This is a genomic window from Flavobacterium collinsii, from assembly GCF_902804485.1.
GTDB lineage: Bacteria > Bacteroidota > Bacteroidia > Flavobacteriales > Flavobacteriaceae > Flavobacterium > Flavobacterium collinsii.
In genome coordinates this window covers 1-45,875 of the sequence record NZ_CADCST010000112.1, presented here as the reverse complement: position 1 = coordinate 45,875, position 45,875 = coordinate 1, and the positions used below count along the sequence as shown (strand labels likewise).

The 45,875-nt window shown below is 34.6% G+C and carries 42 protein-coding genes and 3 tRNA genes; 21 read left to right on the top strand and 24 right to left on the bottom strand.

The window, feature by feature from the left end:
• Positions 1–668: 668 nt before the first annotated feature.
• The 8 genes from FLA105534_RS18405 (at position 669) to moaA (ending at position 6,947) form a co-directional block, all read left to right on the top strand.
• Entirely contained in the window at positions 669–1,841 is a 1,173-nt protein-coding gene (locus FLA105534_RS18405; RefSeq protein ID WP_173967554.1) for a molybdopterin molybdotransferase MoeA, read from the top strand.
• A 155-nt stretch (positions 1,842–1,996) separates the two neighbouring features.
• Positions 1,997–2,743: a sulfite exporter TauE/SafE family protein gene (locus tag FLA105534_RS18400; RefSeq protein WP_173967553.1), complete on the top strand. Its 747-nt coding sequence runs from the start codon at positions 1,997–1,999 to the stop codon at positions 2,741–2,743.
• A 104-nt stretch (positions 2,744–2,847) separates the two neighbouring features.
• The gene (locus FLA105534_RS18395) at positions 2,848–3,420 is read left to right on the top strand and encodes a molybdenum cofactor guanylyltransferase (protein WP_173967552.1); all 573 of its coding nucleotides are present in this window, start codon (positions 2,848–2,850) and stop codon (positions 3,418–3,420) included.
• Between the two features lie 6 nt (positions 3,421–3,426).
• Positions 3,427–4,215, top strand: coding sequence for a uroporphyrinogen-III C-methyltransferase (cobA, locus tag FLA105534_RS18390; RefSeq protein WP_173967551.1), 789 nt, complete (start codon positions 3,427–3,429; stop codon positions 4,213–4,215).
• A gap of 2 nt (positions 4,216–4,217) precedes the next feature.
• Entirely contained in the window at positions 4,218–4,454 is a 237-nt protein-coding gene (locus tag FLA105534_RS18385; RefSeq protein WP_173967550.1) for a MoaD/ThiS family protein, read from the top strand.
• 143 nt (positions 4,455–4,597) lie between these two features.
• Positions 4,598–5,029, top strand: a complete 432-nt coding sequence (locus tag FLA105534_RS18380; protein WP_173967549.1) for a molybdenum cofactor biosynthesis protein MoaE — start codon at positions 4,598–4,600, stop codon at positions 5,027–5,029.
• A 9-nt stretch (positions 5,030–5,038) separates the two neighbouring features.
• Positions 5,039–5,953 (top strand): bifunctional molybdenum cofactor biosynthesis protein MoaC/MoaB, encoded by a 915-nt coding sequence (moaCB, locus tag FLA105534_RS18375; RefSeq protein ID WP_173967548.1) that lies wholly within the window; start codon positions 5,039–5,041, stop codon positions 5,951–5,953.
• Positions 5,940–6,947 (top strand): GTP 3',8-cyclase MoaA, encoded by a 1,008-nt coding sequence (gene moaA / locus FLA105534_RS18370; protein ID WP_173967547.1) that lies wholly within the window; start codon positions 5,940–5,942, stop codon positions 6,945–6,947. The genes moaCB and moaA overlap by 14 nt, the downstream gene beginning before the upstream one ends.
• A gap of 124 nt (positions 6,948–7,071) precedes the next feature.
• Here the strand turns inward: moaA and FLA105534_RS18365 are convergent, their stop codons facing one another.
• The 5 genes from FLA105534_RS18365 to FLA105534_RS18345 all read right to left on the bottom strand — a co-directional run bounded on the left by FLA105534_RS18365 (position 7,072) and on the right by FLA105534_RS18345 (position 11,132).
• Positions 7,072–7,755 (bottom strand): hypothetical protein, encoded by a 684-nt coding sequence (locus FLA105534_RS18365; RefSeq protein WP_173967546.1) that lies wholly within the window; start codon positions 7,753–7,755, stop codon positions 7,072–7,074.
• 503 nt (positions 7,756–8,258) lie between these two features.
• Positions 8,259–8,882 carry a class I SAM-dependent methyltransferase gene (locus tag FLA105534_RS18360; RefSeq protein WP_173967556.1) on the bottom strand — a complete coding sequence of 208 codons (624 nt, stop codon included), beginning with the start codon at positions 8,880–8,882 and terminating at the stop codon, positions 8,259–8,261.
• A 3-nt stretch (positions 8,883–8,885) separates the two neighbouring features.
• Positions 8,886–9,599: an exonuclease/endonuclease/phosphatase family protein gene (locus FLA105534_RS18355; RefSeq protein WP_173967545.1), complete on the bottom strand. Its 714-nt coding sequence runs from the start codon at positions 9,597–9,599 to the stop codon at positions 8,886–8,888.
• A 161-nt stretch (positions 9,600–9,760) separates the two neighbouring features.
• Positions 9,761–10,420 (bottom strand): response regulator transcription factor, encoded by a 660-nt coding sequence (locus FLA105534_RS18350; protein ID WP_173967544.1) that lies wholly within the window; start codon positions 10,418–10,420, stop codon positions 9,761–9,763.
• A gap of 127 nt (positions 10,421–10,547) precedes the next feature.
• Positions 10,548–11,132: a DUF4202 domain-containing protein gene (locus FLA105534_RS18345; protein ID WP_173967543.1), complete on the bottom strand. Its 585-nt coding sequence runs from the start codon at positions 11,130–11,132 to the stop codon at positions 10,548–10,550.
• A gap of 268 nt (positions 11,133–11,400) precedes the next feature.
• Here FLA105534_RS18345 and FLA105534_RS18340 point away from each other — a divergent pair, with 268 nt between their 5' ends.
• Positions 11,401–12,165 carry an META domain-containing protein gene (locus FLA105534_RS18340; RefSeq protein WP_173967542.1) on the top strand — a complete coding sequence of 255 codons (765 nt, stop codon included), beginning with the start codon at positions 11,401–11,403 and terminating at the stop codon, positions 12,163–12,165.
• 164 nt (positions 12,166–12,329) lie between these two features.
• Here the strand turns inward: FLA105534_RS18340 and FLA105534_RS18335 are convergent, their stop codons facing one another.
• Positions 12,330–13,610 (bottom strand): DUF2130 domain-containing protein, encoded by a 1,281-nt coding sequence (locus FLA105534_RS18335; RefSeq protein WP_173967541.1) that lies wholly within the window; start codon positions 13,608–13,610, stop codon positions 12,330–12,332.
• A gap of 260 nt (positions 13,611–13,870) precedes the next feature.
• On the opposite strand from FLA105534_RS18335, the gene FLA105534_RS18330 reads away from it, so the two are divergent.
• Complete coding sequence (locus FLA105534_RS18330; RefSeq protein ID WP_173967540.1) at positions 13,871–14,578, top strand: class I SAM-dependent methyltransferase; 708 nt, start codon at positions 13,871–13,873, stop codon at positions 14,576–14,578.
• A 276-nt stretch (positions 14,579–14,854) separates the two neighbouring features.
• Entirely contained in the window at positions 14,855–18,538 is a 3,684-nt protein-coding gene (locus tag FLA105534_RS18325; RefSeq protein ID WP_173967539.1) for a PKD domain-containing protein, read from the top strand.
• A 71-nt stretch (positions 18,539–18,609) separates the two neighbouring features.
• On the opposite strand, the gene FLA105534_RS18320 is transcribed toward FLA105534_RS18325, so the two are convergent.
• The 5 genes from FLA105534_RS18320 to FLA105534_RS18300 form a co-directional block, all read right to left on the bottom strand.
• Positions 18,610–19,077, bottom strand: coding sequence for a DUF3291 domain-containing protein (locus tag FLA105534_RS18320; RefSeq protein ID WP_173967538.1), 468 nt, complete (start codon positions 19,075–19,077; stop codon positions 18,610–18,612).
• Positions 19,078–19,174: 97 nt separating this feature from the next.
• Positions 19,175–20,155: a zinc-dependent alcohol dehydrogenase family protein gene (locus FLA105534_RS18315; RefSeq protein ID WP_173967537.1), complete on the bottom strand. Its 981-nt coding sequence runs from the start codon at positions 20,153–20,155 to the stop codon at positions 19,175–19,177.
• A gap of 12 nt (positions 20,156–20,167) precedes the next feature.
• Positions 20,168–20,446 carry a putative quinol monooxygenase gene (locus FLA105534_RS18310; protein ID WP_173967536.1) on the bottom strand — a complete coding sequence of 93 codons (279 nt, stop codon included), beginning with the start codon at positions 20,444–20,446 and terminating at the stop codon, positions 20,168–20,170.
• Between the two features lie 2 nt (positions 20,447–20,448).
• Positions 20,449–21,054 carry an NAD(P)H-dependent oxidoreductase gene (locus FLA105534_RS18305; RefSeq protein WP_173967535.1) on the bottom strand — a complete coding sequence of 202 codons (606 nt, stop codon included), beginning with the start codon at positions 21,052–21,054 and terminating at the stop codon, positions 20,449–20,451.
• 106 nt (positions 21,055–21,160) lie between these two features.
• Positions 21,161–22,147, bottom strand: a complete 987-nt coding sequence (locus tag FLA105534_RS18300) for an aldo/keto reductase (protein ID WP_173967534.1) — start codon at positions 22,145–22,147, stop codon at positions 21,161–21,163.
• Positions 22,148–22,267: 120 nt separating this feature from the next.
• Here FLA105534_RS18300 and FLA105534_RS18295 point away from each other — a divergent pair, with 120 nt between their 5' ends.
• On the top strand, positions 22,268–23,113 hold the full coding sequence (locus tag FLA105534_RS18295) for an AraC family transcriptional regulator (RefSeq protein WP_173967533.1): 846 nt from the start codon (positions 22,268–22,270) through the stop codon (positions 23,111–23,113).
• Positions 23,114–23,579: 466 nt separating this feature from the next.
• Here the strand turns inward: FLA105534_RS18295 and FLA105534_RS18290 are convergent, their stop codons facing one another.
• From FLA105534_RS18290 to FLA105534_RS18275, 4 genes are all read right to left on the bottom strand, one after another.
• On the bottom strand, positions 23,580–24,053 hold the full coding sequence (locus FLA105534_RS18290; RefSeq protein ID WP_173967532.1) for an RES family NAD+ phosphorylase: 474 nt from the start codon (positions 24,051–24,053) through the stop codon (positions 23,580–23,582).
• Positions 24,054–24,554 (bottom strand): type II RES/Xre toxin-antitoxin system antitoxin, encoded by a 501-nt coding sequence (gene parS, locus FLA105534_RS18285; protein ID WP_173967531.1) that lies wholly within the window; start codon positions 24,552–24,554, stop codon positions 24,054–24,056.
• A gap of 89 nt (positions 24,555–24,643) precedes the next feature.
• On the bottom strand, positions 24,644–25,405 hold the full coding sequence (locus FLA105534_RS18280) for a C40 family peptidase (protein ID WP_173967530.1): 762 nt from the start codon (positions 25,403–25,405) through the stop codon (positions 24,644–24,646).
• Positions 25,406–25,473: 68 nt separating this feature from the next.
• Positions 25,474–26,652, bottom strand: coding sequence for an acetyl-CoA C-acyltransferase (locus FLA105534_RS18275; RefSeq protein WP_173967529.1), 1,179 nt, complete (start codon positions 26,650–26,652; stop codon positions 25,474–25,476).
• Positions 26,653–26,891: 239 nt separating this feature from the next.
• Between FLA105534_RS18275 and FLA105534_RS18270 the strand changes: the two genes are divergently transcribed.
• From FLA105534_RS18270 to FLA105534_RS18235, 8 genes are all read left to right on the top strand, one after another.
• Positions 26,892–26,975: transfer RNA gene (locus tag FLA105534_RS18270), tRNA-Ser, on the top strand.
• 14 nt (positions 26,976–26,989) lie between these two features.
• Positions 26,990–27,064: transfer RNA gene (locus FLA105534_RS18265), tRNA-Pro, on the top strand.
• A gap of 31 nt (positions 27,065–27,095) precedes the next feature.
• Positions 27,096–27,169, top strand: a tRNA-Arg gene (locus FLA105534_RS18260).
• A 235-nt stretch (positions 27,170–27,404) separates the two neighbouring features.
• Complete coding sequence (locus FLA105534_RS18255; RefSeq protein WP_173967528.1) at positions 27,405–27,848, top strand: DUF3592 domain-containing protein; 444 nt, start codon at positions 27,405–27,407, stop codon at positions 27,846–27,848.
• A gap of 948 nt (positions 27,849–28,796) precedes the next feature.
• Positions 28,797–29,699, top strand: coding sequence for a BRCT domain-containing protein (locus FLA105534_RS18250; RefSeq protein ID WP_173967527.1), 903 nt, complete (start codon positions 28,797–28,799; stop codon positions 29,697–29,699).
• Between the two features lie 75 nt (positions 29,700–29,774).
• Positions 29,775–31,526 carry a tellurite resistance TerB C-terminal domain-containing protein gene (locus tag FLA105534_RS18245; protein ID WP_173967526.1) on the top strand — a complete coding sequence of 584 codons (1,752 nt, stop codon included), beginning with the start codon at positions 29,775–29,777 and terminating at the stop codon, positions 31,524–31,526.
• Positions 31,523–32,836, top strand: a complete 1,314-nt coding sequence (locus tag FLA105534_RS18240; RefSeq protein ID WP_173967525.1) for an ATP-binding protein — start codon at positions 31,523–31,525, stop codon at positions 32,834–32,836. Before FLA105534_RS18245 ends, FLA105534_RS18240 begins: the two co-directional genes overlap by 4 nt.
• Positions 32,836–34,965, top strand: a complete 2,130-nt coding sequence (locus tag FLA105534_RS18235; protein WP_173967524.1) for a DEAD/DEAH box helicase — start codon at positions 32,836–32,838, stop codon at positions 34,963–34,965. Before FLA105534_RS18240 ends, FLA105534_RS18235 begins: the two co-directional genes overlap by 1 nt.
• Before the next feature lie 432 nt (positions 34,966–35,397).
• Here the strand turns inward: FLA105534_RS18235 and FLA105534_RS18230 are convergent, their stop codons facing one another.
• The 9 genes from FLA105534_RS18230 to FLA105534_RS18190 all read right to left on the bottom strand — a co-directional run bounded on the left by FLA105534_RS18230 (position 35,398) and on the right by FLA105534_RS18190 (position 43,646).
• A complete protein-coding gene (locus tag FLA105534_RS18230) occupies positions 35,398–35,814 on the bottom strand; it encodes a hypothetical protein (protein WP_173967523.1) in 417 nt (138 codons plus the stop codon).
• A 164-nt stretch (positions 35,815–35,978) separates the two neighbouring features.
• Positions 35,979–36,533: a YceI family protein gene (locus FLA105534_RS18225; RefSeq protein ID WP_246253265.1), complete on the bottom strand. Its 555-nt coding sequence runs from the start codon at positions 36,531–36,533 to the stop codon at positions 35,979–35,981.
• A gap of 5 nt (positions 36,534–36,538) precedes the next feature.
• Entirely contained in the window at positions 36,539–36,931 is a 393-nt protein-coding gene (locus FLA105534_RS18220; protein WP_173967522.1) for a c-type cytochrome, read from the bottom strand.
• Positions 36,932–36,951: 20 nt separating this feature from the next.
• The gene (locus FLA105534_RS18215) at positions 36,952–37,794 is read right to left on the bottom strand and encodes a DUF5777 family beta-barrel protein (protein ID WP_173967521.1); all 843 of its coding nucleotides are present in this window, start codon (positions 37,792–37,794) and stop codon (positions 36,952–36,954) included.
• 16 nt (positions 37,795–37,810) lie between these two features.
• Positions 37,811–38,206 (bottom strand): OB-fold protein, encoded by a 396-nt coding sequence (locus tag FLA105534_RS18210; protein WP_173967520.1) that lies wholly within the window; start codon positions 38,204–38,206, stop codon positions 37,811–37,813.
• Positions 38,207–38,466: 260 nt separating this feature from the next.
• Positions 38,467–39,342, bottom strand: a complete 876-nt coding sequence (locus FLA105534_RS18205) for a COG4315 family predicted lipoprotein (protein ID WP_173967519.1) — start codon at positions 39,340–39,342, stop codon at positions 38,467–38,469.
• Positions 39,343–39,645: 303 nt separating this feature from the next.
• Positions 39,646–42,153, bottom strand: coding sequence for a TonB-dependent receptor (locus tag FLA105534_RS18200; protein ID WP_246253264.1), 2,508 nt, complete (start codon positions 42,151–42,153; stop codon positions 39,646–39,648).
• Between the two features lie 27 nt (positions 42,154–42,180).
• The gene (locus FLA105534_RS18195) at positions 42,181–43,080 is read right to left on the bottom strand and encodes a FecR family protein (protein ID WP_173967517.1); all 900 of its coding nucleotides are present in this window, start codon (positions 43,078–43,080) and stop codon (positions 42,181–42,183) included.
• A 50-nt stretch (positions 43,081–43,130) separates the two neighbouring features.
• Positions 43,131–43,646 carry an RNA polymerase sigma factor gene (locus FLA105534_RS18190; protein WP_173967516.1) on the bottom strand — a complete coding sequence of 172 codons (516 nt, stop codon included), beginning with the start codon at positions 43,644–43,646 and terminating at the stop codon, positions 43,131–43,133.
• Between the two features lie 199 nt (positions 43,647–43,845).
• Between FLA105534_RS18190 and FLA105534_RS18185 the strand changes: the two genes are divergently transcribed.
• Positions 43,846–44,865, top strand: coding sequence for a hypothetical protein (locus tag FLA105534_RS18185; protein WP_173967515.1), 1,020 nt, complete (start codon positions 43,846–43,848; stop codon positions 44,863–44,865).
• Positions 44,866–45,875: the final 1,010 nt, after the last annotated feature.

Here is a 45,875-nt window from a genome sequence, read left to right as displayed (position 1 = left end):
TTCAAATATTATTTTAATCTCTACTAATTCTATAGACAAAGTTAAATTTAATATAATAAAAACCAAAAGTTTGGTTATTTTTTTTTGAAAAAGATAGAATTTTGGAATGTTTTTTAGCTATAAAAATGGTTTAACTTGTTGTTTTTTAGTGTGTTGTGTTTCTGTGTGAGATGTTAAAAAAAAGTATAAGCTTCTGTTTCTTTAATTAAAAAATGTAGTACTTTATACTTAATTTTCTAATTTTTAAGATCTTATCTCATTTTAAAATAAGGTAAAAACGTCAGCTAAAAGTCGTTGGCGTCTTCAAAAGAAGATTTTTTTAAAAACGTAACTTTTATAGGTACGACTTCATCATAAGAGTAGTGGTCGGAAAATGCATTTTAGGTTGAGGTGGGATAATAAAGTAGAGAAGTTGATTAAAGTGTTGTGAATTAGTTGTTTGTATGTTAAGTTGTGCGTAATTTTATAGGTTGAAGGATCGTCCGAAAGGAAATTTCCGGAATAAAGAAACCAAAACCTCAGATCCTAAAAAGCTATTTGATTTTTTCGGGGAGTAATCCAAAGAATTAAGCTAAATTTATATTCTTAAAAAAGTGATAAGAGAGACTTTAGAGAAGTAAAAAGTTATGTTTTTACAAAAAGTGTTTTTTGCTTAAAAAACAACCGTTATGATTAAAGTTGAAGAAGCATTACAAAGAGTTGAAGCGAACTGTATCAAGATGCCCACGAAGCAAATAGCGATACGCAAAGCATTGGGTTATGTTTTGACCAATAAGGTGATTTCGCCAATTGATATGCCGCCGTTTCGTCAATCGGCGATGGATGGTTATGCTTTTATTCACAGTATAAAACATCAATACGATATCGTAAGTACTTCTCAGGCGGGCGATCACTTAAATTTGAAATTAAAGGCCAATGAAGCAGTCCGAATCTTTACCGGCGCTTTTGTACCCGATAATGCAGATACGGTAGTAATGCAGGAACATGTCATCGCCAATAAAGATTCTATTTTGATTGCAGTCATGCCTTCAAAAGGAACAAATGTTCGCTTAAAAGGAGAACAAATTGCAAAAGATAATGTCGTTTTTGAAGCTGGGACTTTAATAACTCCTGCGGCAATTGGTTTTTTAGCCAGCTTAGGAATCACAGAAATTGAAGTGTACAAAAAACCGAAAGTGGCCATTTTAGTAACAGGAAATGAATTAGTAAAACCTGGTGAAAAACTAAAAAAAGGAAAAATTTACGAAAGTAATTCCGTTATGCTTCAGGCAGCTCTTGAAACGGCAGGAATAAACAAAACAAAAGTCTATCGCGTAAAAGACGATCTGAAAGCTACAAAAAAGTCATTAAAAGAGATTTTAAAAAAGTATGACATTGTTTTGGTTTCAGGCGGAATTTCGGTCGGAGATTACGATTTTGTCAAAGAAGCTTTATTACACAATGATGTCAATGAACATTTTTATAAAATCAACCAAAAACCAGGGAAACCTATGTTTTTTGGGTCAAAAAATGGAACCTTAGTTTTTGCTTTACCCGGAAATCCGGCTTCATCACTGACCAATTTTTATATCTATGTTTATCCGGCAATCAGAAACAGAATTGGGCATTCTGAAATTCACAGGACAAAAATCGTCCGAACGCTAAATTCGGATGTTAAAAACGATACAGGCAAAACATTATTCTTAAAAGCAAGATACGACGAAACAAATGTTACAGTATTAGAGGGACAAAGCTCCTCAATGCTCAATACTTTTGCCGTTGCCAACGGTTTGCTAATCGTTCCCGAGGATGTTGAAGTCTATGAAAAAGGGACTTTAGTGACTGTATTGCCGATAGATTAAAAGGATTTTAGATTGCAGATTTTAGATTGTAGAGCAAAGATGCTAGAACCAAGAGAAGTGGTATATAAATATGGGGCTATAGAGGAGTAAACCTGAAACCTGAAACAAATAAACAATTACACGGTTAAACAACCAAACGATTAAACAATAAAAAAATGACCCTGCTAAGTTCCGAAAACCTATTACTATTTAGTTTTGCATTAATTGTTATTGCATTTTTATATTCTAGTGTGGGACATGGAGGAGCATCGGGATATTTGGCTTTGATGACTATTTTTGCTTTTCCGGTGGCGGTGATGAAACCTTCGGCTTTGTTGTTGAACTTGTTTGTATCAAGTATTTCGTTTTTCTTTTATTATCGAAAGAATTATTTCAAGCCAAAATTGTTTTATCCATTTGCAATAGCGTCAATTCCGGCAGCATTTATAGGCGGATTTGTCACATTAGATAATACGATTTATAAAGCAGTTTTAGGAGTAGTCTTGGTTTTTGCAGCGTTAAGGCTGTTTGGGGTTTTTAATTTTAAAGAGAAAGAGGCTGTTAAAATCAATCTGATGTTTGCATTAACAATTGGTTTTGCAATCGGTTTATTATCCGGAATGTTAGGAATAGGCGGAGGTATAATTTTAAGTCCTATTTTATTGTTTTTGGGATGGGCATCTGTAAAAGAGTCAGCGGCGATTTCGAGTCTGTTCATATTTGTGAATTCCTTTGCAGGAATGTTAGGCTTTTTTATGGGAGGAAAAATAATCCCAGTGGAAAGTTTTTATTTAGTTCCGATTGCAGTTGTGGGAGGAATATTGGGAGGATTTTACGGAAGTGGTTATTTCTCAAACAAAACCCTGAAAATAGTTTTAGGAACCGTAATTTTAATGGCAAGCGTCAAATTGATTTTTCCTTAATAATTGAAAAATAAAAAGATAGAATGTATCTCTATCTTTTAAAGTTAAACTTTCTCTCATTTCAACCTGAAACAAAGAAAACCTGAAACAAAAACTAAAAAACAATGGAAACACTAACAGCATTTATTCTTTGTGGAGGAAAAAGTTCTCGAATGCAGTCAGAGAAAGGATTAGTTTTGTTTCGGGGAAAGCCATTTATAGAGCACATCATCAGCGCAATTTTGCCTATTACAGCAGAAATAAGATTGGTTACTGCCTCAAAAGAATATGATTATCTTTCTTATCAAAAAATACCCGATGTTATTGCAGATAAAGGGCCGTTAGGAGGAGTTTATACTGCTTTATTACATTCTGAAACCGAATTTAACCTAATTCTGAGCTGTGATATTCCGCTAATTTCAACAGAATTATTACAGGAGTTACTCTCAAAACATACGGAAGAAGCCGGAATTACCGTTTTTGCTTCGCAAAGCCGAATGCACCCACTGATAGGAATTTATTCCAAAAAGATGATCCCTTTTATTAAAAAGGCTATTGATACGAATGCACTAAAAATGATGGATTTGCTGGCAGGAATACCACATCAGATTATTAATCTGGATGAAAGTGAGATCATTCCTTTAACCAATATTAATTCGGCTGACGAATTAAATGATTTGAATGCCAATTTAAGTTAAAAGATTATGCAAAGCTTAAAAATACCAAAACTAACCATTGTAGGTGCAGGACCGGGTGATGCTGAACTGATAACGATGAAAGCTATAAAAGCTTTAGAGCAGGCCGATGTGGTTTTGTATGACGCTTTGGTTAATGAAGAATTGTTGGATTATGCATCAAATGCTGAAATTGTTTTTGTTGGAAAACGATTGGGCTGCCATGCATACACGCAGGATCAAATTAACGAACTGATTGTGTCAATGGCACAGCGATACGGACATGTGGTTCGCTTAAAAGGAGGCGATCCGTTTGTTTTTGGAAGAGGAAGTGAAGAGATTGAATTTGCAGAACAATTTGGAATCGAAACGGCAATTGTTCCCGGAATTTCATCTGCTTTGGGAGTTCCCACCTCGGTTGGAATAAGCGTTACACAGCGCAAAGTAGCCGAAAGCTTTTGGGTCATTACAGGAACAACCTCAGATCATAAGCTGTCGAAAGATATCCATTTGGCTTCTAAATCGGATGCGACGGTAATTATTTTGATGGGAATGCATAAATTAGAGGAGATCATTGCTATTTATCAGCAGAACAGAACCGACAATCTTCCCATTGCCATTATTCAAAACGGAACGAAAAAAACAGAGCAAAAAGTGATTGGAACTATAAGTTCAATTGCTAAATTGGTTGCTGAAAAAAATATAACATCGCCAGCTATTATTGTCATTGGCGAGGTAGTGAAAAATACGTCAAGCTGGATTTCTTATTTTCAGGAACATTTTGAAGATGAGTTTATTTTTCAGAATTTAAATTTATAAAAATGATTGAGATTAAATATTTTGGAGCGGTTGCCGAAAGGACCCAATGTGAACTTGAAAAAGTACCTTTTTCGGAAGTGTCACTGCAGGAATTATTGCGTGATTTAGATCAGAAATATCAATTTGATTCGCTTGTTTTCAGCGTAGCAGTAAATCAAAAAATAGTTTCAAAAACAGTAAATTGTACTTTGCAGACCAATGATGTGGTTGCTTTATTGCCGCCATTTGCAGGAGGATAATCAAAAAGCAGAGCGTCTGTAAAGAAGTGAAAAAACATAGAGGTTTATTGGCTATGAATTCGCAAGTTTTTTTGAATTAGAAAAATTCGTGAATTCGCGGCCAAAGAAAAATCTTTTTAATCTGTGGCAAAAAAATAGAAGTAATGAGTAAAAATGTATTTGTAGAAGGGCCAATTAGTCCTGAATTTATAGCCGAGTCGATCGCAAAGCACCAATCCAAACACACGATTGGTGCGCATAATATTTTTTTAGGACAAGTTCGTGCCGATGTGATTCACGACAATACTGTTGTAGCTATCGATTATTCGGCCTACACTGATATGGCCAATGAAGCTTTGTATGCCATTCGCGAAAGAGCGTTTGCTAAATTTGATTTGACCTGTATGCACATTTACCACAGTTTGGGTATTGTAAAAGCAGGCGAAATTTGTTTGTTTGTCTTTGTTTCGGCAACGCGACGCAAACAAGTTTATGAAGCAACAGAAGCCATTGTAAACTGGATTAAAACCGATGTGCCCATCTTTGGTAAAGAAATGTTTGAAAACGATACCTTCACCTGGAAACAGAATTCCTAATAAAATACAATGGTAGATATTACGCATAAAATAAGCACCTTAAGAAAAGCAACCGCCACCGCAATTGTAAAAGTTAGTAAACAAGAAACAATTGACGCGGTGGAAAATAATTTAGTGCCAAAAGGAAACGTACTCGAAATGGCAAAAACAGCGGGATTGTTTGCGGTTAAAAATACCCATTTATCGATTCCCGATTGTCATCCTATTCCTATTGAATTTACTTCAGTTGAATATAAGATCGAAGGTCTGGAGATTCAGATCATCTTTACGGTAAAAACCGTTTATAAAACGGGTGTTGAGGTAGAGGCGATGCATGGAGCATCAATTGTAGCCCTTACCATGTACGATATGTTGAAACCGATTGATAAAGAAATTGAAATTTCGACCATAAAATTAATTGAGAAAGAAGGTGGAAAATCGTCTTTTAAAAATAAATTTTCGAATGCAATAAAAGCAGCAGTTTTTGTTTGTTCCGATTCTATTTTTGCGGGGGACAAAGAAGATCGTTCGGGAAAAGTTATAGTCGAAAAATTAAATTCGTATGGCGTTGAGACACTGCATTATGAAATTATTCCTGATGAACTTGAGATTATTCAGGAAAGAACAAAAAGGTTTGCCAAAGAACATCAATTGGTGATTTTTACAGGCGGTACAGGTTTGTCTCCACGTGATGTTACGCCGGAAGCTTTATTGCCAATTTTAGAAAGCAGAATTCCGGGAATTGAGGAAGCGATTCGGGACTATGGACAGCAGAGAATGCCTTATGCGATGTTGTCCAGGAGCGTAGCCGGAACCGTGGGCAAGAGTTTAGTTTTGGCTTTGCCGGGTTCGACAAATGGAGCAAGAGAGTCTATGGATGCGGTTTTCCCACATGTGATGCATGTTTTTCATGTTTTAAAAGGTAAAAATCATGACAGCCTTTAACACTAGTTTGACGGATGGTTTTGGGCGCAGACACAATTATCTACGCATTTCACTGCTGGAAAAATGCAATCTGCGTTGTACCTATTGTATGCCTGCTGATGGCATTGCACTTTCTCCAAAAGCCAGTTTAATGACTGCGGACGAGATTTTTGGTATCGCTCAGACTTTCGTGCAAAATGGTGTTGATAAAATAAGATTAACTGGCGGTGAACCACTTTTACGAAAAGATTTTCCGGAAATAATTTCAAAACTGTCCGCTCTTGATATTTCAGTTTCGATTACTACAAACGGAATTTTGATCGATCGTCATATTGATGTTTTAAAGCAGTTTAAAATTAAGAAAATCAACTTAAGTCTGGATACGCTGGTTGCATCAAAATTTCATTCGATAACGCTTAGAAATCAGTTTGATAAAGTGGTTGATAATTTACATTTGCTATTGAATCATGATTTTCAGGTAAAAGTAAATGTTGTTTTGATGAAAGGTTTTAATGATAACGAAATTGTTGATTTTGTAAAACTAACTCGGTTTTTACCTATTTCGGTTCGATTTATTGAGTTTATGCCTTTTGCGGGGAACGAGTGGGACAGGAGTAAGATGGTTTCGCAAAAGGAGATTCTTTCTTGGGTAGGAAATGGTTTTTCAAAACAGGAAATTATCAAGCTCAAAGACGAAGAAAACTTCACGGCGAGAACCTATAAAATAAAAGACTTTCAGGGAGATTTCGGAATTATAAGTTCAATTACAAATCCGTTTTGTGACAGCTGTAACCGAATTCGCTTAACCGCCGATGGAAAAATAAAAAACTGTCTTTTCTCTAATTCAGAAACCGATCTTTTAACCCCTTTTAGAAAAGCTCAGCCGATAACGGATCTCATTTCAGCCGCTGTTCAAAGTAAAAAGAAAGTTCGTGCCGGAATGGTAACGATTGATGAAATGAATGATCCTGCAAAACATTTTGATAACCGCAGCATGATTGCAATTGGTGGTTAGGAGGTTGAAAAATTCAACACGCAGGGTTGTTAATTTTTCCTTTCTTCAAAGTGATAATAGAAATGTATAGGTATATAAGATAAAAGAAGGTTTGACTTTATAAAAGTCAAACCTTTCTTATGTATTATTTTTTCTTCTTTTTGGCTTTAGCTTTTTTCTGAGCTTTTGCTTTCTTTTTTGCAATTTTTTTAGCTTTAGCTTTGTCTTTCGCTTTTTTGGCTTTTTCTTTTTTCTTAGCTGCAGCTTTTAGTTTTGCTTTTTTAGCTTTTTCTTTCTTTTTATCATTTTTAGCTTTCTCTTTTTTCTTAGCCAGTTTCTTTTTGGCTTTGTCTTTCTCTTTGTCTTTCAATTTTTTGGCTTTTTTAGCAGCTTTATCTTTTTTATTTTCTTCGATTTCAACTGCCTGGTTAGTATTTTCTTCTTTTGATTTAGCAACAGGTGTTTGAGTAACGGCTTTTTCTACTGGTTTAGCAGCGGGTGTTACTGTTTTTTTTATCGGTGCTTTTGCTACTGCTGGTTTTGTTGTAGTTGAAGTCGCTGCTGCGGTTTTTACAACCGCCTTAGCAGGTGTTTTTGTTGTAGTACTTGCAGCTTTGGTAACAGAAGCTGCAGGAGCTTTAGGAGTTACCGGTTTGGCTGCTGTTGGTTTTGCCGATGCCGTTGTTGGTTTAGCAGGCGCCGCTTTACGAACGGGTGCTTTTTTAACAGGAGTGCTGGCAGGTTTTGCAGTTTCTGTAGCCGGTTGAACAGCTTCAGGTTTTACAGAATCGATTTTTTCCGGGGTGCTTTCTTCGGGTTTGTTTTCCATATTTTATGTGCTTTTAGGTAAGGTTATCGTCAGCAATGTAACTAAATTGTTAACTCATAGTTAAGTAAAGATAATTATAAAACATGGTATTCAATGTTAAGTTTTCTTATAAAATTTAATGTTAAGTATTTGAAAGTGAATTGTTTGGTTTTTTAGCCGAAATGGGAAACCAAAATTTCTTAACAATTCTACATGGAAAAAGGGAGGAGTTGATTGTTAATTGTGAATTGTTAATTGTTAATTGTGAAATGTGAGATGTAAACTGTAAACTGAGAACTGAAAACTGTACCCTGAGCTCATTAGCCCAGATGGGAGTGGCATCCTTTTGTGCCGGGGTTCGGGACAAAAGATACAACGGACAGCTGGAAACAGCTCCTTATATTAAATATTATTTTAGAGATTGCTCCATTGTAATGAAAGAGAGCAGGATGCAATTGTGTGAGGGTAGGGAGATGCGGTGTAGAGACGCATTAGAGCGCCTCTACAAATGTTTGTAAAAGGAATTACTTTTTCTTTCCGATAAATCGGATAACAGAACCTTTTCCGTTATGGAAAAGACCTTCATTGAGCTCGATTTCTTTTTCTTCCAGTGTGATGATTTCATAATCGGGAAAGTCAGATTGGATTTCTTCGATTGAAAACAAAGAAGCAATATCTTTAGGTCCGCCCACTTTATCGTTGATGGCCAGATATTCGAGGTGTTTTTTGCTGAACGCTTCAAAAAGAATGTAGCCGCCTTTGCGCAAATACTGATCCAGTGTTTTGTGTATTGCCGATTTAATTTCTGCCGGAAAGTGTGCATAAATTAAAGCAATGGTATCAAATTGTCCCGGCTGATAGTTTAAAGTTTCTAATTCTCCAACCTGATAGTCGATGATAACATTTTGAGACTGGGCAAGTTTAAGAGCTTTGCTTTGGCCTTCTGAACTAATATCGAATGCTGAAACATTCCAGCCCAGTTTAGCAGCATAAACGGCATTTCGGCCTTCACCTTCAGCGGGAAAAAGAATAGTTCCGATGTCTAGTTTTTCTAATGTTTCTTTTAAATAATTGTTGGGCGCGGTGCCATAGGCAAATTCTTCGGTGCTGTAACGGTCGTTCCACCGTTCGGTCCAGGAGTTGGTCATCATTTATATATTGAAGTTAATTATTAAAGGTTTATGGTCGCTAAGCATTGTCCAGTCTTGATAAGTACCAACTTCTACACTTTCTAAAACTTCCATAAAATCTTGCGAGGCAAAGCAGTAATCCAAATGATAGGGTTTGTTTTCATGGCGGTAAAGATATAAAGTAGGGTGCTCTTCTTTGCCTTGTTCTTGTTTGAAATATTTATGATACGTACTGAAAATTTTTTTTTCGCCCAGTTTGTTTACAACGGTTGTGTGATTTCCTTCTCTTCGAGGTTTATCCCAAATAGTGTTGCTGTTGAAATCTCCAATTAAAATGGTCTTGTGTTCCTTTATCAGATCTTCATAATAATTAATTGCTTTCCATACCTGAGTTACATATTGTCCGTCTTTATCCTGCGGATTATTGGCCCAGATGGCAAACAACGTAAAATCGATGTCTCCGCCAGTAACCGCTATTGGCAAAATGTTTTTGAATAAAGGATTGTGAGAGTCTAATAATTGAAACTTATAATTGCTGTAGGAGAAAACGGCAAGTCCTTTGTGTGGGTTGGTTCCGTACCAAAGCAGGTCGTTTGGCAGTTTTGCATCGGTTTGGAATTTTAAATTTTCAGGATTTTCACATTCGGAGATTACGGCAATATCGGCATTATAAGCGTCAAGGAATGTTGCTTTTTTTCGAAATGCCATATTACAATTCCATGCTATAATTTTCATAAGCTGATTTTCTTGTCTCAGAAAAGATCCTCCCAAATATACCAAATTAATGAGTTTTATCAAGGAATTTGCATAACAAAAAATGCCCTTTTCAGAAATCGAAAAAGGCAGATCGAATATTGTAATTCCGAGCAAATTAGTTACGTAATTGTACGTAATTTTTATAGCAAAGAATACTCGGTTGCTTTGTTTGAAAGCTCCATCAGGTTTTTTACTTTTAGTTTTTTCATTAAGTTAAAACGATGCACTTCGGCAGTACGCTTACTGATTTTAAGAGTTTCGCCAATTTCCTTATTTCCTTTTCCGGATAATAAAAGAGACAGAATTTCTTTTTCTCTCTTGGTAATCGTGATTTCTTCGGCTAAAGCTTGTTTGCGCCCTAATGAAACAGTACAATGCACAAAGTGATGAATCAAAATTCCTGAAACATCACCGCTGTAATATTTTCCTCCGTTTAAAACCGTATGTAATGCTTTTAAAAATTCTTCTTTGCTGGAATCTTTTAGCAAATACCCTTCGGCACCTGCTTTCAATGCACCTAATACGTATTCTTCAGATTCATGAGTGGTGAGTATAATAATTTTAACCTTATTATTTTCACTTCTAAGTTTTTCTACCACTTCAATACCGGTTAAATGCGGCATACGTATGTCTAGTATAAGTAAGTCTGGCTCACTTGTAGCAACAGCTTCGAGGGTATCTATTCCATCTGTAGCTTCGCCTACAACTTCTATGTTTACTTCGTTTTCCAACAAAGATTTTATCCCATCCCTTACAAAAACATGATTATCCGCGAGGACTACCCGAATCGTTTTACTCATTATTTATTTAATTGTTACTTCAAGACCCTACGTATATTGGTCTAAATTGACTACGCAAATATACGTAATATGAATGAAGAATTATGCAGAAGAAACTGAAAGGAATTTTTCTTAATTTAAAATTAAGCTAAAGACCTAAAGAGGCTTTTATCAGATTTAAGTTTTCTTCAGTATAAGTAATCTTCAAGGCTTCCTGATGTCCTTTGTTCGACATTTTATCCCAGGTTTTCTTGATGATATTTTTGAGTTTCTCTTCATCGTGTTTGTGCACAAACGGATCAAGGTAATATTCTAAAAAAACCAAACAAATTACATCTTCAAGCAGTTGCGTTTCGGCGTCTTTTTTAAGCAGCTTTTTTTCAATCAAAAATGAAACACGGTCTATAAATTCCGGGGCATATCCTACTTTCGTTAAAATTCCTGCAGTGGTTTTTGCGTGGAATTTTTTAAGCTCTTCCCTCCATTTTAAATAACCTACACGATCCATTGGGTACGATTCGCGTGCCACTTTCCATCGACAAATGTGCTGCGCTTTCGAAGCAATCTGAATTTCTTCTGAAGCTTTAGGTTCAAATTGCATCAATCGTTTATACATCCTGTCAGAATACAGTAATTCTTTCGGATACTCTATATTTTGATCGATTTCGATATTCGAATCCTGAGCGTTCTCAGCATCAATCAATTGGCTGGCTTTTTGAAAAGGTGTGTTCATTTTTTTAGTAAAAGAATAGAATTCAAAGATACTGAAATTAGTTATTACGTGAATTTTTTCGATTATCAGAAGTATAGATTTGTTTTACTGCATTCTTTCTAAGCAGTTAGAGTTGGTAGTATTTTTTAGTTTTTAGATTTTTTTTGTAATTGTGTTATTTTTCTTAAATTTAACAATAGGTTCTACTTAAAAAAATCATAAAAAACAGGCAGTAATGATTCTTGGCTCGGTTTTTTCTAGTGTGGAGTCATAATAAAAATTTAATTATATGAAAAAAGTACTTTTACTATGCGCCCTAATGTCTGTGATCTTAAGTTGTAAGTCGGTTGCAGTTAAAAAAACAAACACAAAAGAAACAACTTCTAAAACAACTTCAGAAGAAGAGGACTTAAGTGTTTATTTTGAAGCTACTGGAAATGAACCATTTTGGGGATTAAAATTTGGAAAAGATAAAATTGTTTTTACATCGTTGATCGAAGGAATGGAATCCATTAGTTTTAAATCTGTTGAACCTATCAGAGCAATGGATGCCAATGTAAAGATGTATAAAGTAAACAATGGAAAAACTTCAGCTACCGTTACCGTTCAGCAATTTGAATGTACGGATTCAATGTCGGGAACTGTTTCACCTTATACCGTTAAGGTAGAGATAAATGGTAAGACTTTAAACGGCTGCGGCAAATACATTACGGATTATCGTTTGCATGATATCTGGGTTTTAGAGGAGTTAAATGGGAAAAAAGTGACTATTGCCGATTTTCAAAAAGAAATGCCTAGAATTGAAATTAACGCAGCGGAGAATAAATTCATGGGATTTGGAGGCTGTAATTCTATTGGGGGAACTATTTTCTTTGAAAAAGGATTGTTGAGATTCTCTGATGTAGCTTCAACTATGATGGCTTGCTTGCCGAGTAATAAAGAAGGCGAGTTTGTAAAGGCATTACAAAGTACGACTACCTATTCAATTGGAGATCTAAGATTGATATTGTCTAATCCTAATGGAAAACTATTGGTGTTTAGAAAGGTAGATTAAATTCCGTCTTATAAAAAACTATAAAATTTGCCATTCCGATTGTGATGGATCTCTCGAGTTTAATGTTGTAAAAAAGCAACATTACTTAGAAGAATTCGTTGATTGGAATGGCAAATTGTATTTAAATAAAAATTGAAAGGGTAAAAAAGATACAGCTTGTGTAATTATTCCAGCTCCTTTGTTTTTTGTTCTTCATCGTCTTCGACAAAATCAAGTTCTAAAGCTCTTACTGTCTGAACGGCATTTCCGGCAATACCGCGAATCGAACCGTACATTCCCAAAGTATTGTGAACTACTTTTTCAATCTGCTTTTCACGTTGTTTCCAAATACGCTGCATGGCTCTTTTTTCTGAATCCAGATCACTTTGCATCTGTGTGAAACCTTCAACAATTCCTTCTACTTGTAAGCGGAATTCATTGCTGGTTAAAAAATCATACAACATCGACATCTTATCGCCTTTGTTTTCTTGTGCCTGAACAGCCTGGCTAACCTGTATTAAAGATTGTCGTAAAACAGCACTTAAACCTTTAAATTCTTCATAAGTACAAATCCAGATTCCGTCACGCATTCCCATGCGGTCCATTCCGGCAGGCATAACCTCGGTCACTAAAACACCAATATTCGCTCTTTTGGTTCTAATATCGTTTTTGAATTTTTCAATCCACGCGGGCTGAAAAGCTTTGGTACGCTTACTTTCGTAATAAATAGAACCACAATTTTGTACTTCTCGCGTATTTACCACCTGAAGGCAATCAGCTCCATTGGCACCTTTTTTTATTTCGTCGATCGTGTCTAATGGGAAATTACTGGCCAGCCATTCTTCAATCGCGAGTTCCATCACTTCACCTTGCAACTGCATAGAACCTTGTTCCTGCTTGCGCTTCATTTCCTCGATCAGCTTTTTTTGATCGTCAGATTGTTTTTGGTATTCTTTTATTTTTAGTTCGTTTTTTTCCTCTTCTTGTTTTCGGATTTTATCACGTTCTAAAACTAAAGTCGCGTTAAGCTGTTTTTGAGCTTCAGCCTCGATTGCTTCTTTCATTTCCAGTTTTTCGCGCTGAAGCTTGGCAATTTCGCCTTCCATTTTATTAAGTTCACGAAGTTTTTCCGATTTCTCTGAAAGTTCTTTTTCCATTAGAAGTAAACGATCTTTATTTTCTTCTTCTAGTTTGGTTTTTAGTTTTTGAGTAATCTCTTTTTCGGCAACCTTTCTTTCACGGTCCAGTCGTTCAGCAAAAAGTTCATTCTCCTGCTTTTTCTTGGCTTCAAATTCAGCTTTTGCTTTTTCGAACTGCTCATTTTTAAGTTCCATTTCTTTGGACTGAGCGGTAGCTTTTTGTTGAAATTCTTTACGGATACTATCTTCCAATTGATGCTTCAAAACATCATTTACATCGATTGGTGTGCCACAATTTGGACACTGGATTGAAGATTGCTCAGCCATTTTTGTTGGTTTTATTTTGTAGAATTATAATTTGCTAAGGTATTTAAAAGTTCTCTTTTTATTATTGGGATTCTTGTTATAAATTGTAATGTTTTTTTAGCCACGAATTCACGTTTTTTTATTTTTAAAATTTATACGCAAACTAAAAAAGAAATTCGTGAATTCGTGGCGAAAAAAAAGTTTATAAAGTATCAAACATAAAAGCCATGCAAACTAGTTAAAATCCGTCTGATTGGTGAGCAATAAAAAACAAAAAAACTATGAATAAATCAACCATTGAAGAGATCAGAGAACGTTTTGATAAGGATGTCGAGCGATTTTCAAATTTAGAAACCGGACAGGTAGCTACTATCGATGCAACCATTTCCCTGGAGTTAATTACCGAAGCTGCCAAAAGGATTGTTCCAACTGGCGTTAATGTTTTGGATATAGGCTGTGGTGCCGGAAATTATACTTTAAAAATGCTTTCGAAAGTCCCGAATTTAAATTGCACCTTGGTCGATTTGAGTCTACCGATGCTGGACAGGGCTTTTGAAAGAGTTTCGAAAGAAACCAACGGAACAGTAGAGGCAAAACAAGGTGATATCAGAGAAGTAGCTTTAGCAGAAAACCATTTTGATATTATCTTGGCAGGAGCAGTTTTGCATCATTTGAGGGACGATCAAGATTGGGAAACTACTTTTGCTAAAATTTTTAAGTTATTAAAACCCGGTGGTTGCTTTTTTATTTCAGATTTAATCACTCAGGATACCGAAGTTTTAAACAGCTATACCTGGCAACGTTATAGTGATTATCTGGAAGGAGTTGGAGGAGCCGAATACCGACAAAAAGTATTGGAGTATGTGGAGAAAGAAGATACGCCAAGATCTATGAATTACCAATTGGATTTGATGAAAAAGGTTGGTTTTACAAAAGTGGAGATTTTGCACAAAAACATGTGTTTTGGAGCTTTTGGAGGAATAAAGTAAGTAAGATAGGAGGAATTGAAAATATTTTTTAAGAAAAGCTGCCTGAAAGGGGCAGTTTTTTGTTTTTCAGACCATATCGCAAATATAAAAACCAGATAAGATACAATTGTTTTACAATAAGATAATATCTTTTTTATAGGTGTTAATTGGATATTTTTATCAAAAAAACCATCGAATATAGAATGTTTAAGAATAATTTGTTTTTAAAGTTTAATTTTTTAACAATTTTTCTGACAATTTAGTATTCGGAATAACAACTAACAAAAAACTATTATTTTGAAAAAAAATTACCTTATTGTTGCAGTTTTTCTGCTTCAATGTTGCATTTCCTTTGGGCAAAGCCAAAACCCAATTGGTTGTGGAACCCAATTGTCCCAAAAGGAAGAAACTGCATTTCAAAAATCGCTTTCAAAAATCAAAACCTGGAAGAAAGGTAATACAAAGAAAGCAGCTACAGTTCCTTATATTATTCCAGTCGTGTTTCACATTTTGGCCGATGGAACAAATATCAATAATGCTTTTACCAAAGAGCAGATGAAATGTAGAATTGATGATGCATTGCTAACGGTTAACAAAGATTTTAATGGTTTGTTTCCCGGATATATCACAACTGATCCTCGTTTTGACGCTGTTAAAAGTAAAATGAACATTCAGTTTGTTTTAGCCACGGTTGATCCTGAGGGCAAACCTTTAGAAATTCCGGGTTTAGACTGGCATCCCGAAGCACACGTTGCAGACGGTTATGATGCTAGAATTTATGACTACATCTGGTACGGTAAAAACAACAGGTATTATCTTGATGTTTTGGTGGTTGATGAACCCAATACAGGACAGGGACCTACTGGTTCAGGACATGCTTTTTTACCCATTCAGGATGCAATACCGCGTGTGGCTTTCAACCACAGATATATAGGCAGTACTTGCGGATCACATGCGAGTGCTACTTTTGCAAAAGTAATGACACATGAGTTTGGTCATTATTTTGGATTAAAACACACTTTTCAGGACGATTGTGATCCGGTTAATGATGGAATGGCCGATACTCCTCCAACCAAAGTTGCGGAAGGCTGCACCAGAAATGTACTAAATAGCTGTGGAGTTTATGCCAACGCCGAAAATCACATGGATTACAATACCGAGTGCCAGAATATGTATACCAGAGATCAGACCAATGCGATGACATACTGGTTGGAAGATAAGACAGTTGCCAAATACCCAAGAGGCTTATTATGGGATCCTGCTAATCTCGGAGCAGTTGGTGTTATTGAAACCGCTCCTGTGGCTAATTTTAATAGTAGTACAACAGCAGTTTGTTCCGGAAAAGCAATAACGTTTAAAGACGTTTCTTTGGGATTGCCCAATTCGAGAGTGTGGACTTTCGAAGGAGGAGCTCCGGCAACTTCAACAGACAAAAATCCGGTAGTTACCTATAATTCATCCGGAAATTACAAAGTAACCTTAGAGGTAACCAACTCGCTGGGAACAAATACAAAAGAAGTGCAGAATTACATTGAAGTAGATCAGAAATCAAATGCAAATTTAACGGAGAGCTTTGCAGGAACTTTTCCTCCGAGAGGATGGGAAGTTACAAATCCGGACAAAGGTCTTGGATGGGAAAAACGTAAAGGTGTGGGCCACAATGACAGTTCGTGCATGATTATGAACAATGCCGATAATTCGGTAGTAGGTGCTTTGGATTATATCAGATTGCCTTATTTTGATTTGACAGCAGGACAGAACAGTCAAATGTATTTTGATGTTGCTTATACCAAGTTTGATGATATAAGCCCTGATGTTTTAAAAGTACAGGTTTCGATAGATTGTGGACTTACCTGGAATGATGTTTATTCTAAAACGCATACGGCTTTACAAACCACAGCTGTTCCTACAGCTCAGGCCAATAATTGGATACCTGTCACGGATGCCAATTGGCGAAAAGAAGTAGTCGATCTTGGCGCTTACATAGGGAGTAATAATGTTTCTATTCGTTTTGTAAACGTGTCGGGTTATGGAACACGAGTTTGGATTGATAATGTAAACGTTGCTGTTACACAGGCCACTACTCCGGTCTCTGATTTTGCATCCAATATGAGAGATACACGCTGTACAAGTCTTACAGCTCCATTTGTAGATGTTTCAACAGGAAATCCAACGTCATGGAACTGGTCGTTTCCAGGAGGAACACCGTCAAGTTCTACAGATCAGAATCCAACAGTAATCTATGATGTACCGGGATCTTATGCCGTAACATTGGCTACTAAAAATGCCAATGGTAGCGGAACAATAATTACTAAAAATAATTTTATAACCATTGTGGATCCTTACAAAACTTCTTTCACCGAAGGCTTTGAAGGTTCTTTTCCTCCTCCAGACTGGGAAATTATTAATCCGGACAACAAATTGGCCTGGGAACAACGCATCGGAGTAGGGCATAACTCCTCTTCTTGTATGGTTATGAATAATGCCGACAATGATAAGGTGGGTGAGGTAGATGAAATTATTCTGAGACCAGCTAATTTGTCAGTGGGAGTAACCGATTTTTCATTCGATGTAGCCTATGCCAAATTTGATGCTGTGAGTCCGGACGCTCTGGAAATTCTCGTTTCAAAAGATTGCGGACTTACCTGGGAAAGTATTTATAAAAAGACTCATATGGAGTTGGAAACATTTGAAAGCGCCGATGCCAACAATTGGATTCCAACTTCAGATTCACATTGGAGAACTGAAAGAGTGATCCTGACCAGGTTCAAAGGGGAATCGAACGTTTTGTTTAAATTCAAAAATACTTCTGGATATGGTGCAAGAATATGGATTGATAATTTGAAATTCAATTTTGATAGTAAAGAAACTCCGTTTTCTGAGTTTACAGTGGAGAACGAAAGATTGTGCAGTGATCTTCCAATTGCTTTTAATGATAACTCAACCGGAGAACCTACGGCATGGGCATGGTCATTTCCGGGAGGTACACCATCATCTTCGACAAGCAAAGTACCTACTGTGGTTTATAATAACCCGGGAACTTACGATGTGACTTTAACGGCTTCTAATCCTTATGGAGCGGGAACTGCTATAACAAAAACCGGAGTAGTGGTTGTGAAAAGCAAAAATACTCTTCCATTTACGGAAAATTTTGAAGGAAGTTTTCCTGTTCAGGATTGGGAAATAATTAATCCTGACAAAGATGTCATTACATGGGAAAAACGTTCGGATGTTGGCAAAGGAGACTTATCCTGTTTGGTGATTAATAATGCCGACAATCCAACAGCTAAAATCGATGAGCTTATTTTAAAAGCAGTAGATTTTTCTTCTGCATCGACACCCTATTTGTATTTTGATCTGGCTTATACACAGTATTTAAGTGTGTATGATTCGGCACCCGCTCCTGATAAGATTGATATCTTGGTGTCTTCAGATTGCGGTGTGACATGGACAAATGTATATTCTAAAAATCAAATACAGTTGCAAACGGTCTCCCCTCCAATTCAGGACGACCCGGCAACAACCGGAGCGAATGAAACTAATGATTGGACTCCAACCAAAGATTCCGACTGGAGAGCCGAAAAGATTGATTTAAGCATTGTAAAACAACAGAAAAATGTTTTGATAAAATTCAAAAACACTTCAGGTTTTGGAACCAGAATTTGGTTTGATAATTTTAAAATCGATAACGGACCTAATTTAACAGTAACAAAACCAAGAGAAGTAGACAATCTGAAAGGAGTTCAGGTATATCCAAATCCGTCCAGTAATGTTTTTCATGTGGTAACACCATCTAATGCGGACAATTATACGGTTACCGTTCATAGCGCAGAAGGAAAAATGATTTATACTGAAACTTTTGCCGGAGGAAATAACACCGAAAAAACGATTAATTTATCGGGAAAAACAAGAGGAGTATATTTCCTAAACGTAACTTCTTCAGCTAAAAAGACTTTCACTCAGAAAATCATAAAGCAGTAGTTTAGTTTAATATGAAAAGACAGAGACTGTGTCCTTTTGGGATACAGTCTCTTTTTTATTTAATGATTTTACTAGGAAATATTTTTGAATTGTGGTGCCGGAAACTTGTTTCGAAGATCAAACACTAATTCCGAAACTCCATTTTGCTGTAAATAATCTAATTTTTCTACCGCTTCTTCAAGAGTTGGAACGTGACCTTTAGGAATCCACCACATTGCTGTATGTGCCTTACCATATTTAAAAAACCATTCTTTTCGGCGTTTTAAAAAATCGCTGTGAAAAGTCTTGTACATATAATGCTCTAATGTTTCAACATTCTCCCAAACGGAGATATTAATAAGAACCTGCTCATCATTATACGGATTAGGATTTGTCGTATTATAACTCTCATCTTTCAACCTCCACACAAAGCCATCACTGTTTTCGGCCAAAGTATTCACAAGATCTATATTTTCTTTAAACTCTTTCATGATAGGATCGTTTATGTCAATACCTTTCATTTTGGCAATATTAATTTCTGCTAAGTGGTACTCGCTCATAAAATTGTAAAGTTTTGAATAAGAGGCAAGTTAACTTTTTTATCGAAATTAATTTTGTAAGTAAATTAATATCACAAAAAAGAGTGAAATTTTGAAATTAAACGATATCCACTACAATTTTTCCGATAGCCGAACCATCACTAACCGCTTTATGAGCCTCTATCGCATTATCTAATGTGAATTTTCGGGGATCAATAATAGGTTTTAGTTTTCCTTCTTCGATAAATTTTGCAGCTTCTTTCAGGATGTCTCCATGATGTTTTCTGCCTTCACCGCTAATCATCGGATGCAAAACAAAAACACCGTGTAAACTGGCAGATCGAAGAGATCCTGTAGCTAAATTGTGTGTTCCAAAAGCATAACAACTGGCAATCTGACCATAATGGCGAATGGCTTTAAAAGAATCGTCTAAGGATGTCCCGCCTACGGTATCGTAAATAATATCAAAACCTTTTCCCGCTGTAAATTGCTCGACATAATCTTCAACAGTTGTAGTTCTGTAATCAATTGGAGTTGCTCCAAAGGCTTTTGCAATAGGAGCTTTTTCAGGCGAAACGGTTGCATAAACATCGGCACCAAAAATGCGGGCCAACTGTACGACCATATGTCCAACACCTCCGGCTCCGGCATGAACCAAAACCTGATCACCTTTTTTTACTTTTGCCCTGTCAATTAGGCCTTCCCAAGCTGTTAACAATACAAGCGGAACAGCTGCGGCCTCTTTCATGCTTAAGTTCGTAGGTTTTAAAGCCAGTAAGGAAGCATCAACAGCAGTATATTCGGCTAAAGTTCCCTGAAGTCCCAGTACACCTCCGGCGAGTCCGTACACTTCATCACCAACTTTAAAATCAGTAACATCTTTTCCGATGGCTTCCACAACACCGGCAAGATCAGTTCCTAAAATCGCAGGTAAAACCGGTGATGCGTAAGGCGAGACTCCAATGCGAATTTTGTTGTCGATCGGGTTAACACCGCTCGCATGAATTTTAATCAAAACTTCTCCGCTTTTTGGAGTTGGTATTTCTATTTCAGTACTGACAAAATCAGATTCGTAAGTATTTGTAAAAAGTGCTTTCATCGTTTCTTTGCATTATAAGATTTGTGCTGTTTTGTAAACCTGTATAGGAGAGGAGATGAAAGTTTCGCTTTCTTTAATGAAATCCAGTAAATACGATTGATTGTTATGGATGTCAAGTCCTGGCTGGTCTTTCCATTCTTCCCAAATAATAAAAACATTTTCACTGTGATGAAGATCATAACGTATGCAAGCCTCTTCTTTTCTGGTTTCTGTAACCAAATGATTTAGCATGTTTTTTATTTGTGCGGTATTTTCCGGTTTACTTTTTAAAATAGCGGTAATTGAGATCATAATTATAAAGTTTTAAAGATTTGTTCTAAATGGTTGGTATAGTTTACCTTAAAGATACCAATATTTTCGGCTGTAGCACCTTTTTCGACATCATGAAAATGGAAACCGTCTAATTTCTCCATTCCTACAAATTTATTCATTTTATGGAAACCAAACATAACACCTTCGTCTACAGTTGTTTCTTCAAAAAATTCTCCCGGAAGGGTAAAAGCTGTTGCAGGGGCATTCCAACTTGTGGTAAGCATGTATTTTCGCCCATGCAAAAGCCCGCCTGTACCGTAATTGATATCCGGATTTGTTCTCGTTCTGCCGTCGTTTTTGTAAATTCCTTTTTGATGTCCGGCAGTAAAAACATCATCAATATATTTTTTAAAAAGATTCGGTAATTGAAACCACCAAACAGGTGTGTGATAAACGACTACATCTGCCCAAACGAATTTTTCGACTTCTTCGTCTAAATCGACTTCTTGTTTAATGTCGGTTGTTTTCACTTCAAATTGTTTGCTGTTTGTTAAGTATTCTATTGTCCAGTCAGTAACGGTTTGATTGAATTTTCCACCTGAATGAGCAAAATTTTGCCCGCCGTTGATAATAAATATTTTTTTCATACTATGGATTGCTCTTATGTGTTTGTGAAAGAGATAAGAGTGGTATCTCTTTGATATAATTTAATTTTTTATGCTTTTTTAAAAGAAGGTAAAACTGCTCGGGTAACTATTTTAATTTTGAAATAGCCTGATCGATGAAATCTAATTCAGAAACAGATAAATCAAAATCCATTGTTTTAGCGTTTGAAATGGCTTGTTCTGCATTTCGGGCTCCGGCCAGAACAATTGTAATTCCTTTTTGTAAAGTCGTCCAGCGTAAAACCAATTGTGAAATAGAAATGTGTTTGGCATTGGCTAAAGAGCTCAGTTCTTCTACCAAAGTTTTTACCTTCTGAAGATCAAACTGACCGAAATAACCATTTCGATGATCGTTGTCCTTTAATTTACCATCGGTGAAATATTTACCGGTCAATAAACCTCTTTCCATCGGACTGTAGGCAATAATTCCAATATTTTCAGCAAGCGTTAGTGGAACCAAATCAGTTTCAATACTACGATTTAACATACTAAACGGAACCTGATTGGAAGCTAATTGAATGGTTTTTTGTGCCTCCTGAACTTGCGATGCATTGTAATTACTTACTCCTGCTGCTCTGATTTTTCCTTGTTGAATTAGGCTTTCAAGCGCCTCCATTGTTTCGTGAATGGGAGTTGTAGTATCCGGCCAGTGAATTTGAAGCAAGTCGATATAATCGGTTTGAAGACGTTTTAGACTTTCTTCAACTTCTTTAATAATATTGTTTTTGGAAGCATATTTGTAAATAGGGACTTTTTTTCCATTGTCTTCAGCATCGAAAAAGAATTCGCCTTTTCCGTTAGTACTTCCGTCCCAAACCAGACCAAATTTTGTCAATAACTGTACTTTCGAACGATTTTGCGTTTTTAAAGCTTCACCAATCATGACCTCGCTTAAACCAAATCCGTAGAAAGGAGCAGTGTCAATTGTAGTCACACCATGATCGATTGAAGCATGAACAGAAGCAATTGAATCTGCTTTATCGTTTCCGCCCCACATATTCCCGCCGATCGCAAATGCGCCGTATGTAATCGTGGATAATTCAAGTTCAGTATTGCCTAATTTTCTATATTCCATAAGTGATATTTTTGATCGTTTAAAATTATTTGACAAATATATACCATTTTTAAGAGTGTTAAATGGTATATATTTGTGTTTTTTAGGTATATTTGCAGCCACGATATAATAATAACTATTATGAAAAAAGAAAATTTATACGAACCGTTTAGTGTTTCCTTTGAGACTTTAGATGAATACCCGGATGTAGGTGATCGTCATAATTTTTTTGAATTGGTTTATATTCTGAACGGAACCGGTTTGCAATGCATCAATAAAAATGTCTTTGAATATGATGCTGGACATATGTTTCTCTTGACTCCTGAGGATTGTCATAATTTTACCATTGAAACCAAAACAAAGTTTTTCTTTTTGAGGTTCAATGATATTTATTTAAAAAATTCAAGCCTGCAAAATGAAAATATTCAGCGTTTAGAGTATATTCTACAAAATGCGAATCATCAGCCGGGCTGTATTTTAAAAAATGTTGCCGATAAATGTTTGGTGAAAGTTATGGTGGAGGCAATTATTAGGGAGTATGAAGATAAAGATGTCTATAATAAAGAATTGATTCAGCAATTGGTGAACACTTTGATTATCGTGGTGGCAAGAAATATCGCGAAGTATTTGCCCGAGCAAGTAAATATTGGCTGTGAGGCAAAAGCAATGGATATTTTGCAGTACATTCAAAACAACATTTATTATCCTGAAAGAATCAAAGCAGAATCGATTAGCGATTATTTCGGAATTTCAAATACGTATTTAGGACGCTATTTTAAAAAGCATGCCAACGAAACCATGCAGCAGTATATCAGCAATTATAAAACAAAGCTGATTGAGCATCGCCTACAGTTTAGTGATAAACGAATCAATGAGATTGCTTACGAATTTGGTTTTACCGATGAAAGTCACTTTAATAAATTCTTCAAAAAGCAAAAAGGAAACAGCCCTTCGGAGTTTAGAAAAACAATCAGAATAAGTGCCTAAACACGAATTACACTAATTGTCACTAATTTTTTTGCCACAGATTAGATAGATTAGAAAGATTTTAATTCGAGTACATTCGTGAAATTAATGTTTAAACACGGATTGCACTAATTGGCACTAATTTTTTGCCACAGATTATAAAGATTAAGTGGATTTTTACTTCATGCTAATTCGTGAAATTAGTGTTTAAACACGGATTGCACTAATTGTTACTAATTTTTTTGCCGCAGATTAGATAGATTAGAAAGATTTTAATTCGTGTACATTCGTGAAATTAGGGTTTAAACACGGATTGCACTAATTGTCACTAATTTTTTTTGCCACAGATTAGATAGATTAGAAAGATTTTAATTTGTGTACATTCGTGAAATTAGTGTTTAAACACGGATTACACTAATTGTCACTAATTTTTTTGCCACAGATTATAAAGATTAAATAGATTTTTACTTCGTGCTAATTCGTGAAATTAGTGTTTGTTTTGAAATCTCGAATCAAAATTCATTCTGGTACTACTGATAACCTTGATCTTTTTACTGTCCGGATGGGTTGGATTTATTAAATAATTGAATTCCTGTGGTACTATGCAACTAGGAACTTTTAAGATTGCAGCTTCGTTGTAATCTATAAAATCATCGCCAATCGTTTGTGTTATTACTATTGGAGGTTTTGAATTCCAGTCTTCGGGTAAGTCTTCTATGTTAACTTCCTGAATGGTGATGTCATCCGGGATTTCGATTTCGACATAAAAACGGTCCAAAGGCAAATCTTCACTTAAATCTAAATGAACAGATACTTCAAGTGTTGCCAATGCTCTGCTTTCGGCAGTATAAACCATGCGGGTATTAAGGCTGTTCCATCGGAAACCCTCAGACATTGAAGCTCCAATTCCTGCTAAAGTTGTGCTTAAGTATTTTTCTCTTTCGATTCTAAAAACCTTCATTTAAGCTAAGTTTCCAAACTCTAATCGATTTAAACTAAATTTCACTTCGTTAATTCCTGTTACGGTGTCCAGCATGTTTTCAGGAGTGCTTCCGCCGATAGATAAATTAGGTTTTTTGAGCCATCTTTGAAATTTTTCTTCTTCATTATTGAAAACTTCAAGGCCATAATCGATCAGCTCATTGATTAAAATAACCAATTCGCTGTCTCTGCTGTCTAAAAGCAAATGTTCGCTTTTTTTCTTGTTATAAGTAGTTTGAGGAATCCCTACAATGGCCAGAACAGATTTTACAGGATTGTTTAATCGCCTGCTGATGACTTCGATTGAATCATAAGGAATACCGGATCGGATGACTCCAACACGTTCCAGCTTGTTGCTCCAGCTGTATTCTTTACCATCAGAACTTAAAGTAGATCTTTTAATGGAGATTACTTTTCCTGAGGCATTTCGAATACTTCTTTTAGTATCAAAAGGTTCTGTTTTCTGCGTTATTTTATCCATGATACAACAAATTTGCTATAAAGATATAATAATTTTGTTGTTTGCTTCAGGGTTTAGAGAAAAATTAACTTAGAGGGAGGATGAAAAATTTAGATTATCTTCTTGATCACACGTAACTTATGGGTGTGTTTGTTTGTTTCAGGATTGTAGATTCCTAAGTGGTCCAAACGATCAATACGAACTTTTCCACTGGCGTGAATGATGTAATTATTGTCCATAATGATACCAACATGTGTAATATTTCCTTCGTCATTATCAAAAAACGCCAGATCGCCGGGCTCACTTTCTTCGATGAAGCTCAAAGGTTCTCCGTCAAGGGCTTGTTGTGAGGCATCACGATGAATTTTGTAGCCGTTTAATTTGTAGACCATTTGGGTAAAACCGGAACAGTCAATTCCAAAAGGAGTTTTTCCTCCCCAAAGATAGGGAGCATTCAAATACATAAAAGCCGTGCTTATAATAGCGCTCTTAGGTTTTATACCGCTGGTTTTGGTGCCTTCAAAATCAAAATTTGAAATATTGATTTCGCTATTGTTTAAAAAAGATAAAGAAGCGCCAAGCGGAATTGGCAGTAACAAATTATTTGAAGAAGTGATGTAATCAATCAGGTCGGCATTTAGAATAATTGCTTCACTGCTTAATTGGTTGAAATTTGCTTCCGAGATAATCTGGTATTGTTTTGAATCTACCCAGCCTTCATAATCATCGAACTGAATTCTTATTCGGGCCCATTGATTTTGGCGTTCTAAAATCTCGATATGTTCACCAAACAAAAGTTGAGTAACGATTTCACTTCTGTCACTTGGCTCAGCTCGTACGGGTACTATGGCTAGATTGCAAATTCCGAACATTTAGGGTAATTTATGAGTTGAAAATCAGGAGTTATTTACTAATGTAGTAACTCCTGATAAAATAGTATTTAAGCTCTCTCGATAACAATTGCCGAAGCACCGCCACCACCGTTGCAAATTGCTGCAGCTCCGGTTTTAGCATTGTTTTGTTCTAAAACACTTAGTAAAGTTACGATGATTCTTGCTCCCGAACATCCTAGAGGATGTCCTAATGAAACAGCTCCACCATTTACGTTTACTTTGTCGTTATCAAGACTAAGGATTTTTGAATTGGCTAATCCAACTACCGCGAATGCTTCGTTGAATTCGAAATAATCAACATCACTTATTGAAATTCCTGCTTTGTCTAAGGCTTTTGGTAGTGCTTTTGCAGGGCTTGTTGTAAACCATTTTGGCTCCTGAGCAGCATCAGCATAACCTTTTATGTACGCTAAAGGTTTTAATCCTAGTGAGATTGCTTTTTCTTCAGACATTAAAACTAAAGCAGCAGCTCCATCATTGATAGTAGAAGCGTTTGCAGCAGTAACTGTTCCGTCTTTAGTAAAAACAGCACTTAACGAAGGGATCTTGTCTAATTTTACATTGGTATATTCTTCGTCTTTTGAAACGATGACAGGTTCACCACGTCTTTGCGGAACTTCTACAGGAACAATTTCGTTATCAAATTTTCCGGCATCCCAGGCTTTTGCACTTCTTTCATAAGACTGAATAGCAAAATTATCCTGTTCTTCACGGCTGATGTTGTATTCAGACGCACATAAATCAGCGCAAACTCCCATTGCGTTGTTATCGTAAGCATCTGTCAAACCATCTTTCTGCATTCCGTCAAGCAAAGAAGCCGGACCAAATTTTGTTCCGTTGCGCATTTGTACGTAATGCGGAATCAAACTCATGTTTTCCATTCCTCCGGCTACTACGATTTCAGCATCACCACAAGCGATAGCCTGTGCGGCAAACATAACAGCTTTCATTCCTGAAGCACAAACTTTGTTTACAGTTGTAGCGGCAACTTCTTCAGATAAACCTGCAAAAAGTGCAGCCTGACGCGCTGGTGCCTGGCCAACTCCGGCCTGTACCACATTACCCATAAAAACTTCATCAACTAATTTTGGGTCAAGGTTAATTTTTTGAAGTGCGCCTTTTATTGCGGCAGCACCTAATTTTGGTGCGGGTACGGTAGATAAACCTCCCATGAAACTTCCGATAGGTGTTCTAACGGCAGAAACGATAACAACTCTTTTGTTCATTTTCTGTTAATATTAGTTAATCAAGCAAATTTACTCTTTATTTGAATAAATTCAAATTTTGAGGCAATTCGATTGGATTTTAAATTTAATATCAAATTTTTGTTAATTCTATTTGTTTGATTGTGAAGAGGTTTAAAAAAAAGATTGAAAAAAGACAAAAAAAAGCGTCGAAATAGTTGTGAGATATGGAATGTTGTCTTACATTTGCAACCGCAAAACAGAACACGTTTCTTGAGCTTGGAGAGGTGCCAGAGCGGTAATGGAGCAGATTGCTAATCTGTCGACGGGTAACCGTCGCCAGGGTTCGAGTCCCTGTCTCTCCGCTTAATTTTTGCCTCGGGGTGTAGCGTAGCCCGGTTATCGCGCCTGCTTTGGGAGCAGGAGGCCGCAGGTTCGAATCCTGCCACCCCGACAAGAACTTTGTCGGAAGTTTTATAAAAAATGGACGCATAGCTCAGCTGGATAGAGCACCTGCCTTCTAAGCAGGCGGTCGAAGGTTCGAATCCTTCTGCGTTCACGAAAAGCCACTCAAATCGAGTGGCTTTTTTGTTTTGTGTGAGATTTTTTTTTCTTGACCCATATCGGATCAAGGGTCAATCTAAAAAATGATGAAACTTTTCACTATCAAAGGAGTATTCATGGTATGCGAATAAGAGGTTGAATTAGAGAAAATGAATGTATAGTCATTTCTGATAAAGTAATTAGTAATAACCTGCGGGGCAATGTGACACAACCATTAATTTTAATAATAAATGATGAATAAAAGACTAATTCGTGCTGTTATTTATGTGTGTTTTATACCCGGTTTGACTTTATTGGTGGGGGCATTTTGCCTTTTTCAACAGAAATTAAACTTTATTGAAAAGGCAAATATTGTTTATGGTACAGTTATCGAATCGATACCTCTTGCTGGCAATAAGAATGGATCGCTCTATTACCCCCATGTTTCATTTGTTACAAAATCAGGTAAACAAATAGATTTCACCTCTAATGTAGGAACTTCTCTTCCGAGTTACATTGAAGGAAGTTCGGTTAAGGTTTTGTATGATCCAACCAATCCGAATAAAGCGGAGATTGATGGGATTTACGGTTATATGGTAGACCCAGTACTTTTGGGCAGTCTTGGCGTATTTTTCCTTTTAATAGGTTTAGGTGCTATTTTAAACGAGTATCAAAAAAGCAGGAAAACGGATTGATATTGAGTGGTTAGGCCTTTAATTTTTTAAAGTTATATAATATTAAAAGGAGAGTATCAATCTAAGCAATGTCTAATAGAAGTTTAGCGAGTAATTTTGAGTAATGTTTTTGTTTGATAAATTATTCTATGAAGTAGAAATCCCTCCCAAATAAGATTGAATACATGGTTTTAAAGACATCAAATCAATGGTAAGATATAAGGGTGAGTAATTTTGTATTGGTTTTAGATGTGTGGTTAAGCTAGAGGAAGGATTGTCTAACTCTCTCCTTCTGGAATAGATAAGTATAACAAGCGCTATAATACTTCATGAACTTTAAAATTGATTACTTAATCAAGTGCGATGGCTTGAGTATTCAGTCCTTTTAGAATCCCGATCACTTGATAAGTATATTCAATGTTGCGACTAAAACGATCCTATTTTATAAAACGAATATTTTCTAGTGAGCGATTTTTCTTTTTCTTTATTCTTTTAATAAGCTTTGCCCATTCTGGTCGGTTGAGATCGTTGGAGGAAAAATTGTTTCTATAAACTTCTTTCATTTCTATTTTTTCAACGCAATTGCTCTGACGTAGAAATAAGCATTTTCGATAACAAAAAGTATGTAGAGATTTCTCGATTTGCTTTTACCAGGAAACACTCACAGATAGCTCAATTAGTTGCGTAAATTTATGAAATAGTATTCTTCCTCATAAATGGACTAATACATGTTTAGTAATATAAAAGATTAAATAAACAGGTATAAATACTTGGTGGTTGATTTTTGTGAATCGATATATTTGAGAGAACAATATGGTTTTCCGTAAAAAAGATTGATGTTAAATGATAATATTTGCATCTAGAACTATAAATTATTTGTAATAAATTGATTTATAGCGGAATGTTAATGGATACTTAAATTAGAGTTATCAGGCAGGTTATTTAATTTAATAAGAGACAAAAATTAATATGAGTAATATAGATCAGGAAATGTTGAAAATTTACACTTCAAAATCTCAAGCAGACAAAGCAATTGGTTCTCTAAAAGGATTGTTACTAGGCATTCAGGCTGATGAAGAAGTGAACGAAAAAGAAATAATTGAGCTTAGAAAATGGGTTTCGAAGCATAAACAATTGGTTAACCGAAACCCTTTTAATGAGTTCATGACCATTATTGAAGAAACGATTTCAAATAAAATACCTCCTAAAGAAACAATCGAAGATTTGTTTTGGCTGTGTCAAAAATACGAAAGTGATAGTTATTATTATAACGCAGTAACTACTGACCTTCAAATTTTACAAGGTATTTGTCACGGTATTTTAGCAGATGGGATTATTACAGATAAAGAAATTTATGATCTTCAAAAATGGCTGGATGAAAATGAACATTTAAACACCTATTATCCTTACGATGAAATAAGGAGTCTGGTACTTTCTGTTCTTTCAGATAACAAAATAAATGAAGAAGAAAAAGTTGTCTTAATGGCTTTTTTTAAGCAATTTGTACAAATTCAGGATGATGAAGTAAGCCAAAAGATACAGGATACTACCATAGATGTAAATATTTTTGGTCTTTGTACAAGTGAGCCGGAAGTAATTTTTGAAGGAAAGACTTTTTGTATAACGGGTGTTTTGCAAAGAGGAAACAGAGAGAATCTTCACAAAGATATTATTAAATTTGGCGGAATACCGACAGATAGCATTACAAAGAAGACTGATTACCTAATAGTTGGTGACAATGGGAACCCCGCTTGGGCTTTTTCATGTTATGGAAGAAAAGTTGAAAAAGCTATTAACTTAAGAAAAGAGGGACATACTATTATGCTAATACATGAATTCGATTTTTCGGATCTTATTGACGATTTATTATAGAAAAGTTTATATTGATAAATGTAATTTTATAGTAGTAAATTTTTCGATTGTTTAATAAAATCAAATTCGCGAAGTATGGATAATTCAATTATTGATATTACAGGAGAATCTTATAGCCTTTCAAATATTTCAAAAACTTCAAACGTACCTTTTTGGGGACATCAATATGTATATTCATATTCAGAAATAAATTCGGCGACAAGCCAGCAGCGTGTTTTCTATAAGACTTTTAAATTTAATTTTTTAAATGGTATTTGTACAGATCTTGATGGGAATGACAATTATGCGTTTGTTTTGCTTTTTGACCTTTTAAAAGAATTTGATACTCATAAAAATATTGCTCGTTTAGAGAAAGAATTAAACGAATTAAAAATAAACTACCCTAAAACAAAAACGTACTGTGTTTCTCATTTTATTAAAAAATTAGAGCAACATAATTTAAGGAAAGATTCAGAGAGAATTCGCCGACAGGAAAATTACTATGATGATTATTCGGGATATGATCAGTTAAAATTAGGATTTCAGTTTAGAATCAAATTAAATCTAAGTGATGAAGATGCAGTGCTTTTAAACAACATTTGGAATCCAGCTAATAATTTTTTTAATATTGATTTTTGCGCTGTCGAAATCATGAAATTTTATTTGTCTGTAATTAAAAGATTAGATGAAAGATGTAAAAAAGATTCATCTTCTTTGCAAGAAGAACTTACTACAGTAGCTGATATTATTGCACAAAAACATTATAACTATAAGCCAGGAAGTAATAACTATAAATACTCTATAGAAACTGTTATAAATGAACTTCATTCTAATATTTTCAAATACTGTGAAAATACTGTTCGTGAAATTTTTGGGCACAAAAGAAAACTTAATGTAGATCTAACCTATATATCGAATGTTGTAAAAGAAGAATATAACGAGCGAATTATAATACGCTTGAATAAAATATTACAGATTTATGCACCAACAATTAATGAACCAGATGAAAAAACGGATTATGAATTAAATATCCAAAATACAACTCGTTGGAAAATTAAATTTGATGAATTAATTATTAATTTCAATAAAGATTCAGACACATTTATAAATGAGATTATCAATCTAGGAAATTTAAATAAAGACAATCCATCAGTAGAAAATATTTTTTACGATGCTTCAAAATTTATCGCAGCTCATAGTAAAGGAGCAGCACTTGTGTTGTACGTTTATTACATTCATTATGATTTAAAATCGGTAAAATTTGACCAGAAACCATTAGGTGTGACAGTACAGAAAACTTTATTTAAAAATGGTGATCAGTTCGATGATTTTCAAGCAATAATCAATGAATTTATACAGGATAAAGATTTAGAAAAGGCTCTTAAAGCGGTAAAAAATGTTTATACAGCTAAACGAAAAAAAATTCAATTGGATAGAAATGCTATTCAGCAGGTTCATGAAAAACATTCCGGAACGGTTGAGCTTCTTAATGAATATCTTAGAGATGAAGATGAGCAGGAAGATTTAAAAACAGAATTGGTAATTAATCCAGAACTAGAGAATCAGACTGTTTCTGAATACAGCACGATCGATAAATCTCTTTATGACAGCTTACTCAATTTTACGAAAATACAGCAAGATGTTCTTGATTCTTTTTCAAAGGCAAATTTTTCTGTTCTTCAGGCTGATTTTGAAACTTTCGCAAAATCAAGAGGGGTGTTTAAAAACCAATTGATAGAGAGTATTAATGAAGTATGTTACGAGAAATTAGATGATATTTTAATTGAAGAAGAAGAAGATTTTTATATTATTAACGAAAATTATTATAACCGAATTTTAGCAAAATGACAGAAAACATAAAACCCAAAGAAGCCACAGCAATTATTAATTCATTAATTGGAGGTGTCGTTCCTAAAATTGGTGTCCAGCATATTACGGTGGGGCGCTCCGAGGAAATTGATGCAGTTGTAAGCGCATTAGAAGATGTAAAAAATGGACACAGTATGGTTAAATTTTGGATCGGTGATTTCGGGTCTGGAAAATCATTCATGTTACACTTACTAAATACGGTAGCACTAAAACAAAAGTTTGTGGTGGCAAATGCAGATTTTACACCAGATAACAGACTTTACTCCAATGATGGAAAAGGAGTAGCATTGTATGCTGCTATTATGGACAATGTCGCTATTCAGACTAAACCTGAAGGTGGAGCATTACCAACTTTGATGGAAAAATGGATAGAGCAAGTGGTGATGAAAACGGCAGAATCGAATAATATTCAATTAGAAAATATTAGAGAAGAACAATATTTGAGTCTTATTCAGAATAACATAATGAAAACCATCAATGAAATAACAGAAGTTGGAGGTTTTGATTTTGGAACAGTTGTAATGAAATATTACGAAGGTTATATTAAAGATGATGAGCAATTAAGGAGGAATGCCTTAAAATGGTTAAAAGGAGAATATAATACTAAAACGGAAGCCAAACAAGATTTAGGTGTTAGAGAAATCATTAACGACTTAAATTATTACGATATGCTTAAAAACTTTACCAAATTGTTTGTAAGCATGGGATATAGCGGTTTTATGATCAATCTTGATGAGGCAATAAACCTTTATAAGATATCTGTTTCTGCTACAAGAGAAAAAAATTATGAAAAGATTCTGGCAATATATAATGATTGTTTTCAAGGAAAAGTAAGTAATCTTTTTTTCAATTTTGCAGGAACTAAAGAAGTATTAGAAAATGAAAGAAGAGGTTTGTTTAGTTATCATGCTTTAAAATCACGATTAGAAACAAACAAGTTTGAAACTGCAGAAATTAGAGATTTTGCACAGCCTGTAATTAAATTATTACCGCTAGATCATAACGAAATTTTTGTGCTTTTAATAAAGCTTAAAGCAATATTTGATTATAATTATAAAATATCCACAAATGTTTCTGATGAAGATATACAAAACTTCATGGAGGAAATGTTTAATAAACCCGGAGCTTCTGAATTTTTAACGCCAAGAGAAGTTATTAGGGATTTTTTAAATATTCTAAATATACTAAGACAGAATCCTGATTTAGATAAAGCAAAACTATTTGGAGAAATTGAAATTTCTGATGAAAGACCAGATACTGTTTTAATGGATAGCATAGAAGAATTGTAATGTCATTTGAATTATTATCAGAACCAATCCGAAAATATATTCGTGATAAACGATGGGAACAATTACGTCCCATTCAAAATGCAGCAATTTCGAGAATTTTAACAACCGATAACCATTATATTTTGGTATCCAGAACTGCTTCGGGAAAAACTGAAGCGGCTTTTCTGCCCATTTTATCTCAGGTTAATTTTAACGAAAAAGGAGTTCAGGTTTTATATATTTCACCCCTTATTGCATTAATTAATGATCAGTTTTATCGTGTAGAAGAATTGTGTAAAAACTTAGAGGTTAATGTAGTTAAATGGCACGGAGAAGCAAATAGAACTTTAAAAGAAAAATTAATAAAAGATCCATCAGGAGTGGTTTTAATAACGCCCGAATCTCTGGAAGCTATGCTTTCAAATAAACCTTTTAACGTAAAGCATCTTTTTTCGAACCTTAAATTTGTTGTTATTGATGAAATTCATTCTTTTATTGGATCGGGAAGAGGCATACAATTGAAGTCTATTTTATCTAGATTACAGGATTTAAATGAAAATCAATTTAGGCTAATTGGACTTTCAGCAACGTTGGGAGATTATGATGAGGTCAAGAAATTTGCTGGTACCACCGTGCCCACAATAGTTTTGAGAGATAAAGCATCAAAAGAAATTGAAGCTAAATTTAAATATTTTAAAAGTACGGGATCTGATTTACCACTAGATTTATTGAAGGATTTATATCTTGAAACAAAAGATAATAAAGTTCTTGTTTTTCCCAATAGCCGTGGATTGGCAGAAGAAGTAGCTGTTAAATTAAAAAAACTTTCTGAAAAGCTAAACGGTCATGTAAATTATTTTTCGCATCATTCATCTGTTGATAAGGAGGTTAGAGAATATGTAGAATATTTTGCAAAAAGTAACAATAGACAAAATTTTTGCATTTCCTGTACTTCAACTTTAGAACTCGGAATTGATATTGGTTCTGTTGATCAAGTGGTACAAATAGATGCAACGCACAGTATTGCATCATTAATACAGCGTATAGGAAGAAGCGGTAGAAGAGATGGTGCAAAAAGTTTGCTTTATTTATATGCAACAGATAAATGGAGCTTATTGCAGTCATTGGCTTGCTGGGAATTGTATAAAGAAGGTTTTATTGAGCCAAAAGACACAATGACTTTAGCGTATGATCTTTTACTACATCAGGCGTTATCAATAACAAAAGGAAATTCAGGCACTAATTTTAATGAATTAGTTAAACGATTAAAGCAAAACTTCGCATTCAATGATATTGAAAGTATAGATATTGAAGAGATTTTAAACCATTTAATTGCTATTGATTTATTCGAAAAATTAAGAGATGAAGTTATTATAGGAATTGAAGGTGAAAAAATCGTGAATAACAGAGATTTTTACAGTGCCTTTACTATTGAAGATAATTTTAAGGTTGTTAATGCAGGAATAAAAATAGGTGAAATTCCATTAACGCCGCAAATTAGAGAAGATGAAAATATTTTATTAGCAGCTAAAATCTGGAAAATTATTTTTGTCGATTTCAAATCAAAAAAAATCGAAGTTAAACCTGCAAATGATGGTAAAAAAACTCTTTTTTTTGGTGGAAGCGGAATGGTGCATCCCAGTATTAGAAATAAGATGTTTGAAATTTTATACGATAATCAAGTTTTTACAGAGCTTTATGAAGAAGCTTCAGACGAGTTAGGTGTGATGCGAAGTGATTTTTCTGTTTTTGATATCAAGAATATAGAGTTGGAAAGACCATTGTTGACTTCAGAAAAAAAACTCGTATTCTACACTTTTACAGGTACTAAAATAAATAGAACATTACAATTTCTTTTTAAATTTTCTGAAATAAAGAACTCATTAGATGATAGCATAAGTTCATTCGATATTTATGAATCTAAAGATGATTTTTTGGATAAATTAAATTTCATAACTTCAAATGTGGATGTTATTGAGGAAATTATAACAGAAGAATTAGAAAAAAATCCAGATTCCTTAATTACATCAAAATGGGGTATTTACTTACCAGTGAGATATCAAATAGAATGGATGAAGCAAAATTATTTTGACATAAAACAGACTCAGGAATTTTTACTTAGTATTACTAAAATTGTAGATAATTTGTAATGATGTATTTTACAATAAGCAGGAAAATTTAAAGATTTATATTTATCATGAAGTGAAAAGGAATCTGATTATAAATTTGGGAGATTGAGAAACTATGAAAAAAAATGGTTAATCTATTGGGGAAAAGATTGCTTGATTCTTTGAAAGTAGATATTAATATTGATAAGCTTCAACATTTTGAAATTGATGGTTTCGAAATTGACATTCAGTAAATAGAGGGTTTAATCAATGTAAATAACTTGATCGATTTTGATGAAACACCATCAATATTGATGATGATTGTTCATGTCCTGTAAGGGCGAAAGCCTGCGTCCAAAAGCTTATCTTGTCTTAATATGATATTTTTCAGAGCAAGTGAGTTTTATTAAAGCCTTTCTATTAGTCGTAGGGCTACGTTTAAGCTATTTGGAAAAAGAGGTAATGAGTTGAGGTTTACAGATTCTGAAATTTTACCGGGTTACTCGTAGTAAAATGCTTTAGAATTTTTTTAGGTGCTCTGATGACCTCTTTGCGAATAGAATCAAACCATTCGACTTCTTTAAGGAGTTCTGCACAGCATTCGTTTTTAGAATTAAAAAAGTAACTTTTAATATTGATCTTGTCATTCATAAAACAATATTTCATCTCAACAAAAAAATGTTCTGTAAACATTAGGTTTTTATGACAGATCAGTACATATTTTCCTTCCTGCAGATCGAGCTGTAAAGAATTCAGTTTTTCTCTTGAAAATCCATTTTGAAATAAAAAACGGTATAGTAATCGTAGCGTGTAGGAATTGTACGCGGCCTTTTCCATAATCATAACATCGTTTACATCTTCACCGGTAACAACATAATTTTTGCAGATCATTTGAATTTTATTTGAGTTAGTAAAAAAAGAGGCCAGCTAAGTATGAAACTGACCTCTGGTCAATAGTCATGTTTAATAATCTTTCAAAGTAAAAAGTTATAGGGGTAGTAAATGTTGAATTGGGGAATTCTACTTACTAGTTAAGCCTGATCTGTTGAAATGGATTATTTAACTAATGAAAAATTGTAGGTAATTTTGATCTTGTCTGCAATTTTCTTTCTGACAAGACTTGGTATTTGGATGTCAAAATCTTCTGGTTTGACTTCAAATGACCCCACAGTACTAAGTCCATTGGCTGCTTTGGATATTTTAATGATTACTGTTATAGGTTTTGTTTTCCCATGAATGGTAAGATCGCCTTTTAGAGTGAAGTTTTTGGGAGTACCGGTAATTTTAGAAATGTCAAAATCTTCTAGTTTGCCTTTTAGAGTTGCTTTTGAAAACTTTTCGGACTCCATATAATTTTCGTTGAAATGTTCCTCCATTAAAGCAACTTTAAATCGAAAACCTTTTATAAGAGCCAGAGCTGCAAAATCCCCGGTGGATTGATCTAAAATTGCGGACACACTTTTGTTTTCGGCGGCAACTTCTTCATAGGATGGCACAGTAGCCTGAAATTTTATAGTGCCTGTTTTTGTGATTACTTTTTGTGCGTATCCATTGGTGTGAATCAAAATGAGTAAAAACACTATAGATAAATTAATAAACGATTTTTTCATAATTATTAGTTTTCTTTTAGTCCGTCTGTATTCCATTTAACAATCAAATCGATATTTGCCTGTGACATTCTTCCGGCCTGAGGCATAATGCCCTGTTGACCATTTTGTAATTGAATGCGGTTCAATAAACCCGCACCTTCAGTAGCGGTTTTTACTTCTGCATAAGTGGTCAAAGGTCTGAAGCCTGCTGATCTTCCGCTTTGATGACAGCCTACACAATTGGCATCAATAATTGCTTTTACATTTTTAGAATAGCTAATAGTAACTACTGGGTTTGTTCCTGGAGTTGGAGTGTCTGTAACCGGAGGAGTTTCTATATCTTGGTAGGTATCAGAATCGCTGCAGCTTATAAGTGTTAGTGCGGCTGCTAAAATTGTAATTGCTACTGTTTTTTTCATAATTTGCTTGTTTATAGTTGTTAAAATACTCTGTATAAGTTAAATCCGAAAAAGAAGTCTCCTTTTCCCCAGTTTCCGGCGGCATTGGTTAGGTATCCACTTTCGCTCATGGCTTGTGAATTGGTAAAGATTAATTGAAAAACATGTCCTCCGGTTTCAACATCGAGACCGACTGACAATGGATTTTCATAAAAATTGGGTTTGTTAAAATTGTGCATATATTCTAAATTGACAGATAATCTTTTTGTGATTTTATAACGTCCGCCACCTCCAAAAGAAAACTGGTTGTCTCTTTCTAAGTCTGGATTGTAAAGGTTTCTATGCACAAATGAGGGTACTAGTTCTAAGGATAGTTTTTCGCTAACTTTTCTCGATATCAGCAATTGTTGTACGTAGGTTGTACGATGCTTAAATTCTAAACCTGGATATTGATCTTTTTCCAGAAATGTATTGATATCCAAAACACTGTAACCAACAATGTCTACAGGAAAGCTATTGCTTTGTCTCATCATTCGGTATTTAACTCCTGTTTCATACAATTTATTCAATGTATGTCTGGAAAGACTCACAGACAGCCAATCTGTAACCCCATAAATACCACCAAGTTTTGTAGTGGCGTTATCAAGACCAAAAAAACTGTCAAAACCGTCTTTAACGCTGCCAAAACGATGAGAGACTACAAAATAGAACTCTTTTTTCGCCGGCATTTTTGTGGTTTGTAAGGTGACCAGTTGTAAGGCTTTAAAAGTTGCTGTAGAAAAGTTTTCCTGTACCTGAGTCGAATCAAGGCTGTTTAGTAAATCATCTTGCGAATAGGCTATGGTGGCCAGGAAAAAGCAGATTGGGACTAAAAATTTTTTCATAAATGGATAAATTGATTTATTTATTAATGGTGCACTGGTCTAGTTTGACTTCTTGAAATAGTTCATCAAAGCCAATGCATTTGCCTTTAACGGTTACTTTGTTGTTCAATAATTGGTCTTTTGTTTTTTTGGTAAAAAGGCAAAAAATGTTGTTTTCAAGTATCACAACAGAATCGGTTTCTTTGGTTACTTTTCCGGTTATTTCTATTGTTTTATTGAGATATAATGAATCTGCTTTTTCTGTATTTGAGTTATAATCATGAAGTAATTTCGTTGCTGTTATACTAAATTCAGGTATTTCAGATTCTATATTGCGTGCCTCCTTAAAGACAAAACCATAATAAAAATAGAGGCCCGCCGAAATCAATACCAACGAGGCTGTAATTATAAATGCGATTCTTTTTGGGTTCATTTTTTATTTTTTTTGATAGGGTTCAGTAGTAAAACAGCTTTGATGCAGATAACCGTACCTTACTTAAAAAAAGAGGTACGAGATTCTTTAAAATTCGAGCGTAAATACAGAGCATGAAATTCTAACATTCAAACCCTAAGGTTTTTGTAATGTCGAGGAAATGATAAAGATTCAAATTAGCTCAACAGTACATTGAACTAATTTGAACAACAATAGGTTAGGTGAACCTATAAGTGAATTTGATTGAAAAAGTATGCCCTTTAGATCGCAAGTGGCGAGTCTTTTACAGGTACCGGCCAAACGGCAGGGCTTGGAAAGCTAATTCCTTTATTGGAGCCTCTTACGCTGGCATCTTGCCCAAAATAATATAAAGGCCAGCCGTTGTAAGCCAATTGAGATTTACCAAATACAGTAATTACAGAAAATTTAGATTTATCAAGAATGGAAGGGACAACTATTTTATCTGTTTCGTATATAGGCCAAACCGCATTGTTTGAGAAATCTGCTTTTGTAAAATTATTTTTCTTGAAATTATCATTTTTAAAAGTATACAGTGTCAGTCCTTTTGCATCTGTAAAGTAGGTTGTCAGGCCATCGCCAACGGTGTAATCAGATTTGTAGTTTTTTCCGTCATGTCCTAGAAGCTGACTTCTGACTACCATAATTGAATAGTCCGGTTTTGCAATAAACCAAACACCGCCAACACCATCTCCTGTTGTTTGTCCGGCAGTTTCCGGTGTATTCGTTCCATTTATACTTGGTGCATAATAATACAATGGCCATCCTTTGTAAGTCAGTTGCTTTTTACCCGATGTGGTAGTTATGGATGCAAAATCAGAGAGTGTCAATCCTGTGCTTAATTTTTCAGCGGTTAAATTATCTACATAAAATGGAGGCCACACGGCTTCACATCCACCTGTGCACGAGGCTTGTCCCTTTGCATCTGTTGCGAAAAAGTATAATGATTTGCCATCTTTATCAGAAAGATAAGAGCCTAATGTAGTGCTTGTAGAAAGAGCAATTTCTTTTTTTGCTTCCGGAGTAACAGTATTGCTATCCTTATCATTGCTACAGCTTGTAAAAAATATTGTTGCTGCAATGGTAGCAAAAGCCAGTTTAAGTTGTTTTGATTTCATTATTTTTAATTTAGTTAATATGAAGTGGGGAATATGTGTTGCATATTCAGTAAAATGTTAATTGTGGTAGCAGCAATAAGTATTTGCTTCTAACAGGCACTTCGTGCAGTAAATTTGATGACTACGAACTGTCGTAGAAAAAATATGTCGGTTGGGATTGGATTAAGTCTTTTAATAGAGTCACTTTTACTTTTTTTGATAAGATTCAATAGTAAAACAGCTTTGATAAAGTTTACCCTACCAAAGAATTGTTATTTTATTAAAAAAAAAGAAAAGTAATTTTGTTAACCTTGTTGAATAAGGTTAAAAGGAAACTCTAAAGCTCATGTTTGGAGTTCTTTGCAGCGAGAAAGTTTCAACTTCTTCTATAGAATTTGTTAAAGAACTTACTCTGTAATACTCGCTGATTTCATTTTTTCTATTTAGGATATTCAAAATAGACAAACCTAATTTGTATTGAATTCCATTTGCGCTTTCCCACTTGTAAGTAGAGGAAATATTAACTTGAGAAAAAATATGCACATTGGTATTGTTGGGTTTGTTGTACACCAATACAGGATCTGACAGATTAATTTGAGAAAGATCAGGAGAAGTTTTTGGCCTGCCGGACGACCATTTTGTACCCAGGGCTATTTTGAAATTGTTCTTTTCGTAAATTCCCGCCCACGATACCGTATGCATTAACTCAAAATTGTTAGGGAAACTTGGAGGTTCAAAATTGGAGAAATAATAATTATTATGGTTATAGGTATAACTCAGCCAGGTTAGAAAGTGATTCATTTTTTTCTGAATCAACATTTCTGTTCCCAGAACCTCATAGTCGCCAGTCATTCGAACAAATTCCAATTGATTTTGAAAGCCTTGACTGGATGTTATAATTCCGGATACTTTTTTATAGAAATTTTCTATATCCAGTAACCAGTCGTTCTTTTTGTAAAATAAATTTAAAGATATTTGTTTGCTCCTTTGAATAGGAATGGTTGTGTTGTTGGAAACGATCCAGCGCCTTTTTTCGATCCCAAAATAATCTTTTTGCAAATCAATAATTTGCTGCGAATTTTGGCTTTTTAACTCAGCCAGTAATTCTAAATTTAAACTTTTGTTGATGCCGTAATTAAACTGAATGCGGGGCTCGATACTGTATTTTTTAAATTTTTCAATGTAATTAAGGCGCATTCCTGCCTTAAAATAGATTTTGGAAAGTGTGTCGTTGTATTTTCCTTCTAAAATTAAAGCATGGGTTTTTAGCACATTTTTTACTTTGCGATAAAAATCAGGATTAGTTACTTGTTCTAAATTAGTAATACCAATCTCATTGAACTGATAACCATCGCTAAAAGTAAATTTAGAGTTAATAATATGGTTGTTCTCCAGATTAAGTCCGTTATTATTGACGGTATTTTCCTGAATTACGATCTGATCTCCAAAAGTAGTTTTTTGGTTGGCTAAAAGTTCGTAAGCAGAATTGTAAATATTGATTTTAGTTGTATTATAATTGTTCCAGTTTCTTTTCCACGACAAATTTCCACCATAATTTTGTTGGCGTAAAACATTGTTTTCCGATTTGTTCATGTTGTATACTGTAGCACTCTGAAAAACTTCGAGGTTGTCTTTAATGGTAATTAAGTCAAGTATGATTTGATCTTTATTACCTATTTTGTGCACATATTTTAATGTAGCATCATAAAAATCAAATTTTTTATCACTGCGATAATCTATATTTTGTTTGTCTGAAAAGTCTGTAATCGTAGTATTTTGAAATACTTTGTTAAAGTATTCTTTGTAGGTAGGTGTTTCTACGAAATCGGTAATCGATTTACGTGCCGAAATTTCGATAGAACTCTTTTTTGAGAGGTTGTACTTTGCATAAATATCGGCATTTATCATATTTATTCCTGCGCTAAAAGTGTTTTTTTCGGTTGTTTCAGGAGTAGAGGAAATCGCTACTACGCTAGATACACTCTCGCCGTAAAAGGCAGAGCTCCCGTTTTTATAAATAGAAATGGTATGTGCCAAATTGGGATTAAAAACGGATATTAAACCAAAGAAATGTCCAGTTTGAAACATTCGTATTCCATTCCATAAAAATAAATTCTGATCGTGTGTACCACCACGTACATTGATACTGGATACACTTTCGTCAAGACTGTTTACACCTGGAATTTGCTGCATGGTTTGTAAAGCATCCGGCTCTATAAGTCCCGGTAGAATACCAAATTTTTTAGGTTTAATCTCAAAGGATCCATCTGTGCTTTTTGAAATCCCCGAAGCTAAAATAGCACTGGCTTTAATTTCTTGAAGTTCTGTGATCTCAGGCTCTAATGTGATTTGCAGGCAGTTTTTGGAAGGGGAATTATTGACTACAATTTTTTTGGTTATAAAACCAATATGACTGATTAGAAATGTATTTTTCAGGTCTTTTTTAAACTCAAAGTAACCATTAGAATCAGTTGTAGTTTGAGTTTTGTTAAGCAGATTAATATTGGCGTTTTCAATAGGTTTTTTATGATCAGTAGAAAAAACATAACCACAAATTATTTGCGATTCAGTATCATTTTTATAAATATTAATGAATTGGTTTTCGATATTTTCAAATGACAGATTGGTTTTTTCTGTAAGGTATTGTAGTTTCTGATCTAAAGTAAGAGTTTTTTTTGGGGGATTTAGTTGTAGGCCGGTAATATTGTCTTCCGTGTAATTAAAACTTACATGATGTTGTTTTTCTATAGCTGCAATAATTTTTTTAAAAGGCACAGGTTTTTCTTTGTCTTGAGCGAAGCCGTTCAGGACAAGAAAAAATATAAAAAACAAAAAATGAAATTGTTTGGGGAGAGACATTTATTTTTCGTCAAAAATTATTTTATTGTTGGAGACTTTTTTAGCCTCTAAATGATAGGTTGTACTGATAATTTGTATGGCTGTGTTTAAATCCTTCGCAGGTAATTTTCCGGTAAATAAAGAGACCGTGTCCTTTGTGTTCAATTCAATTGTAATGTTATATTGCCTTTCAACCTCGTCTAATATCGCTCTGATATTTTCCTGGTAAAAAGATATTTGATTGTCAATCCACTCTGGTTTCATTGATTTTACGTTCAATTTTATTTGTTTGCCGTTTTCAAAATTAACGCTTTGTCCGTGGGTTAGTAGAATTTGAGTGTTTGCATAATTCACTTTTACATGTCCTTCATAACAAGCGACATCAAACTTGTTTTTTCTAACCTTAACGTTAAATTGAGTTCCAAGAACTGATACTTTTCCCAGGTTGGTCTGTACTTCAAATCGTTGACCTTTGGCAACTTTAAAATAAGCTTCTCCTTTTAATTCAAGGTGCCTGTTATTGGCCCAGTTCCATTTTTTATAACTTATTTCAGAACCGGAGTTTAGAACAACTTCAGAGTTATCAGGCAATGAAAAGGTGGTTTTCTCTCCAAAACTTGCGGTTTGAGTCTGTGGGACAAAAAGTTTCATAACAAACGTAATTCCGAGAGCTAACACAAATACAGCGGCAGCTCTAAAGATCCATTTTTTGTATACAGGAATTACTTTTGGAGTCTCTTTTTTCTGATTGAGGATGTTAGATAACATCCTATTTTCATCTAAATCATCTACTTCCAAGTGATCAGTATAATTCTTTATTTTTTGGTATTTTTTAAAATCGGGACTTGCTTCAAATTCAGCTAATTCATCCTGAGATAAATCATTGTTAAGCCATTTTGCTAATAAGCGATTTTTTTTCATTACACTGGTATTATGTTGTTAAAACAATTGAATCTAAATTTACCCTACTTCTATAAATCAATTTCTTTGCGTAAGCTTAGCAAAGCAAGATGAATACGTTTTTCAACAGCCTTCACGCTAATATTAAGCTCTAAGGCAATTTCGCTGTACTTTTTCCCGTCAATTCGATGCATCAGAAAAGCGACGCGTTGTTTTTCGTTTAAATTTTCAATGGCTCTCAAGAGTTTAGTTTGAAATTGTTTCTCCTCCAGAATATATTCCGGATTTTCATTTGTTTTATCTAAGCCAGTGAAGTTTTTCTCGTACCTCAAAACAACTTTTTGATGCGCAATTGCGTTGAGACTGCTGTTATTCGCAATCGTATAGAGGTATGATTTTGCTTTTTCAAGAGGCACTGAAGCACAATTTTGCCAAAGTTTTACAAATGCTTCCTGTGCTAAATCTTCTGCCTGATCGATATTGCCAAATTTGTAAAAAAGAAAATTGCGAAGTGCTTTTACCTGACTTTTAAAAAAAGTCGAGAAGATTATTTCGTCGCAAGTATTTGATTGGTTTTTTTGTGACATTTGGTTTTTCAGTTGTTACCTTGCAAAAGTATTTGTTTTTGGTTTAAGTAGGGTAAAAGCAAAGCCGATTGTTTTATACAAACAGGAAGTGTTGTTTTTGGTTGATAATTAATGTTTTGTAGAATCAAACGAAAGACCTTGATGAGGATTTATTAAAAAACAGTTTCTTTAATTTTGTTACCTTTGTAAAAATATAAATATGTTCCCCTTGAAAAAATATTTATCAATAGTGGTTTTCTTGTTCTTGCTGTCTTGTCAAAGCGAAATAGATGAGAAAGATAATAATGCGCAGGGAACAGTTACAAATGTTTCGCCTCTTACTACTTATTTGCAAAGGGTTGCAATGGTTCAAACCGTGCAGGATAATGTAATCGACAGGTCTAGTTATTGCACAATTAAACTTCCTTATACTGTCACTGTTAATAATGCAAAAATTGCAATAAATACAACTGCCGATTATAAAAAAGTAATAGACAATATAAATGCAAGTACATACGATGATGATATTGTAAAAATAGATTTTCCTGTAATGATGGTGTATTATAATTATATTGAAAAAAACATTCCGGCCGAGTCTGACTTCAATGCTTTAATCGACTACTGGAATCTTCATCCTGATTTGTTATCCAAAATTAATGGACTAAACATTAACTACCCTATAACGATTAATAGTTATAACAGTGCTAATCAAATTGCAAGTTCTGTTTCGATTGTTAGCGATCAGGCCTTTTTTAATTTTATAAAAAATTTGAATAGCAGTCAGTATATTTCATTAAAATATCCAATTTCGATAGCGGATTACAATAATCAAACAAAATCGATTTCTAATAATTTAGAATTCGAAAATGCTATTAAATACGCGATTGACAATGCTCCTGAAAATAATATTGTAACACTTGATTTTTCACAAACGATAACAAAGGGGGCTTGGGGGATACCTTATTTTTTTGATGACTCAGAAAAGACATCTGCTTATATTGATTATTCATTTGTTTTTAAAAGTGATAAATCTGTAGTTGCTACAAAAGGAGCGGTATCACAAACAGGTCAATGGGAAAGTACATCGCAGAATGGGGTTAGAGAAGTTAAAATAGAATTTAATTCAGAACCGCTAAGTAAATTGAATCGTAACTGGAAGCTGTTTGAGTTTAATAATTCTCAAATTCGATTACGTGATGTGAGTACTACTACCGATTATCTTTATTTGCAAAAACAATGATACTAGCATGTAGTCGTATTACAAAAGAAGTTGTAGATAGTTTAAATTAAATACCTACTTATATATAGTACCAACCCGACAGGTTTTTTCAACCTGTCGGGTTGGTTGTTTCTGTTCCTAATATATAAGGAGTGATTATGTTCAGCTGAACGAAGTCGAAGCTTTGAGGTTTGGAATTTGAGATTTGGAATTTGGTATATTTAGGAGCTTTCTCCCGCTATTGGTTTCAATCTTTTGCTTTTTAAAGGAAAAAGCAAAAGGATTTCCACTTCTATCGGGGCTAGGGGATGGGTTTTCAGAGGAAAGATCGGTCATAAAATAAAAACTTGGCGTCTTAGTGTCTTTGCGAGACTAGTAAAATCGGGCAGTTTGAAAAGATGGAACTATGGGGAAAGAGATTTGATAGGGAAAAACCTTTCAAACCTGAAAACAGTTTAATTTGTAAAAGGGGTGTTATCAGAGTGTTAAGATAAAGTTTGAAAAAAGATCAAAAATAGTTCGGTAAAAAGCTTGTAGAACTCAATAAAGTGACTACTTTTGCACCCGCAACAGCGATAGACGTTCACTGAAATACTGACAAGCAAACGAATTAAGACGAAAAGAAATTTTCAAAAAAAAGATTCTAAAAAGCTTGCGAGTAAAGAAAGAAAATTTTAAGTTTGCACCCCGCAAAACACGGGAAGCTCATTGAAAGACTGGTAGGGAGAGAAGGAAAAAAGAAAAGAAATTTTCTTAAAAAAAACTTCAAAATCTCTTGCCATTTAGAAATAAGTTTTCTACTTTTGCACCCGCTTTGAGAAACAAGCGAAACAATAAAAAGAAACACGTTCGTAGACATATTGAATTGACAGCCGTTTTAACAGAGATGTTAAAACAAAAGAATAAGAGTAAATGAATCGAGAGATTCGAAAAGAACCGATAGATAAAGCATCGCAATATAATATAAAAAATATACGATGAAGAGTTTGATCCTGGCTCAGGATGAACGCTAGCGGCAGGCTTAACACATG

Coding starts and splice junctions, on each gene's coding strand:
- FLA105534_RS18405 (WP_173967554.1), top strand. CDS start 669: ATGATTAAAGTTGAAGAAGCATTACAAAGAGTTGAAGCGAACTGTATC.
- FLA105534_RS18400 (WP_173967553.1), top strand. CDS start 1,997: ATGACCCTGCTAAGTTCCGAAAACCTATTACTATTTAGTTTTGCATTA.
- FLA105534_RS18395 (WP_173967552.1), top strand. CDS start 2,848: ATGGAAACACTAACAGCATTTATTCTTTGTGGAGGAAAAAGTTCTCGA.
- cobA (WP_173967551.1), top strand. CDS start 3,427: ATGCAAAGCTTAAAAATACCAAAACTAACCATTGTAGGTGCAGGACCG.
- FLA105534_RS18385 (WP_173967550.1), top strand. CDS start 4,218: ATGATTGAGATTAAATATTTTGGAGCGGTTGCCGAAAGGACCCAATGT.
- FLA105534_RS18380 (WP_173967549.1), top strand. CDS start 4,598: ATGAGTAAAAATGTATTTGTAGAAGGGCCAATTAGTCCTGAATTTATA.
- moaCB (WP_173967548.1), top strand. CDS start 5,039: ATGGTAGATATTACGCATAAAATAAGCACCTTAAGAAAAGCAACCGCC.
- moaA (WP_173967547.1), top strand. CDS start 5,940: ATGACAGCCTTTAACACTAGTTTGACGGATGGTTTTGGGCGCAGACAC.
- FLA105534_RS18365 (WP_173967546.1), bottom strand. CDS start 7,755: ATGGAAAACAAACCCGAAGAAAGCACCCCGGAAAAAATCGATTCTGTA.
- FLA105534_RS18360 (WP_173967556.1), bottom strand. CDS start 8,882: ATGACCAACTCCTGGACCGAACGGTGGAACGACCGTTACAGCACCGAA.
- FLA105534_RS18355 (WP_173967545.1), bottom strand. CDS start 9,599: ATGAAAATTATAGCATGGAATTGTAATATGGCATTTCGAAAAAAAGCA.
- FLA105534_RS18350 (WP_173967544.1), bottom strand. CDS start 10,420: ATGAGTAAAACGATTCGGGTAGTCCTCGCGGATAATCATGTTTTTGTA.
- FLA105534_RS18345 (WP_173967543.1), bottom strand. CDS start 11,132: ATGAACACACCTTTTCAAAAAGCCAGCCAATTGATTGATGCTGAGAAC.
- FLA105534_RS18340 (WP_173967542.1), top strand. CDS start 11,401: ATGAAAAAAGTACTTTTACTATGCGCCCTAATGTCTGTGATCTTAAGT.
- FLA105534_RS18335 (WP_173967541.1), bottom strand. CDS start 13,610: ATGGCTGAGCAATCTTCAATCCAGTGTCCAAATTGTGGCACACCAATC.
- FLA105534_RS18330 (WP_173967540.1), top strand. CDS start 13,871: ATGAATAAATCAACCATTGAAGAGATCAGAGAACGTTTTGATAAGGAT.
- FLA105534_RS18320 (WP_173967538.1), bottom strand. CDS start 19,077: ATGAGCGAGTACCACTTAGCAGAAATTAATATTGCCAAAATGAAAGGT.
- FLA105534_RS18315 (WP_173967537.1), bottom strand. CDS start 20,155: ATGAAAGCACTTTTTACAAATACTTACGAATCTGATTTTGTCAGTACT.
- FLA105534_RS18310 (WP_173967536.1), bottom strand. CDS start 20,446: ATGATCTCAATTACCGCTATTTTAAAAAGTAAACCGGAAAATACCGCA.
- FLA105534_RS18305 (WP_173967535.1), bottom strand. CDS start 21,054: ATGAAAAAAATATTTATTATCAACGGCGGGCAAAATTTTGCTCATTCA.
- FLA105534_RS18300 (WP_173967534.1), bottom strand. CDS start 22,147: ATGGAATATAGAAAATTAGGCAATACTGAACTTGAATTATCCACGATT.
- FLA105534_RS18295 (WP_173967533.1), top strand. CDS start 22,268: ATGAAAAAAGAAAATTTATACGAACCGTTTAGTGTTTCCTTTGAGACT.
- FLA105534_RS18290 (WP_173967532.1), bottom strand. CDS start 24,053: ATGAAGGTTTTTAGAATCGAAAGAGAAAAATACTTAAGCACAACTTTA.
- parS (WP_173967531.1), bottom strand. CDS start 24,554: ATGGATAAAATAACGCAGAAAACAGAACCTTTTGATACTAAAAGAAGT.
- FLA105534_RS18280 (WP_173967530.1), bottom strand. CDS start 25,405: ATGTTCGGAATTTGCAATCTAGCCATAGTACCCGTACGAGCTGAGCCA.
- FLA105534_RS18275 (WP_173967529.1), bottom strand. CDS start 26,652: ATGAACAAAAGAGTTGTTATCGTTTCTGCCGTTAGAACACCTATCGGA.
- FLA105534_RS18255 (WP_173967528.1), top strand. CDS start 27,405: ATGATGAATAAAAGACTAATTCGTGCTGTTATTTATGTGTGTTTTATA.
- FLA105534_RS18250 (WP_173967527.1), top strand. CDS start 28,797: ATGAGTAATATAGATCAGGAAATGTTGAAAATTTACACTTCAAAATCT.
- FLA105534_RS18245 (WP_173967526.1), top strand. CDS start 29,775: ATGGATAATTCAATTATTGATATTACAGGAGAATCTTATAGCCTTTCA.
- FLA105534_RS18240 (WP_173967525.1), top strand. CDS start 31,523: ATGACAGAAAACATAAAACCCAAAGAAGCCACAGCAATTATTAATTCA.
- FLA105534_RS18235 (WP_173967524.1), top strand. CDS start 32,836: ATGTCATTTGAATTATTATCAGAACCAATCCGAAAATATATTCGTGAT.
- FLA105534_RS18230 (WP_173967523.1), bottom strand. CDS start 35,814: ATGATCTGCAAAAATTATGTTGTTACCGGTGAAGATGTAAACGATGTT.
- FLA105534_RS18225 (WP_246253265.1), bottom strand. CDS start 36,533: ATGAAAAAATCGTTTATTAATTTATCTATAGTGTTTTTACTCATTTTG.
- FLA105534_RS18220 (WP_173967522.1), bottom strand. CDS start 36,931: ATGAAAAAAACAGTAGCAATTACAATTTTAGCAGCCGCACTAACACTT.
- FLA105534_RS18215 (WP_173967521.1), bottom strand. CDS start 37,794: ATGAAAAAATTTTTAGTCCCAATCTGCTTTTTCCTGGCCACCATAGCC.
- FLA105534_RS18210 (WP_173967520.1), bottom strand. CDS start 38,206: ATGAACCCAAAAAGAATCGCATTTATAATTACAGCCTCGTTGGTATTG.
- FLA105534_RS18205 (WP_173967519.1), bottom strand. CDS start 39,342: ATGAAATCAAAACAACTTAAACTGGCTTTTGCTACCATTGCAGCAACA.
- FLA105534_RS18195 (WP_173967517.1), bottom strand. CDS start 43,080: ATGAAAAAAAATCGCTTATTAGCAAAATGGCTTAACAATGATTTATCT.
- FLA105534_RS18190 (WP_173967516.1), bottom strand. CDS start 43,646: ATGTCACAAAAAAACCAATCAAATACTTGCGACGAAATAATCTTCTCG.
- FLA105534_RS18185 (WP_173967515.1), top strand. CDS start 43,846: ATGTTCCCCTTGAAAAAATATTTATCAATAGTGGTTTTCTTGTTCTTG.